Source organism: Paraburkholderia sp. GAS32 (assembly GCF_050434225.1).
GTDB classification, from domain to species: domain Bacteria; phylum Pseudomonadota; class Gammaproteobacteria; order Burkholderiales; family Burkholderiaceae; genus Paraburkholderia; species Paraburkholderia madseniana.
Map to the genome: position 1 here is coordinate 1 of NZ_JBNPVS010000054.1, position 57,671 is coordinate 57,671.

The 57,671-nt window shown below is 61.7% G+C and carries 47 protein-coding genes, 1 rRNA gene and 2 pseudogenes (1 of these 50 running past the window's edge); 31 read left to right on the plus strand and 19 right to left on the minus strand.

Annotation, left to right across the window (positions count from 1 at the left end; translation table 11 throughout):
* Positions 1 to 93, plus strand: a 5S ribosomal RNA gene (gene rrf / locus P3T25_RS40405); the annotation flags it as partial.
* Positions 94 to 219: 126 nt separating this feature from the next.
* Here rrf and P3T25_RS40410 read toward each other — a convergent pair.
* The 3 genes from P3T25_RS40410 to P3T25_RS40420 form a co-directional block, all read right to left on the minus strand.
* A complete protein-coding gene (locus tag P3T25_RS40410; RefSeq protein ID WP_429362830.1) occupies positions 220 to 1,287 on the minus strand; it encodes a lipocalin-like domain-containing protein in 1,068 nt (355 codons plus the stop codon).
* 245 nt (positions 1,288 to 1,532) lie between these two features.
* Positions 1,533 to 4,106 carry an FtsX-like permease family protein gene (locus tag P3T25_RS40415; protein ID WP_429362832.1) on the minus strand — a complete coding sequence of 858 codons (2,574 nt, stop codon included), beginning with the start codon at positions 4,104 to 4,106 and terminating at the stop codon, positions 1,533 to 1,535.
* Positions 4,093 to 4,842 (minus strand): ABC transporter ATP-binding protein, encoded by a 750-nt coding sequence (locus P3T25_RS40420; protein WP_154567133.1) that lies wholly within the window; start codon positions 4,840 to 4,842, stop codon positions 4,093 to 4,095. The genes P3T25_RS40415 and P3T25_RS40420 overlap by 14 nt, the downstream gene beginning before the upstream one ends.
* A gap of 685 nt (positions 4,843 to 5,527) precedes the next feature.
* Here P3T25_RS40420 and P3T25_RS40425 point away from each other — a divergent pair.
* The 6 genes from P3T25_RS40425 to cysS all read left to right on the plus strand — a co-directional run bounded on the left by P3T25_RS40425 (position 5,528) and on the right by cysS (position 13,012).
* Positions 5,528 to 7,081: an NADH-quinone oxidoreductase subunit M gene (locus P3T25_RS40425; RefSeq protein WP_093644582.1), complete on the plus strand. Its 1,554-nt coding sequence runs from the start codon at positions 5,528 to 5,530 to the stop codon at positions 7,079 to 7,081.
* 374 nt (positions 7,082 to 7,455) lie between these two features.
* Positions 7,456 to 8,355 (plus strand): ubiquinol oxidase subunit II, encoded by a 900-nt coding sequence (cyoA, locus tag P3T25_RS40430; RefSeq protein WP_154567144.1) that lies wholly within the window; start codon positions 7,456 to 7,458, stop codon positions 8,353 to 8,355.
* 3 nt (positions 8,356 to 8,358) lie between these two features.
* Positions 8,359 to 10,347 (plus strand): cytochrome o ubiquinol oxidase subunit I, encoded by a 1,989-nt coding sequence (gene cyoB / locus P3T25_RS40435; protein ID WP_429362834.1) that lies wholly within the window; start codon positions 8,359 to 8,361, stop codon positions 10,345 to 10,347.
* The gene (gene cyoC / locus P3T25_RS40440) at positions 10,347 to 10,952 is read left to right on the plus strand and encodes a cytochrome o ubiquinol oxidase subunit III (RefSeq protein ID WP_154567135.1); all 606 of its coding nucleotides are present in this window, start codon (positions 10,347 to 10,349) and stop codon (positions 10,950 to 10,952) included. Before cyoB ends, cyoC begins: the two co-directional genes overlap by 1 nt.
* Positions 10,953 to 11,309, plus strand: a complete 357-nt coding sequence (gene cyoD / locus P3T25_RS40445; RefSeq protein WP_429362836.1) for a cytochrome o ubiquinol oxidase subunit IV — start codon at positions 10,953 to 10,955, stop codon at positions 11,307 to 11,309. It abuts the gene before it with no gap.
* A 317-nt stretch (positions 11,310 to 11,626) separates the two neighbouring features.
* Positions 11,627 to 13,012, plus strand: a complete 1,386-nt coding sequence (gene cysS / locus P3T25_RS40450) for a cysteine--tRNA ligase (RefSeq protein ID WP_154567136.1) — start codon at positions 11,627 to 11,629, stop codon at positions 13,010 to 13,012.
* 174 nt (positions 13,013 to 13,186) lie between these two features.
* Here cysS and P3T25_RS40455 read toward each other — a convergent pair whose 3' ends face one another.
* The 4 genes from P3T25_RS40455 to P3T25_RS40470 all read right to left on the minus strand — a co-directional run bounded on the left by P3T25_RS40455 (position 13,187) and on the right by P3T25_RS40470 (position 17,951).
* Entirely contained in the window at positions 13,187 to 13,435 is a 249-nt protein-coding gene (locus P3T25_RS40455) for a hypothetical protein (protein WP_154567137.1), read from the minus strand.
* A 296-nt stretch (positions 13,436 to 13,731) separates the two neighbouring features.
* Positions 13,732 to 14,424 carry an HAD family hydrolase gene (locus tag P3T25_RS40460; RefSeq protein WP_154567138.1) on the minus strand — a complete coding sequence of 231 codons (693 nt, stop codon included), beginning with the start codon at positions 14,422 to 14,424 and terminating at the stop codon, positions 13,732 to 13,734.
* Positions 14,425 to 14,508: 84 nt separating this feature from the next.
* Positions 14,509 to 15,960, minus strand: a complete 1,452-nt coding sequence (locus P3T25_RS40465) for a cytochrome-c peroxidase (RefSeq protein WP_429362839.1) — start codon at positions 15,958 to 15,960, stop codon at positions 14,509 to 14,511.
* 200 nt (positions 15,961 to 16,160) lie between these two features.
* Positions 16,161 to 17,951 (minus strand): phospholipase C, encoded by a 1,791-nt coding sequence (locus P3T25_RS40470; RefSeq protein ID WP_429362841.1) that lies wholly within the window; start codon positions 17,949 to 17,951, stop codon positions 16,161 to 16,163.
* A 369-nt stretch (positions 17,952 to 18,320) separates the two neighbouring features.
* On the opposite strand from P3T25_RS40470, the gene P3T25_RS40475 reads away from it, so the two are divergent.
* The 6 genes from P3T25_RS40475 (at position 18,321) to P3T25_RS40500 (ending at position 22,944) form a co-directional block, all read left to right on the plus strand.
* Positions 18,321 to 18,641 carry a YXWGXW repeat-containing protein gene (locus P3T25_RS40475; protein ID WP_429362843.1) on the plus strand — a complete coding sequence of 107 codons (321 nt, stop codon included), beginning with the start codon at positions 18,321 to 18,323 and terminating at the stop codon, positions 18,639 to 18,641.
* Between the two features lie 32 nt (positions 18,642 to 18,673).
* Complete coding sequence (locus P3T25_RS40480; protein ID WP_171927195.1) at positions 18,674 to 19,249, plus strand: RNA polymerase sigma factor; 576 nt, start codon at positions 18,674 to 18,676, stop codon at positions 19,247 to 19,249.
* Positions 19,246 to 19,665, plus strand: coding sequence for a hypothetical protein (locus tag P3T25_RS40485; RefSeq protein ID WP_429362845.1), 420 nt, complete (start codon positions 19,246 to 19,248; stop codon positions 19,663 to 19,665). Before P3T25_RS40480 ends, P3T25_RS40485 begins: the two co-directional genes overlap by 4 nt.
* Positions 19,662 to 20,195 (plus strand): periplasmic heavy metal sensor, encoded by a 534-nt coding sequence (locus P3T25_RS40490; RefSeq protein ID WP_154560739.1) that lies wholly within the window; start codon positions 19,662 to 19,664, stop codon positions 20,193 to 20,195. The genes P3T25_RS40485 and P3T25_RS40490 overlap by 4 nt, the downstream gene beginning before the upstream one ends.
* A 74-nt stretch (positions 20,196 to 20,269) precedes the next feature.
* A complete protein-coding gene (locus P3T25_RS40495) occupies positions 20,270 to 21,790 on the plus strand; it encodes a DUF1800 domain-containing protein (protein WP_429362848.1) in 1,521 nt (506 codons plus the stop codon).
* A 5-nt stretch (positions 21,791 to 21,795) separates the two neighbouring features.
* Complete coding sequence (locus tag P3T25_RS40500; RefSeq protein ID WP_429362850.1) at positions 21,796 to 22,944, plus strand: DUF1501 domain-containing protein; 1,149 nt, start codon at positions 21,796 to 21,798, stop codon at positions 22,942 to 22,944.
* A gap of 95 nt (positions 22,945 to 23,039) precedes the next feature.
* On the opposite strand, the gene P3T25_RS40505 is transcribed toward P3T25_RS40500, so the two are convergent.
* Positions 23,040 to 23,411 carry a BON domain-containing protein gene (locus P3T25_RS40505; RefSeq protein WP_168435711.1) on the minus strand — a complete coding sequence of 124 codons (372 nt, stop codon included), beginning with the start codon at positions 23,409 to 23,411 and terminating at the stop codon, positions 23,040 to 23,042.
* A 203-nt stretch (positions 23,412 to 23,614) separates the two neighbouring features.
* Here P3T25_RS40505 and P3T25_RS40510 point away from each other — a divergent pair, with 203 nt between their 5' ends.
* Together P3T25_RS40510 and P3T25_RS40515 are read left to right on the plus strand one after the other, a co-directional pair.
* Positions 23,615 to 24,907, plus strand: a complete 1,293-nt coding sequence (locus P3T25_RS40510) for an MFS transporter (RefSeq protein ID WP_429362852.1) — start codon at positions 23,615 to 23,617, stop codon at positions 24,905 to 24,907.
* Between the two features lie 103 nt (positions 24,908 to 25,010).
* Complete coding sequence (locus P3T25_RS40515) at positions 25,011 to 25,904, plus strand: IclR family transcriptional regulator (RefSeq protein ID WP_429362854.1); 894 nt, start codon at positions 25,011 to 25,013, stop codon at positions 25,902 to 25,904.
* 52 nt (positions 25,905 to 25,956) lie between these two features.
* On the opposite strand, the gene P3T25_RS40520 is transcribed toward P3T25_RS40515, so the two are convergent.
* A complete protein-coding gene (locus P3T25_RS40520; RefSeq protein WP_429362856.1) occupies positions 25,957 to 27,762 on the minus strand; it encodes an acyl-CoA dehydrogenase in 1,806 nt (601 codons plus the stop codon).
* Between the two features lie 265 nt (positions 27,763 to 28,027).
* Between P3T25_RS40520 and P3T25_RS40525 the strand changes: the two genes are divergently transcribed.
* The 6 genes and pseudogenes from P3T25_RS40525 (at position 28,028) to P3T25_RS40550 (ending at position 36,092) form a co-directional block, all read left to right on the plus strand.
* Positions 28,028 to 28,801, plus strand: a complete 774-nt coding sequence (locus tag P3T25_RS40525) for an SDR family oxidoreductase (protein WP_154560732.1) — start codon at positions 28,028 to 28,030, stop codon at positions 28,799 to 28,801.
* Between the two features lie 224 nt (positions 28,802 to 29,025).
* Positions 29,026 to 30,762, plus strand: a complete 1,737-nt coding sequence (locus tag P3T25_RS40530) for a long-chain fatty acid--CoA ligase (RefSeq protein ID WP_429362859.1) — start codon at positions 29,026 to 29,028, stop codon at positions 30,760 to 30,762.
* Entirely contained in the window at positions 30,759 to 32,315 is a 1,557-nt protein-coding gene (locus P3T25_RS40535) for a class I adenylate-forming enzyme family protein (RefSeq protein WP_429362861.1), read from the plus strand. The genes P3T25_RS40530 and P3T25_RS40535 overlap by 4 nt, the downstream gene beginning before the upstream one ends.
* Before the next feature lie 63 nt (positions 32,316 to 32,378).
* A pseudogene (locus P3T25_RS40540) lies at positions 32,379 to 32,970 on the plus strand (SDR family NAD(P)-dependent oxidoreductase).
* A 49-nt stretch (positions 32,971 to 33,019) separates the two neighbouring features.
* A pseudogene (locus tag P3T25_RS40545) lies at positions 33,020 to 33,124 on the plus strand (IS6 family transposase); the annotation flags it as partial.
* Between the two features lie 76 nt (positions 33,125 to 33,200).
* On the plus strand, positions 33,201 to 36,092 hold the full coding sequence (locus tag P3T25_RS40550; protein ID WP_429362863.1) for an autotransporter outer membrane beta-barrel domain-containing protein: 2,892 nt from the start codon (positions 33,201 to 33,203) through the stop codon (positions 36,090 to 36,092).
* Between the two features lie 195 nt (positions 36,093 to 36,287).
* Here P3T25_RS40550 and P3T25_RS40555 read toward each other — a convergent pair whose 3' ends face one another.
* From P3T25_RS40555 to P3T25_RS40585, 7 genes are all read right to left on the minus strand, one after another.
* Positions 36,288 to 37,472, minus strand: a complete 1,185-nt coding sequence (locus tag P3T25_RS40555; protein ID WP_429362865.1) for an ABC transporter substrate-binding protein — start codon at positions 37,470 to 37,472, stop codon at positions 36,288 to 36,290.
* Positions 37,473 to 37,545: 73 nt separating this feature from the next.
* A complete protein-coding gene (locus tag P3T25_RS40560; protein WP_429362867.1) occupies positions 37,546 to 38,253 on the minus strand; it encodes an ABC transporter ATP-binding protein in 708 nt (235 codons plus the stop codon).
* Complete coding sequence (locus tag P3T25_RS40565; RefSeq protein ID WP_154560726.1) at positions 38,240 to 39,004, minus strand: ABC transporter ATP-binding protein; 765 nt, start codon at positions 39,002 to 39,004, stop codon at positions 38,240 to 38,242. Before P3T25_RS40565 ends, P3T25_RS40560 begins: the two co-directional genes overlap by 14 nt.
* Positions 38,997 to 40,007: a branched-chain amino acid ABC transporter permease gene (locus P3T25_RS40570; RefSeq protein WP_429362869.1), complete on the minus strand. Its 1,011-nt coding sequence runs from the start codon at positions 40,005 to 40,007 to the stop codon at positions 38,997 to 38,999. The genes P3T25_RS40565 and P3T25_RS40570 overlap by 8 nt, the downstream gene beginning before the upstream one ends.
* Positions 40,008 to 40,015: 8 nt before the next feature.
* The gene (locus tag P3T25_RS40575; RefSeq protein WP_372342416.1) at positions 40,016 to 40,879 is read right to left on the minus strand and encodes a branched-chain amino acid ABC transporter permease; all 864 of its coding nucleotides are present in this window, start codon (positions 40,877 to 40,879) and stop codon (positions 40,016 to 40,018) included.
* A 366-nt stretch (positions 40,880 to 41,245) separates the two neighbouring features.
* Entirely contained in the window at positions 41,246 to 42,337 is a 1,092-nt protein-coding gene (locus tag P3T25_RS40580; RefSeq protein ID WP_429362871.1) for a porin, read from the minus strand.
* A 485-nt stretch (positions 42,338 to 42,822) separates the two neighbouring features.
* The gene (locus P3T25_RS40585) at positions 42,823 to 43,734 is read right to left on the minus strand and encodes a LysR family transcriptional regulator (RefSeq protein WP_408517914.1); all 912 of its coding nucleotides are present in this window, start codon (positions 43,732 to 43,734) and stop codon (positions 42,823 to 42,825) included.
* A gap of 137 nt (positions 43,735 to 43,871) precedes the next feature.
* On the opposite strand from P3T25_RS40585, the gene P3T25_RS40590 reads away from it, so the two are divergent.
* On the plus strand, positions 43,872 to 44,963 hold the full coding sequence (locus P3T25_RS40590) for a tartrate dehydrogenase (protein ID WP_171927178.1): 1,092 nt from the start codon (positions 43,872 to 43,874) through the stop codon (positions 44,961 to 44,963).
* Between the two features lie 90 nt (positions 44,964 to 45,053).
* Complete coding sequence (locus P3T25_RS40595) at positions 45,054 to 46,349, plus strand: MFS transporter (protein ID WP_171927177.1); 1,296 nt, start codon at positions 45,054 to 45,056, stop codon at positions 46,347 to 46,349.
* Between the two features lie 132 nt (positions 46,350 to 46,481).
* Here P3T25_RS40595 and P3T25_RS40600 read toward each other — a convergent pair whose 3' ends face one another.
* Complete coding sequence (locus P3T25_RS40600; RefSeq protein ID WP_154560721.1) at positions 46,482 to 46,763, minus strand: hypothetical protein; 282 nt, start codon at positions 46,761 to 46,763, stop codon at positions 46,482 to 46,484.
* A gap of 329 nt (positions 46,764 to 47,092) precedes the next feature.
* Between P3T25_RS40600 and P3T25_RS40605 the strand changes: the two genes are divergently transcribed.
* Positions 47,093 to 48,223, plus strand: coding sequence for a VIT1/CCC1 transporter family protein (locus tag P3T25_RS40605; protein WP_154560720.1), 1,131 nt, complete (start codon positions 47,093 to 47,095; stop codon positions 48,221 to 48,223).
* 468 nt (positions 48,224 to 48,691) lie between these two features.
* Positions 48,692 to 49,804, plus strand: coding sequence for a hypothetical protein (locus P3T25_RS40610; protein WP_171927176.1), 1,113 nt, complete (start codon positions 48,692 to 48,694; stop codon positions 49,802 to 49,804).
* A gap of 91 nt (positions 49,805 to 49,895) precedes the next feature.
* Here P3T25_RS40610 and P3T25_RS40615 read toward each other — a convergent pair whose 3' ends face one another.
* The gene (locus P3T25_RS40615) at positions 49,896 to 50,219 is read right to left on the minus strand and encodes a hypothetical protein (RefSeq protein ID WP_154560718.1); all 324 of its coding nucleotides are present in this window, start codon (positions 50,217 to 50,219) and stop codon (positions 49,896 to 49,898) included.
* Positions 50,220 to 50,512: 293 nt separating this feature from the next.
* On the opposite strand from P3T25_RS40615, the gene P3T25_RS40620 reads away from it, so the two are divergent.
* From P3T25_RS40620 to P3T25_RS40640, 5 genes are all read left to right on the plus strand, one after another.
* On the plus strand, positions 50,513 to 50,641 hold the full coding sequence (locus tag P3T25_RS40620; protein ID WP_266259218.1) for a hypothetical protein: 129 nt from the start codon (positions 50,513 to 50,515) through the stop codon (positions 50,639 to 50,641).
* A 348-nt stretch (positions 50,642 to 50,989) separates the two neighbouring features.
* Positions 50,990 to 52,168 carry a quaternary amine ABC transporter ATP-binding protein gene (locus P3T25_RS40625; RefSeq protein ID WP_266259216.1) on the plus strand — a complete coding sequence of 393 codons (1,179 nt, stop codon included), beginning with the start codon at positions 50,990 to 50,992 and terminating at the stop codon, positions 52,166 to 52,168.
* Positions 52,161 to 53,063, plus strand: a complete 903-nt coding sequence (gene choW / locus P3T25_RS40630) for a choline ABC transporter permease subunit (RefSeq protein ID WP_093644471.1) — start codon at positions 52,161 to 52,163, stop codon at positions 53,061 to 53,063. Before P3T25_RS40625 ends, choW begins: the two co-directional genes overlap by 8 nt.
* Before the next feature lie 7 nt (positions 53,064 to 53,070).
* Positions 53,071 to 54,072, plus strand: coding sequence for a GlxA family transcriptional regulator (locus P3T25_RS40635; RefSeq protein ID WP_429362877.1), 1,002 nt, complete (start codon positions 53,071 to 53,073; stop codon positions 54,070 to 54,072).
* A 108-nt stretch (positions 54,073 to 54,180) separates the two neighbouring features.
* A complete protein-coding gene (locus tag P3T25_RS40640; RefSeq protein ID WP_429362879.1) occupies positions 54,181 to 55,116 on the plus strand; it encodes a choline ABC transporter substrate-binding protein in 936 nt (311 codons plus the stop codon).
* 125 nt (positions 55,117 to 55,241) lie between these two features.
* Here the strand turns inward: P3T25_RS40640 and P3T25_RS40645 are convergent, their stop codons facing one another.
* A complete protein-coding gene (locus P3T25_RS40645; RefSeq protein ID WP_429362881.1) occupies positions 55,242 to 56,324 on the minus strand; it encodes a GlxA family transcriptional regulator in 1,083 nt (360 codons plus the stop codon).
* A gap of 252 nt (positions 56,325 to 56,576) precedes the next feature.
* Between P3T25_RS40645 and P3T25_RS40650 the strand changes: the two genes are divergently transcribed.
* Positions 56,577 to 57,671: the 5' portion of an L-serine ammonia-lyase gene (locus P3T25_RS40650; RefSeq protein WP_154560708.1), read on the plus strand. 300 nt of this gene lie beyond the right edge of the window; the window shows 1,095 of its 1,395 coding nt (coding positions 1-1,095); the start codon lies at positions 56,577 to 56,579; the stop codon falls past the right edge of the window.

Sequence of the window (57,671 nt, forward strand, 5' to 3'; positions counted from 1 at the left end):
GGTCCCACCCCTTCCCATCCCGAACAGGACCGTGAAACGACTCCACGCCGATGATAGTGCGGATTCCCGTGTGAAAGTAGGTAATCGTCAGGCTCTCCTGCAAGACCAGAAACCCCACCCCACAAAGGTGGGGTTTCTGCGTTTACGGCGCAAAAACCAGCCATCTGAAAACATCGCCACCGTGATACCCTGTCCGGTGCGGCTCCTGTCCTGCCGGTATCACTCCTTCCCGATCCGCAGCGCGTTCGCGTACCCCGTCAACTCCAGATACGCACGTCCAACGTCCGCGCCGTCACGGCTCACCCGCACTGCACCTTCCCAATACACTGCGCCGGTCGATTGGCGGGAATCGAGTTCCTGGTCGTCCATCAGCGGATCGAGGCGCCACGTAAACGCGCCGGTTTTGACCGTCATCGACACGGGATACGACGTGTTCGTGCGTGGCGAGCGCCATGTGCGAACTGGAGTGAAATCGACCTGATCGCGGCCGAACGTCGTCACCTGACCGTCGCGATTTCTGAGTGCGGCATGTGCCCATATTGCGTGTCCATCGCGACTGCGAACCTTGAATGCCATCAAGGCTGAACCGTCCGTCAGATTGGCGCCGAGCCAATCCCATCCGACCGCGTCGGCATCGAGCAGCGTGCTGGACCATTCGTGATCGAGCCACGCGGCGCCGGTAACGGCCGTTTCGCCCGTCGATTTGCTGCCTGCCGCGACCGGTCGAACTACGCTGCCAGTCACGCGCAATTGCGGCTCGCTGTAGTAATAGCTCGCCTGTTCGGGCCGTGGACCCTTGAGCGAGTAGCCGCGTTTGCCCTGGACCAAAGGAGCTTGTGTCGGTGTCAGCGCGAGGTGCAGCGCGAATCCGTTCGCGTCCACTGTAACGTCGTAGTGGCCGTCGCCGGCCCGGACGATTTTCCATGCATCGAGTTTGACGTCAGTATTGTCCGGCTTCGCGTACGCCAGCCCGAAGCCTTGGCGGGCAATGCGCTGATCGTGCGTCAGATGACCAGCCGCAGGATCGCTTAACGCGGCATGGGCAATGATCAATTGCGACGGTGCGAACGCACTCGGGTCCGCTGCGTCGTGACCGGTTGCCGAGCGAAAGAATGTGATCTGGAAACCGAGGGGGTGATTGTCCGGTGTAGTGAGCCAGCCTGTTGCGTACCACCATTCGGTGCGAAAAGCCGCGTGTGCGCCGGTGTCCTGCGGAAAGACGACCGGATGGTCCGGCGTGACCGCTGCGAACTCGGGTGTCGCAGCGAACGCGGATGCAGTAGCCATCAAACCCAAGCAAAGCAACGCCGCATGAATCGCTGCACTCAGCCTTCGTGCACTTGCCAGGCGCGGCGGCGCAGCCGATGACCGGCCTGGAACGTTGTGCGCCAGGCGGACGCGACCAGTTCGATAAGAGCACGCAGTCACTCGACACGTCACTTGATACATCGCTCGATACGCCGATCCATACGTCGCTCCATACGCCGCGTCATACATCGATTCCCGCACCACCTCACGCGACGACCTGCCCATCACCAATCCTCCTTCACCGCGCGCACCGCATCCACCGACACCGCGCCTCGTCCCGCGATCACCGCCGTGGAACACGACGAAGCCAGCATCACCAACGCAACCGTGCCGAGCACGGTCCATGGAACGTGCAGTGACATGCTCCAATGAAACGACTGCGGATTGACGACGAACACGAGGATCAGACTGATCGCAAACCCAAGAACGAAGCCCATCGCGATCCCGCAAGCGGTGAGCATCCCACCTTCGAGCGCAAGAATTGCGAGAACCTGCGAGCGGGTCACGCCCACATGCCGCAGCATGCCGAACTCACGGGCCCGCGCGAGTGTCTGCGCGGAAAACGTCGCCGCGACGCCGAACAGGCCGATCACGATCGCGACCCCCTCGAGAAGATAAGTGACGGCAAAACTCCGATCGAAAATGACCAGCGTACGCGCGCGGATTTCGCCCGGTTGCGACAGGTTCAGCGATGCACTGAAGGGCAGCGCACGCAGGCCGGCCATCACGCGTTCTACGCTCGTTCCCGGCTGAACGGTGACGGCCACATCCGTCGCGCCTGTGTCGGCGGTTAGGCGCCGGTAATCCGGAAGCCGTATCTGAATCGCGCCTGTCTGCCGCACGTAGTCACGCCATACGCCGGCTACAACGAACACGTGACCGCGCTCGCCGAGCGGCAACTGCACGCGTTGACCGAGCTTATATCCGTACAGATCGACCATTGCTTCGGATACCCAAACAGGTGTCTCGCCCTCATGGAACGCGGAAGGCGGCAGTACCGCTCCGGTCATCTGCAGATTCGCACCTGGATCGGCAGCGTCGATTTCACGGGCGAGTACGGCGATGTCCGGCCGTGCAGGGGCGAGCGTGAGATGCGAGGTGCGGGCAAACGCCGCAGTCTTGATGCCGGGCACGGTGCTCAGCAGAGTCTGTTCGTCGGGGCGCAAGCCACCGGTGTCGCCGTTCGGCGCCACGCGAACGTACAGATCGGCCGAGAGCAGGTGGCCTAACCAGTCTTCGACAGAAACACGAAAGCTGGCCACCATGATCGCCATTGCGACGATCAGCGCGAAGCTCGACAGCACGCCGCCCATCGCGATCGATGCATGGCCCGGCGCATTCGCGAGACGCGCCAATGCCAACGTGCTCGCCGCGCCGGCCTGCCGCCGCGCGCCGAGAGCACGGCTTGCGGCGCCAAAGATCAAAGCGGTCACGCGCGGCATCAGCGCAATCCCGCCGACCAGCAACAGCGCGACAGCCAGATAGCCGCCGACAGGCGCATCGAACAACGGCGGCACCTGCGTGAGCAAGGCGGCAACCAGCAGACATGTCAACGCGGGCCACGGCGTAGCGAGTCGCGCCAGTGCGCCTTCCTCGGCGCCGGCTTTGAGCGCTGCTGCCGGTCGCGCACGTGCCGCCTCCAATGCAGGGGCAAGACTGCCTAATACCGACACGGCGATGCCAAGCGTCAGAAATAGTGCGGTCGCGATCGGTTCGAAACCGACGTGCGGTTGCACGCCAGGAAAATAGCCGCCGCCCAGATCGCTGCCGAAAAAGCGCAACGCACCGCTCGCCATCGCATAGCCGAGCGCGAGTCCGGATAGCGAACCGAGCAGGCCGAGCAGCGCGCCTTCCATCAGGATCTGGCGCAACAACTGGCCGCGCGTCAGTCCAAGCACGCGCAACATCGCGAACTGTGCACGGCGCCGCACGACGCCCAGTGCCTGCGTCGAAAACACGAGAAACGCGCCGGTGAAAAGCGCCACCAGCGCGAGCACGTTCATATTGATCCGATAAGCGCGCGACAGACGATCGGTGCGGCTTTCGGCGTCGCGCGTCTCGGAGATCACCCACCGCCCGCCAAGCCGCGCTTGCAGATCACGCTTGAAGCGTTCGCGATCGACGCCCCGTTCAAGTTGCACGTCGATGCGCGACAGCTTGCCCACTTTGCCGAATTTCCACTGAGCGGCGGCAATATCCATCACCGCGAGCCGCTGACCCGGCCGCGTTCTCACGAGACCGCCGGCCACACGAAAGTGCACGATCGACGTGCCGCTTTGCAGTGCCACGTCATCGCCGATCTTCACGTTCAACCATTGTTGCGCCGCCGCCGAGAGAAACACCGTATCGGCCGCGAGCGTATCGAACGGCCGATCCGTTGACGGCACGCCAATCAGATCAGGCGCAATGCGGCTTGCCTTGAAGACGTCGACGCCGAGCAGGGGCAGTGCGGCGCTCTGATCCGGCACGGTGACATCGAGAGCGAGTACGGGACTCGCCAGCGCCACACCAGCCTCCGTCGACAAACGCGGATAGATGGATTCGTCGAATAAAGGTTGCGCACCGCGCACTTGCAGATCGGCTTCGCCCGACAGGCTGCGTGCCGCCGCCGAGAATTCATTGAAGGCCGCGCTGTTGATCAATTGAACGGCATAGCCAAGCGCGACGCCGAGCGCGATCGTTGCGATCGCAACCAGTGCGCGTCCACGGTGACTGCGCCACTCTGCGCCCAACAGCCAACGCGCGAGCATGCGATGACCTCGCATACGCTGCAGCGGCCGTGGGTCAGCGTGCATCATCGGCTGAACGCGCAGCGGATCGAGCGTCGGGTGGCGAGCCGGAAAAGGCGGTGCGTCCGGACGATGCGTGCAAACCGCCGTCGCTCAGAATCAGGATACGGTCTGCCACTGCCGCGGCTGCCTCCGAATGCGTGACCATGATGGTGGCCGCGCCGGTTGCCTTGCTTTGCGTGCGGAACAAGCCGAGTACCTCGTGTGCGGTATCGGGATCGAGGTTGCCGGTGGGTTCGTCGGCGAGAATCAGTTTCGGACGATGCACGAGCGCCCGCGCTATGGCGACGCGTTGCAACTCGCCGCCCGACAACTGCCGCGGAAAATCATCGCCACGGCCGCTCAAGCCGACGGCCGCGAGCATATCGAGCGCGCCGGCCGTGGGCAGCTCGTTTAGCAGCAGCGGCAGAGCGACATTCTGCGCAAGTGTCAGATGAGGCAGTACGTGAAACGCCTGGAACACGAAGCCCAGTTTCTGGCGGCGCAACCGCGTTGCCGCGTTGTCATCCAGACGCGAGACTGCGCTGCCGTCGATGATCACGTCGCCGCTATCCGCGCTGTCGAGCCCTGCAATGAGATTCAGCAGCGTCGATTTGCCGACGCCGGAGTCACCCATGATCGCGACGAATTCACCCGGCGCGAGCGTGAAATCGAGGTGCGCCAGCACGATGCGGCCGGCGCCGTAGGCCTTGCCAAGCCCACGGCATTCGAGCGCGGGAACGACACCTTCATCACGAAGCAGCATGCGGTATCCAATAAGTCTGGCCGGTGAGGGCGGCGTCCAATCGTGCGAAGAACTACCGTGCTACGCACGAGCGCCGGCCCCTGAACCGCCGAAGTATATTCGGGTTCTGTAAGGCTCGCAGGCGAGCGCCGCCATCGCCCGATACCTGTCTGACAATGGGAAGGCAGGTAGATCGACAGGGTCTTTTCGGGCTCGCGCCGACACTTCTTTAGAGTGCCGGATCAAAAAAAATTTCTGCTCGTGGATACGCTAAATTTTCGCCTGCGGCTCGAAATCGGCTTTGATGGCGCGTCGTGCACCAGAATGATTTATTTCGGTGCGATCGTCGCGTCGAAGCGGTTGTGCAAGAGTGGCTAATCGCCCGCCAACTGCCTTCTTCTACATGTAAAAGGCATGGTGTATACCCTGACGAAATTGCTTTGTGCGTCTGCACATTTTTTGGCGTTTCGCAAGAGCAGGCGTGGCAACAACGCATTACCAAGGGCTTTGCAGCGTTGTTGCGCTGCAAAAGTATTCTTATCTTGGTAATCTCCCACCTTGGTCATTCGACTGCGGGTAAACGTGAGGCAGGCAGCACCGCTTCGACGTCAATTTCAGCGAAATCCAACCTACATTTCCATTTCAATGCTTTCGTTTTCGAAGGCATTGATGCGGCGTTTTGTATTTCAAGTTTTCAACAGAACACATGCCATTGCCTCCGCTTCTTAGCCTACTCATCTGGATCCCTATTGTCGCCGGCCTCGTGGTTTTGCGTGCCGGATCGGACGCGGCGCGTAGCCGCACGCGATGGCTCGCGTTGATCGGCGCGATAGCGGGCTTCCTGCCGGTGATTCCGCTCGTGTCGAATTTCCGCAACGACGTGACGTCGATGCAGTTCGTCGAGAACGTCCGCTGGTCACCTACGTTCGATATTGCATGGCATGTGGGGGTGGATGGGATTTCGCTGTGGCTCGTCGCGTTGACCGCGCTGACCACGATCATCATCGTGGTCGCCTCGTGGGAGTCGATCACCGAGCGCACCGCGCAATACTTCGGCGCGTTCCTGATGCTGTCGGGTTTCATGCAGGGCGTGTTCACGTCGATGGACGGCATGCTGTTCTTCATCTCGTTCGAGGCGACGCTGATTCCGTTGTACCTGCTGATCGGGACGTGGGGCAATTCGAACCGCTCGTATGCCGCGGTGAAGTTCTTCTTCGTCTCGTTCCTCGGCTCGCTGATGATGCTGATGTCGATGCTGTATCTGTATGCGCAGACGCACAGCTTCGACCTCGCGCTGTGGCGCGAAACGCGCCTCGGCACGTGGCCGCAAGTTCTGATCTTCCTCGGCTTCCTTGCGGCGTTCGGTGTGAAGGTGCCGATGTGGCCGCTGCATACGTGGCTTCCTGACGTCCACCTCGACGGCCCGACCGGCGCCGCCGTGATGATCGGCATGCTCAAGCTGGGCGGCTACGGCCTGCTGCGTTTCGCGTTGCCGATCGCCCCGCAGGCCAGCCATTTCTTCGCGCCGATGATGATCACGCTGTCGCTGGTCGCGGTGATCTATTCGAGCCTGCTGGCGCTCGTGCAGACCGACATGCGCCGCCTACTTGCGTATTCGACGATCGCGCACATGGGTCTCGTGACACTCGGCCTGTTTGTCTTCAACCGCATCGGCCAGGCCGGTGCGATCGTGCAGATGCTGTCGTACGGCGTGGTGTCCGGCGCGATGCTGCTGTGCACGGGCATGCTCTTCGACCGCACGAAGACGGCTTCGATCGCTGAATACGGCGGCGTTGCCAACACCATGCCGCGCTTCGCCGCGTTCGTGATGCTGTTCTCGATGGCCAATATCGGCCTGCCGGGCACCTCGGGTTTTGTCGGCGAGTTCATGGTGTTGATGGGCGCGATCCGCTTCAATTTCTGGATCGGCGCCATCGCGGCCTCCACGTTGGTTCTGAGCGCGGCCTATACGCTGTGGATGTACAAGCGCGTGATTTTCGGCGCGATTGCCAATGCACGCGTCGCGAAGCTGCAGGACCTCGGCAAGCGCGAGTTCGTGTTGCTCGGCGCGATGGCTTTGCTGGTGCTGGCCATCGGCATCAATCCGAAGCCTTTCACCGATGCAATCGACCCGTCGGTCGGCACGCTGCTGGCGCAATCGGAACGCAGCCTGCATCCGTCGGACTCCGTTCCGGCTGACGGTGGCGAGCATCTGCAGGCTGCGGCGCCCGCTACTGTCGCGGCACGCACGCCGGGCTGATCGAAACAAGCGTGTGTTGCAAGTGCAGCATCCTTCGCCAGGATGCTGCCGGCGCGAACGCGCTTTTTCGCATCCATACACACGTCCTTTTCGAGCATCCGGCGCAGCGTAACCGTTCAGGTAACACTGCGTTCTAGTGCTTGTTTAAAGGGACTTTTGTGATCCGGTGATTCCGCCGGTACTTTGCAATAGCGCATTGCGAACCCTCACGCGCGCATAGGTATGCGGCAACATGTCACACGGTGTTGCGCTGCAATAGATCGTTGCGAAAACGAGTGTTTATATCCCCTTGACGACCCCCTATTATGCGATCGCTTACTAAGGGAGAGCGGTCGAATGACGTTCGTTGAAGTCGTGGAAGAAAGGCAATGGATATGAAAGGAAAGACGCTGCGAGGGTCGACAGGTTTCCTTTCCGCCGGCCTCGTGTTGTTGCTCTCGGGTTGCAGCAACCTCGATATTTTGAATCCGAAGGGGAGTGTGGGTCTGGCGGAACGTGAGCTGATTGCCACGTCGGTCTGGGCCATGCTGATCGTGGTCGTTCCGGTTATCGCGCTCACGCTGCTGTTCGCATGGCGCTATCGCGCGTCGAACCGGAATGCCGAATACAAGCCGGGCTGGGTGCATTCCACTGGCATCGAAATCGCCATCTGGACGATTCCAACGCTGATCATTCTGTTCCTCGCCGTGCTGACGTGGAAGAGCACGCACGAGCTCGATCCGTATAAGCCGCTCGAATCGCAGGTCAAGCCGATCAACGTCGAAGTCGTCGCACTCGACTGGAAGTGGCTCTTCATCTATCCCGACCTCGGCATTGCATCGGTGAACCAACTGGCGTTCCCGGTCGGCACGCCGGTGAACTTCCTCATCACGTCCGACACGGTGATGAACTCCTTCTTCATTCCGCAACTCGGCGGCCAGATCTACGCGATGGCAGGTATGCAAACGCGTCTGCATCTGATCGCCGACGAGGCCGGCAACTACGCAGGCACCGCGGCGAACTTCAGCGGCAAGGGTTTCTCGGACATGAAGTTCCGCGCGCTCGCCACGTCGCCCGACGAGTTCAACGCGTGGGTCACCAAGGTACGCGCCTCGTCCGACCGTCTCGACATGGACCGCTATCACGCGATGTCGGCGCCTACGGAGAAGGAGCCGGTGCGCTACTTCTCGTCGGTCGATCCGAAGCTCTTTCACAACATCATTGCCCGATACAACAACGGTAACGTCCTCGACAACATGAACGACGCCAACTGTGCGCCTAAGGGTAAGGGGTAACGCATGTTCGGAAAACTTACGCTCGATGCGATTCCGTACCACGAGCCAATCATCGTGGGCGCAGGCATCTTCATGGCGCTCGTCGGGTTGGCCGTGCTCGGCACGGTCACCTATCTCGGCAAAGGGCGCTACCTGTGGACGGAATGGCTGACCTCCGTCGACCATAAAAAGCTCGGCATCATGTACATCATCGTGGCGATGATCATGCTGCTGCGCGGCTTCTCGGACGCGATCATGATGCGTCTGCAACAGGCGCTCGGCTATATGAGCCCTGGCTATCTGCCGCCGCATCACTACGACCAGGTGTTCACCGCACACGGCGTCATCATGATTTTTTTCATGGCGATGGCGTTCATGATCGGCCTGATGAACCTGATCGTGCCGCTGCAGATCGGCGCGCGCGACGTCGCGTTCCCCTTCATCAACTCGTTGAGCTTCTGGATGACCGCGGTCAGTGCGATTCTGATCAACGTGTCGCTGGTGATCGGTGAATTCGCACAAACGGGCTGGCTGGCTTATCCGCCGCTATCGGAATTGCAGTTCAGTCCGGGTGTCGGGGTCGACTACTACCTGTGGAGTTTGCAGTTGTCCGGTATCGGCACCTTGCTCACCGGCGTGAACTTCTTTGCGACGATCGTGAAGATGCGCGCCCCGGGCATGACCTGGATGAAGATGCCGGTGTTCACGTGGACCGCGCTCTGCACCAACGTGCTGATCATGGCCTCGTTCCCGATCCTGACCGTGACGCTCGCGCTGCTCGGTCTGGACCGTTACCTCGGCATGCACTTCTTCACGAACGACGGCGGCGGCAACGCCATGCTGTACCTGAACCTGATCTGGGCATGGGGTCACCCGGAGGTGTACATCCTGATCCTGCCGGCGTTCGGTATTTTCTCGGAAGTCGTGGCCACCTTCGCCAAGAAGCCGCTGTTCGGCTACAAGACGATGGTGTGGGCGACCTGCGCGATCATGGTGCTGTCGTTCCTCGTGTGGCTGCACCACTTCTTCACGATGGGTTCGGGCGCTGACGTCAACGCGTTCTTCGGCATTGCGACGATGGTGATTGCGATTCCGACCGGCGTGAAGGTGTTCAACTGGCTGTTCACGATCTACAAGGGCCGCCTGGAATTCACCACGCCCGTGCTGTGGACGATCGGTTTCATGATCACGTTCACGATCGGCGGGATGACCGGCGTGATGATGGCGATCCCGGGCGCGGACTTCGTGCTGCACAACAGCCTGTTCCTGATCGCTCACTTCCACAACGTGATCATCGGTGGCGTGCTGTTCGGTTATCTGGCCGGTTTCAACTACTGGTTCCCGAAAGCGTTCGGTTTCAAGCTGAACGAGAAACTCGGCAAGGCTGCGTTCTGGTTCTGGCTGGTCGGCTTCTACGTCGCCTTCATGCCGCTGTACGTGCTCGGCTTCATGGGCATGACGCGTCGTCTGAACCATTACGACAATCCGGCATGGCATCCATGGCTGATCCTCGCTGCGTTCGGCGCAGGGCTGATCGCCATCGGTATTGCCTGCCAGTTGGCGCAGTTGTACGTCAGTATCCGCGACCGCAATCTGCCGGAAAATCGCGACGTCTCGGGCGATCCGTGGGATGGTCATACGCTGGAATGGGCGATGAGCTCGCCGCCGCCGGTGTACAACTTCGCGCTCATCCCGACGGTGCGCAAGCTGGACGCGTTCACCGATATGAAGTCGCGTAAAACGCAGCAAAAAGAGCCGGTGTATCGCGACATTCATATGCCGTCGAATACGTCAGCGGGTCTGCTGGTTGGCCTGTTTTCGCTGGCGCTCGGTTTCGCCGGTGTGTGGCACATCTGGTGGCTTGCGATCGTCGGCCTGGTCGGCGCGATCGGCACGGTGATCGTCTATAGCTTCCAGGACAACGACGGCTATTACATCCCGGCCGACACGGTCGCGTTGATTGAAGAAAAACGCGCCGGCGCTGGTGCCCACATTGCGGTAGAGGTGGACTGATGCTACAGAAGACTATTGCGGTTCAGCCGCATCTCGCGCCGGACCATGTGCCGTCGCAATCGGTATTCGGTTTCTGGCTGTACCTGATGACCGACTGCATCATCTTTGCCGCGCTCTTTGCCGTATTCGCGGTGATGGGCCACCAGTTCGCGGGTGGCCCGACCGGCAAGGATCTGTTCGAGATCCCAGGCGTCGCGCTTGAAACCTCGATGCTGCTGCTGAGCAGTATCACGTACGGCTTCGCGATGCTGGGCGCGCACAAGAACAGGAAGAGCGTGCTGCTCTTCTGGCTCGGCGTGACGTTCCTGCTGGGTCTCGCGTTCCTCGTGCTGGAAATGCGCGAGTTCTCGCACCTGATCGCAGAGGGTGCGGGTCCGAGCCGCAGCGCGTTCCTGTCGTCGTTCTTTACGCTGGTCGGCACGCACGGTTTGCACGTGACGTGTGGCCTGATCTGGATGGTGGTGCTCGCCGTGCAGGTGATGCGTCATCGCGATCTGACCGAACGCGACATGATTCGCCTGACGTGCCTGAGCCTGTTCTGGCACTTTCTGGACGTCGTGTGGATTGGCGTCTTCACCTTTGTCTATCTTGCGAGCGTGATCTAAATGGACCATAGGCATCACTCACACCTGGCACACCCGGACGAAGGACACGGGGGGGAAAGTCACGGCAGCTTCGGCAGCTATACGGTGGGTTTCATTCTCTCCGTCATCCTGACTGCCGCGGCTTTCGGTCTCGTCCTCAACGGGACGTTGACCGGCGAGAACGCTCTGCTTGCGATCGCAGGCCTCGCGTTCGTGCAGATCGTCGTGCATCTGATTTTCTTCCTGCACATGAACGCGTCGTCGGCACAGCGCTGGAACGTCATGGCGTTCGGCTTTACGGTGCTCACGGCCGTGATTCTGATCGTCGGGTCATTGTGGATCATGCATAACGTCAGCATGCACATGATGTCCCGCTAGGCGGAAAACGCCGTAGGTCGAGAAGAAGCCCCGCAAGGTGAAAACCTTGCGGGGCTTCTTCATGCATTCCGAAGGCGCACGATTCGGACACCGCGCCGCGATTCAGGATTGACCGGCCTCGAAACACACGTTAGCATCGTTTCCATGATCGCTTCTATCCATTCCCGTTCGCATTCTTTGCACGCATGCTGTTGCAGCCTGCCAAGGGGAGCGTGCGTCTAGCGAGTCGATCTGACCACGTCCGCGTCCCTGAGGCCACCCGTCACAAGACCGGTGGTTTTTTTGTTTCCTACACGCTCAACACCACAGGAATTCACATGCCACTCGTCCTGTACGACACCTGGTCGCGCGCCTTACGCGCTTTCACGCCGATTCAAGCGGACCATGTGGGCCTGTATTGCTGCGGCCCGACCGTGTACGACCACGCGCATATCGGCAACCTTCGAACCTACGTGTTCGAAGACGTGCTGCGACGCGTGCTGACATTGAACGGCTACGCCGTGCGGCACGTCGTCAATATCACCGACGTCGGTCATCTGGTTTCCGATGCCGACGAAGGCGAAGACAAAATGGAGAAGGGCAGCAGGCGGACCGGCGAATCGGCGTGGGCGATCGCCGAGCGATATACCGAAGCCTTCATGAACGACTGGCGCGCGTTGAACCTGCTCGAACCTGCCCTGTGGTGCCGCGCGACTGATCACATCGCCGAGCAGATCGACTTCATTGCCGAACTCGAACGCAAAGGCTATACGTACCGCACGGTCGACGGCGTCTACTTCGACACGAGCAAACAGGACGATTACGGCTTTCTCGCACGTCTCGATGTCGCTGGCCTGCAGGCCGGCAAGCGTGTTGCGCTGGGAGAGAAACAGCACGCGACGGATTTCGCGCTGTGGAAATTCAGTCCGCCGGACACCATGCGGCAAATGGAGTGGGAGAGCCCGTGGGGCAGGGGCTTTCCCGGCTGGCATATCGAATGCTCGGCGATGTCGGCAAAATACCTGGGCCCATGGTTCGATATTCATTGCGGCGGAGAGGATCACATCGCCGTGCATCACAGCAATGAAATCGCGCAGACTCAGGCACGGCATGGAACCCGCCTCGCGAACTTCTGGATGCACGGCCATTTCCTCACGCTGGACGCCGGCAAGATGTCGAAATCGGGAGGCGACTTCGTGCGTTTGCAGACGTTGATCGATCGAGGCATCGATCCGCTCGCCTATCGCTACTTATGCCTCGGCGCGCATTACCGGAGCACGCTGCGCTTCAATCTCGACGCGCTCGATGCCGCGCAATCCGCGTTGGACCGTTTGCGTCGAGCTTATGTGCAATGGCCGGAAGGAGGCACGCCCGATGCAAATAGCGTCGAACGTTTCAAGGCTGAGGTCGATCAGGATCTGAATCTGCCGCGCGCGCTTGCTGTTCTGTGGGATGTGGTGAGAAGCGATCTCCCGGCGGCGACGCGCCGTGCGACGGTCGATCGATTCGACGCCGTGCTCGGACTTCGGCTTGCCGACTGGAAGGAAGAAGTGCCTGATATTCCCGCCGATATCGCGCTTCTCTTCGATGAGCGTGAAAAGGCCCGCGCGGCTAGGGACTGGAATGAGGCTGATCGACTGCGTGAGCGATTAGGAGCCGAGGGCTGGATAGTGGAAGACGGTCCGGGTGGGCAGGTGCTGCGTCCGCGCGAGACAGCGAAGTAACGATATCCCGGCGTGGCGGCACTCAGGCTTTTTCAGGCCGGGCGGCTGCCGTGCCCGCATAGCCGACGGCGCATCGCCAGAATTGAACGTCGATCTGTGCGTGCAAAGCGGGGCCATGAAAGTAGACGGGCCGCCATGCTGGCCCGTCTATCTTCATGCGGTTTCTTGCGTGGCCTAAAGCGGCACCACCACCGGCTCAGAGTGGCAAGGCGGCTTGCCGTATGGAAAATGGACAGGCCCACAACCCCAATGGATCGGCGGACACTCCCAGCCACGCCGAACGACGACAGGTGGCATCATTCCGCCGGGGCAAGCCGGCGGCGCTTCTCGCGTGAGGCAGGCGATGCCGCCGCGGACGGATTGCGAAGCCGAGCGATCGAGTTCGTCGACGCAGGGCAGGTCTTTGAGGACTAGCGCTTTCATGGTGGATCTCCGGCAAGGTTGGATTGGCAGTGAGCCCGGGTAGCGCCGCGCTCATTGGTTCCCATTGCACACACCATGCCATCCACCGCAACGCCGCATGCCGCCCACATCCGCCGGTCTCGCGAGCGCAAGATGGTTGAGATACACCGACTCGTGACGCTACGATGTTGGCGCACTACCAACAGCTACGGTCGGTATGGCGAACGAGACCGACCGTCTCGCGGTCGGATATCGCGTGCCGATCGATCCCGCCTTCGAGTAACGTCGAGTACCGGGTCGAGTAACGGCGCGCGTCCTCAACCCTGCACACCGCGCCATCCGGCGAGCAGCGCGGGCAAGTCGGCCATGTCCCGAAAGACGTGAACCGCGCCCGCGCCATGCAAGGCCGTGGCGCTGCTGTGGCTCAGTTCTTTCGGACAATAGCCGAACACGGTGGCACCGGCGGCCACGCCTGCAGTCACGCCCGTGACGGTATCGTCAACTACTGCGCAACGTTGCGGTGCTACGCCCAGGCTGGCGGCCGCGGCGAGATAGACATCGGGATACGGCTTGTTGCGCGGTGTTTCGTGACCGCTGGAGATGCGCCCTTCAAAGCAGTCGAGAATGCCGGCCTTCACCAGTTGCAATTCCACTTTGATGCGATCGGCGCCGGACGCGACAGCAATGCGTCCGTTGAGCGACGCGTAAAGCGCGCGCACTGCCGACGCCGCGCCATCGATCGCCACCAGCTCGCGATCGAGCGCCTCATTGCGGCGCGCACGAAATTGCATGAGCCAATCCGTCGTAATCGCGAAGCCGGTGCGCGCTTCGATGAGTGCGGCTTCATCCCTGACGGCCTTGCCGACAAAAATTTGCATCGCCTCTTCAACGCTCAATTGCCAGCCTAACTCGCCGAGCATCTCGGTCAGCACGCGGTTGGTGATGGGTTCGGAGTCGACGAGCACGCCGTCGCAGTCGAAGAGTACGGCGTCGAAAGGGAAATCGGCCATCGGGCAGGGTATGGATAGAGGTCGCGGAACCGGCAAGGATACCTCACCGGCTCGCGCGACGCTGCGCAACGGCCCTGGTGGGAATCAGGACCCTGCAGCCTTGTACCCGTCACTCAGCGTTTTCATAAACGCGATGATGTCCTGAATATCCTGATCCGTCATGGCCGGCTGATCCCCGAACTTGCGATCGAACGGCGCATCGGCAACGTCGACATTGGCGTGATACTGGGCCGGCAGATCGTTGTACTTCTGTACCTTGCCCGAAGCATCGCGCGGATAGATCTTCTCAGGCGCCGTGTTGCGCAAGTTGTAGAAGTCCATGACTTGCTTGAGGTCGTGATACACGCCGTTGTGGAAGAACACCTTGCGCTCGGCAGCATTGCGCAGGGTCGGCGTCAGGAACATCCCGCAGTACTGCGTCTCCTTCGTCATGTCGTCGCGGAATGGCCCGCACACGCCCATATCGAAGAACTTCGGATCCTTGTTCGCTGGAATGGCCGGATTCCGCGGCACGCCAAGCGCCTCGTACTGAGTGTCGGTAAACACGGGCGGCAAGCCATCCTTGCTAGGCTGACTCAAATGGCAGCCCGCACAATTAGCCTTGTCCTTATCGTTGAACAACTGCAAGCCGTGCAATTCAGCATGGGTCAGCCGCGCTTTACCTTCGAGCCAGTAATCGTACTTGCTGGTAAAGGCATGGAACGACTGATCCTCGGTCTGATACCGTCCCACCGCGAACATGGCTTCCGAGATCAGCAGGCTCGGATTATTGACGACGCCCGGCCCGAAGATCTGTTTGAACTGGTCCAGATATCTGGTTTGCAGCAGCTTGCGCGCGACATCCTCTTGCGTCGCGTTGGCCATCTCCACCGGATTCATCAGCGGGCCGATCGCCTGGATTTGCAGCGTATCGGCGCGGCCGTCCCAGAACAGTCCGCCTTGCGGCACCATCGCCGGGGCGGCGGGCGCGGCAAGCGCCGTCTTCTGTGCGCGCTGCACGCCGGCGGCCTGTGTCGCCAGTTGGGTCATATCGACGGGCACGTCGGTATCGCCCTGATCCGGCCCGATGCTGAACGGCGCCTGGCGGTACAGATACGTCAACGACGGCGGCGGCCGGTAGCCGGCCTGATCCATGTGCGGGCCGCCGAGTTGAACCGGGAACGCGTTATCCGGGGCGTACGAATGCTGTGGCGAGTGGCACGACGCACACGATTGCGTACCCGATGCCGACAACGTCTTGTCGAAGAAAATCTGTTTGCCGAGCAACGCAACCGCGCTCAGCGGCGCGTCTTGCGGACGCATCAAATGAATCGGATGAGGATTCGCGCCGGTGATTTCCTCGACGATCGAGCCAACTGCGGGCGGCATCCGTTCCGGGTGGGCGAGCGCGTACGCGCAGACCACGACGAGCGCGAGCACGATGCCGGCGGCGCTCCACGCAAGCAGCCTGAGCCAGGCGCGACGGGTAATGACGGGGCCCGGCTCACCGCCGGCAGGCAGATGCGGGGGCAGCAAGGCGTCTGAAGGATGATTCATGGCGGTAGTGACAAGTAATTCGATCAGGTGCGATCAAAAAGCAAATCGAGCCAGCACGTTCGCACTGGCTCGACGCCCAACTACAGCTTGATGTGTTTCCTGCTCTTCCTCGCGCTGCGCTTCGTGTCGTCATGCACGAGCAGCGCTCGTACACGACGTGACGGCAGGCGCACCGGAAGGGCAGTCCGCTCGTTTGCGGGTCAGCTAGCCGGCGGCGCCGACAGTTTCGTACCCAGGTTCTCATCCAGATACACCGTCGGATTGTTGCCTGAGCCCGAGAAGTTGAACATGTTCATGATGCTGCCCGCCGTTGCATCGAACGAACCGTTGCCAATTCGTTGACCGCCGAGCCAATTGTCCTCGATGAACTTGACCACGGACGCCTGGGTGATCGGCGTATCGTCGACGAAGTTGACCTTCGCCCACGGCGACACCACGATAAACGGCGTGCGCGTACCCGGGCCGCAACGGCCGTTCACCGCACCGCCATTCACACCCTGCGGTTGAACCGCGCCTGTTGCCGTGCACTGGCCCGTGCCGCTCAGGTTGTCGGTGCCGGCGATCGTTGCGCCGCCCGCGGATTGCGCCGTGGTCGAATCGAACGACGAGCTCGTCGGTGCCATGTAGCGGTGATCGTACCAACCGTCCGAATCGTCGTAGGCGATGATCACGGCGGTGTTCTTCCAGTCAGGCTGTTGCTGCAGGAAGTTGATCACCTTCGTGACGAAAGCCTGTTCGTCGATCGGGTCCGAGTTGCCCGGGTGACCGTCGCCGACTGCCGGCGCTTTCAGGAAGCTCACCGACGGATAGTTGCCAGCCTTCACCGCGGCGAAGAAGTCGTCGGTGTCGTACTGGTGGTGAACCGGCGTTGCCGTGTTGTCGAGCGGATCGGTCGCGCCGATCAGTGCCGTCGAAGTCGGACGTGTGTGCTTGAGGTTGGCCGTGCTGGCGTAGTACTGGAACCACGCGTGATGTTGCACGTAGTCGACCTTGGTCGCGTTCAGCACTTGCGAGAACGTCGAGCGTGCGCAACCGGTCGTGCCGTTGGTATTGGTGGTCGTCAGATTGAAGCCGCCCATGAAGCCGCCCCACGTCAGGCCCTTCGCGTTGAGCAGGTCGCCGATGTTCTTCGATGTCATCGCACCCGTCACCGCGCTGCCTGCCGCGATCGTGCAGACGTCACCGGTCGGGTCCAGGTCGCCGACCATCGTGAAGCCGCCGGCCGAGTCAGGAATCGCGTTGGCCGAGGTTCCGCCCGTCACCACGACACCATTATTCTGGCCCGAGATGACTTCGAGTGCGCCAGGCGTCGACGGACCATACGTGTCCGTGTACGCGTTCTGGTTCATCGCGAAGTTCTGCGCGTAGTTCCACATTGCCGTGACCGTGTTGCCGTCGAAGTAACCGAGCACCTGGCCCTTCGTGGCGAACGCGCCGGTGCTGCCGGCAATGGTCGAACCCGACGCCGTGAACAGCGGGAACGAGTCCATCGCGCCGTTGTTATACGCGAGCTGTTCCGCGGCATACGCGTGGTTCTGGCTCGACGTATTGGCTTGCGAACGATCGAGACGGAACGGCAGCAGGTCGGCGGCCGGCAGGCCGAGACCCGCGATCGTCACCGCGCCGACCGTGCGGCCTGCCGTGTTCGGTGAGGTCGACAGCGCGTTCGGGTTCGCTGCGATCAGGTTGTTGGTGCTGAGGTTGTTGACCGACGGCGTGCCTGCGGCCGCACTGAATTGCGGCTCGCCGACCGGGTTGTTGGCTTGCGGGTAGGTTGCGAAGTAGTGGTCGAACGAGACGTTCTCGCCGAAGATCACCACCACGTGTTTGATCGGCGTGGCCGTCGTGACGGCATCCTGCGCCGACACCGAGACTACCGGCGTCGATGCAGCCGCCGGCGCGGACGCCGTCGAGTTCACGCTATTGTTGCCGCAAGCTGCGAGCGCAAGCATCGCGGCAAACGGGATGGGTAAGAGGGTTCTACGGAACATGTGACTGGCTCCAGATTCGACTTCGCCGTTCAGCGTTTCCAGTAATGCACGTGTGGATGTTCGCTGGGGATATTGTTAGAAATACAGCTAAGGTGTCTTACCGCTAGAAACTGGGCGCATTGAAACACCCGCTGATTAAGATTTGAGGGCGCGAACATTACGTCACCTATCGGCTGCCATTCATTTCAATAACGTTTGCTGTCGTTCCGCTTGCGCGGGGCCGAGGTGTAAAGGCTGTTCTGGCCTCCACGATTCGCATGCTTGCGCGCGATTCTTTCAATGACAATCAAAGCGACGGATTTTTCGGGCTACTGCGTTCAAGAAGAAACGCAGCCGCTTCTGGCTTCAGTTCTTATGGGAGAAACCAACATGACATCGACCAAACCGGTCCGCCTTCTGACTTCCGTGCTCGCTGCAGCGATTACGTGCGCTGCCGCACTGACGGCTGCGCCGGCCTTCGCGCAGGCGGTGATCGTCGCGCCGATGGCGCCGCCGCCGCCGCGCGTCGAAGTGATGCCGGCGCCGCGTGCCGGCTACGTCTGGGATCACGGCCGCTGGCGTTGGGACCACGGCCGTTATGTGTGGGTGCCGGGCCACTGGCAGCCGGTGCGCGTCGGCTATCGCTGGGTGCCGGGGCATTGGGTGCAGCGCGGACCTAACTGGCGCTGGGTCGAAGGCCATTGGGCCTGAACGTTGAGCACCGTGGTGCTCTTACGCGCGCTGTGGAGTCGCATGCCTTGAGCGAACGGGATCCCGATGCGGAATTGCTCGAGGGGGTGGCCCGGCAAGACCCGGCCGCCGTCCGCTCGCTCGTCGCGCGCAAGCTGCCGCGTCTGCTCGCACTCGCCACGCGCATGCTGGGAGACCGCATGGAAGCGGAAGACGTGGCGCAGGAGGTCTTCGTGCGGATCTGGAAACAGGCTTCGCGCTGGCGGGAAGGCGAGGCGAAGGTCGATACGTGGGTCCATCGTGTCGCGCTCAATCTTTGCTATGACCGTCTGCGCGGCCGCCGCGAAGTCCCGCAAGACGACATGCCCGACGAGATCGACCCCGCCGCGTTGCCCGACGCCGCGCTTGAAGCGCGCGCCCAGGACAAGCGCGTTCGCGAGGCGCTCGCCGCATTGCCGGCACGACAGCGCGAGGCGCTGGTGCTGAATTACTACCAGGAGATGTCGAACATCGACGCTGCCGCCCTGATGGGCATCACGGTCGATGCGCTGGAAAGTCTGCTGGCACGTGCGCGCCGCAATCTGCGCGCCCAACTGGCCGGCAGCGGCCTTAGCAAGGACAAGTCATGACGCCCGAAAGATTCCATCAGATCGTCGAAGCCTACGGCGCCGATCCGCGCCGCTGGCCGCAACAGGAACGCGCGGCGGCAGAGGCCTGGGCCGCGGCGCATCGTGCCGAGGCCGACGCGTTGCTGGCGGACGCGGCCGGCATCGATGCATGGCTGGCCGCCGACAAGGTCGATCCGCCTGGCGCGGCATTGCAGCAGCGCATCATCGGCAGCGCACCGGTACGGCGGCCGAGCGCACCACGCCGGAAATTTTGGTGGTCGGGTGCGGCGGTGGCAGGCGTCGGCGTGCTGGGCGGAGTGGCCGGCGCCTTCGCGGTCTCGTTCTTTGTGTTGACGGGGACGGTTCCGCAAATGCACGAGTCCTCTTATTTAACTTCGAGTTTCGGTGGTTCGTCCGCCGATTGGAGCGGCGAATGAACGGCCGGTCATGGAAAATCGTGCTGGTGGCTTCGCTGGTGCTCAACGTGTTTCTGCTGGGCGCGATTGTCGGGGGTGCTTATCAATGGTTTGCGGCGCATGGCGCGACTACCACGGTGCTGGCGCAGCAGCGCACGGCGTTGCGCTTTGCTGCCGAAACGCTGCCGGCCGAGCGTCAGAAGGCGTTTATCGACGGCCTGAAGAATGCGCGCCGCGAGGGCAAGCAGTTTGCCCGCGAGGGCCGTGAGGGACGTCACGAAGTGTTGCGTTTGCTCGCCGCGCCGCAGTTCGATCGCGCGGCACTGGACGCAGCGTTGGCCCGCACGCGTGAGGCCGACAGCAGCTTGCGCGCGCAAGTGGAGGGCAGTGTGGCGGATTTTGCGGCGACGCTGTCGCCTGAGGAGCGCATCCAATTCGCCGACAGCCTGAAGCTGCGCGGACAGTGGCGTGAACCGCAGCAGGCCGCCAACGCGAACAAACCACCGAAGCCGGCCGCAAGTGAATCTTCGAGTGAATCGTCGGGCGAATAAAAAATTCTGAACGGCCGCGACGGATTTGAGCGTGGCGGTCGTTTAAAGAAATATCCAACGCCCAAGAGGATGGTATGGCCACATCACCGAACATGAATGCCGCGGCGATTGCGCTGAACCGCTTCGGCCTCGGCGCGCGTGCCGACGATACGCCGCCCGCCGACCCGAAGGGATGGCTGCTCGCGCAGTTCGAGCAATATCAGCCGCGGCCTGCTGCGTGGGCGAACCAGCCTGATTCGGTGGCACTGTCCGGCGAACTGGCACAGCAGCGCATGCAGCTGAATCAACTGAACCGGCAGACCCAGCAGAACGTCAACGAAGGCGCATCCGCCAATCAGACGAATGCGCAGACCAACCCGCAAACTACCGGGCAAGACGTATCAGAAACCGCCGCACAAACTGCTAAGCAAGCCGAACGAAAAGCGCTGCGCGGCGAAATTCTCGACATGTACCGTTCCTCGGTGAACGCGCGGGTCGCAAGCGCGCTGACCACAGAGACGCCTTTCATCGAGCGGCTGGTTCATTTCTGGGCGAATCACTTCGCGGTGTCGACGGAAAAGCCCGCCGTCGCGGCACTGGCCGGTTCATTCGAAGCGGAAGCGATCCGCCCGCACGTGCTTGGTCGATTTGAAGACATGCTGGTCGCGGTCGAACGTCATCCGGCCATGCAGTTGTTTCTCGATCAGACGCGTTCGGTTGGGCCGGACAGCATGGCGGCCATGCGCGCCGCAGAGCGCAATCCGAACGTCAAACGCGGTCTGAATGAGAATCTGGCGCGCGAAATCATGGAGTTGCACACGCTCGGCGTGCGCAGCGGCTATAGCCAGGACGACGTCACCGAATTCGCCCGCGCACTGACTGGCTGGAGCCTTGCCGGCAATCCGGGTAATCCTGGCAACCCGCGCGGGCAGGGTCTGCAGACGAACGCCGCGCCAGGCACCTTCGTGTTTCGCGTCGCGCTGCACGAACCGGGTTCGCGAACCATCATGGGCCGCCGCTACGACCAGCCGGGAGAAAAGCAGGCGCTGGCGATCCTGCACGACCTCGCGAGCGCGCCCGCGACGGCGCAGCACATCGGCGGCAAGCTTGCCCGTCACTTCGTCGCGGACAATCCGCCGCCGGACGTAAGCGAGCGATTGGCGAATGCGTTCGCGCGCAGCGGCGGCGATCTGCCGACCGTGTATCGGACGCTGCTCGACATGCCGCAGGCGTGGTCGCCGGCCGCGGTGAAGTTCAAGACGCCGTGGGAATGGACCATTTCTTCGATGCGCGGGCTCGGCTGGCAGGACATCGGCAACATGCAGGCCGCGCCCGTCCTGACGCAACTCGGTCAACCGGTATGGCGCCCGGGTTCGCCCGCGGGCTACGACGACATTGCCGCGAGCTGGGCGGCGCCCGATGCGCTGGTGCGCCGGGTCGAAGTGGCACAGCGTTTCGCGTCGCGGGTCGGCGACCGGCTCGATGCTCGCTCGCTCGGCCAGACCTTGCTGGCCGGCTCGCTCAGTGCGCCGACTGCCGCGGCCGTGTCGCGTGCCGAAAGCGCATCGACGGCGATCGCCCTGTTGCTGGTCTCGCCGGATTTTCAACGGAGATGAACGCCATGTTTTCACGCCGCAAATTTCTCAGCGTGGCCGCTGCAGGCGCGGGCGCGATTCTCGTATCGCCACAGATCGCGTTTGCCAGCGTCGCCACGGATCGCCGCTTCGTGTTCGTGATCCAGCGCGGTGCGGCCGATGGCCTGAACATCGTCGTGCCGTACGCCGAACCCGCCTACGCGACACTGCGCGGTGCGCTTGCGATCGATGCATCCAAGGCGACCCGGCTCGACGGCACCTTCGCGCTGCATCCCTCGCTGGTGCAGACCGCCGCGATGTATGCGGATCGTCAAGCGCTGTTCGTGCACGCGGTAGCGTCGCCGTATCGCGACCGCTCGCACTTCGACGGGCAGAACGTGCTGGAGACCGGCGGCACCTCGCCGTATCAGATGAAGGACGGCTGGCTGAACCGGCTCGTCGCATCGATGCCCGCTACGCGCGAGAATGCGATCGCCTTCGCGCCGACCGTGCCGATGGCGCTGCGCGGCAACGCGCCGGTAACCTCGTACGCGCCCTCGGGGTTGCCGCAGGCGCCTGACGATCTGCTCATGCGGGTCTCGCAGTTGTACGACCAGGATGCGCAATTGCGCCCGCTATGGGAGTCGGCCATGACCGCACGCGGACTCGCGGGCGACGCCGGAGCGCGTCAGGACCCGCCGAGCCTCGGCAAGCTCGCCGCTGGTTTTCTGTCACGCGACGATGGCCCGCGCATTGCGATGATCGAAACAGGTGGCTGGGACACGCACACCGCGCAGAACGCACGCCTCGCCAATCAGTTGAAAGCGCTCGACACGATGCTCGCGGCGTTGCGCGACGGCATGGGGCCTTTGTGGAGCAAGACCACCGTGGTGGTGGCAACCGAGTTCGGCAGAACCGCCGCCGCCAACGGCACCGGGGGCACCGATCATGGCACCGGCTCGGTGGCGATGATGCTGGGCGGCGCGGTGGCGGGCGGACGTGTGCTGGCCGACTGGCCTGGCCTGAAACCGGGCGACCTATACGAAGCGCGCGACCTCAAGCCGACGGTGTCGCTGGATGCGTTGCTCGCCGGCGCCGCAAGCGAAAGCCTCGGACTCGATCCGCAGCGTACGGCCGCCACATTGTTCGGCCAGACCGGGGCCATGCGCCCGATCACAGGGCTCGTGCGCGCATAAGCTGAAAACCGCCAGAACGACAGGCAGCGCCGCAAATTGGCTCTTGCGGCGCTACCTGTCGAAACTGGTCGTCGTTCGTCAATCGTCAGACGCGATCAACCCCCACCGCCGCCGCCCTGCGTGCCGAGCGTCAGCTTGTTGTTCACCGACGTCACGCCTGCAACGCCCTTGGCCACTTCCTCAGCTTGTGGGATTTGCGCGCCATCGGGCACCGTTCCAGTTAACGTCACCGCACCGCTGCGCGCCTTGACAAACACGTTCGACACATCAAAACCCTGCGCTTTGCCCAAAGCTTTGCGCACGGCCAGACCCAACTTGCGGTCCGTGCTCTTCATCGCTTTCGAATTCGGAGCCGGTGCCATCATGCTGCCCGACGCCATCGCGTCGCTCGACTGGGCATAGGCGCTGGACGCAGTCGCCACACACAATGCGATGCCGAGCGCCTTCAAAAGATTGACTGTTTTCACGTTTTCTCCATTCCTCGAAAAGTTGATTTCGCATCGTTGCATGCAAAAAACACGCGCCTGCAAGCACTTTGCAGCCCGCATGGAGCCTCCGGTCTTGTAGAAGAGTGACGTCGTGAAGCTCCCGGCGCGCTTAAACAATACTCCAGCAAACGCGCGAGCGTTGAAAAAACTGACCTGGCCGCCCGTCGCCCGATTCGCCTATCATGACGGCTTCGATCATCCGGGGCGAACCGCAGATGTCTGATGGCGTACAGCAACAACTACTCGAACCGCGCACGGATGCCGCTGCATCGTCGATCGATTATGGCTTGTGGGCACTGACCTTCAGCTACGTACTGAGTCAGTTTTTCCGTAGTTATATCGCTGTGATTTCCACCCAGTTGATCGGTGATTTTCATTTCTCTCCGCAAATGTTCGGCTGGTTCGCGGGCTCGTTCTTCCTCGTGTTCGCCATCGCGCAACTGCCGGTCGGCGTCATGTTCGACCGCTACGGCGTGCGCGGACCGACCGCGCTTTTGATGGGCATCGGCGCCGTGTGTGCCGGCATCCTTTCGATGACGACGAGCGCAACAGTGGCGCTTATGGCGCAAGCCGGCATCGGACTGGGTTGCGCGCCGATCTTTATGGGGCTGCTCAACTACGTGCTCCATACCGGCCACGGCACGCGCAATGTACGCGCTGTCACGACCGCGAGCGCGATCGGCATGGCGGGCGCATTGCTGGCCGCATTTCCTCTGAGCCGTGCGACGGCCAGCTTCGGCTGGCGTCCGGTCATGGTTACCGCTTCGTTGGCCATGCTATGCGCGACGCTTGGCGTCGTATGCTTCGTGCGCCGGCGCGATGCAGCCGTGCATGAACAGAGCCTCGCTGCATCGCAACATGCGGCAAGCGCGGTGAAACGGCGCACCGGCTTCTGGACCTTGATGCCGGCCTGCCTCGCGCTCTCGGTCGGCAGCACGTTCCGTACGTCATGGGGTGGGCCGTATCTCGCCGACGTCTACGGCTTCGACGTTATCGCGCGCGGCAATGCAATGACCATCACCAGCGTGATCGGGATCGCCGCATCCTTCTGTATTCCGGTGGTCGTGCGGTTCTGTGCACCCAAGCTTATTTCGTTGCTGTGGCTGATTGCCGGCGTGCTGGCGGCACTGGTGCTCGCGGTCAGTCCGGACGGCAGCTGGGGTATCAGTGTCGCGTTGATCTGCGTATTGTTCTCGGTCGGCTCGATCCATCCGCTCGTGATGTCGCAAGCGCGTGCCATCATTGCACCGCGCCGGCTCGGGCTCGGTCTGGGCCTGCTCAACAGCCTCGTTTTTCTCGGCGTGGCGCTGACCAGCAGTTGTTTCGGCTGGATCGCGGGTGTCGCCAAACGGGTGCATCTATCGAACGCGGGGATCTATTCGGCGTTGTTTGCCGTGACGGTCGTGCCGCTTGCGATCGGCGCGGTCGTTTACTTTTTCAGTCCAGTGGTATCCGCGCCGACCGAAGAAGTCTGAGCGGTTTTTTGCGTTTGTCTATAATTCCGCAGCCCGGAACACTCTCTATCCGGGCTATGGTTTGTCCTTCGGATGGTGCCGTTTCGCGGGAGCGCGTTTCATTTTGAGCAAAACCAATCAAAGCCCGATCGATAACCCGGTCGAGGACCCGAGCGCGGGAGACGGCGAGCAAACACCCGCTGCATCCGTCAGCGCAAATTCGGTTCTCGCGAGCCGGACGGCGCACGAGGCGCACAAGGACGACCGGCATTTCGTCACGGCACTCGCGCGCGGGCTCGAGGTGCTGGCGTGTTTTCGCTCAGGCGACAAATCGCTGAGCAATCAGGAACTCGCATTGCGCTGCAAGCTGCCGAAATCGACGGTATCGCGTCTGACCCACACGCTGACGCTGCTCGGCTATCTGATTCATTTGAAAGAGAGCGGCAAATACCGGCTTGGCACGGCCTCGCTCGCGCTGGGCAGCGCGATGCTGGCCCGGCTCGATGTCCGCAAGATCGCCCGGCCGGTGATGCAGGAATTGGCTGATGTCATCGGCGCAACCGTGTCGTTGGGTACGCGCGACCGGCTCTCGATGATCTATGTGGAAAATTGCCGGGCCTCGGTTGCGCTCACGCTGACGCTAGAAGTCGGTTCGCGTATTCCGGTCGCCACGTCCGCGATTGGCCGGGCGTGGCTCGCGGCGATCCCTGAACACGATCGTCTCAGCTTCATGGAGCAGGTGCGTGAGCTCGATCACGTCCAGTGGCCGAAAACCCGCCGCGGCATCGAGAATGCGCTCGAAGATTACCGCACGCTCGGCGTGACGACTTCGTTCGGGGACTGGCAGAAAGAGGTGAACGGCATCGCGCGTGCGTTCCAGCCGGGTGGTGAGCTGCCGATCATGGCGATCAATGTTGGCGGACCTTCGTTCAAGCTCTCGAAGGAATTCCTGCTCGAAGAAGTGCGGCCACGTCTGATCGACGTGGTGACGCAACTGGAAGTCGCGCTGTCGCATTGAGCAGTGTCTGGCGGTATCAAGCGGCATCGAAAGCCGCATTGAGCGGCAGCGCTTAGAACCACTGAGGCGCCATGCTGAGCGTCGTATCGTCGAGACTGCGCAACGTGGCGAGCATCAGCGAGACGCGCGGCAATTCCCAATGGAAGAACCATTGGCAAGCATGCAGCTTGCCGCGATAGAAGTCACCGTCGGCCTGGCTCTTCGCTTCAGGCAGCGCGGCGCTCGCAACGATCGCCTGCCGCAACCACGTCCACGCAATCACGATATGACCGAACGCTTCGAGAAAAGCATTCGCGTTGGCGAGCGCGCGTTCGCTTTCGCTGGAGAGCTTGGGCAATAACGCTTCGACCGTGCTGGCCAATTCGCTCCATGCCTGGTTGAGTGAATCGGCATACGCTTGCAGCGCCGGATGAACGCGAGCCGAGTCGACGCTGCGCTGTATTTCACGCCCCAACAGCTTCAGCGCCGCGCCCTGTTTCATCACGACTTTGCGGCCGAGCAGATCGATCGCCTGGATACCGTGCGTGCCTTCGTGAATCAAGTTCAGGCGATTGTCGCGGTAGAACTGCTCGACCGGATATTCACGCGTATAGCCATAGCCGCCGTGAATCTGGATCGCCAGACTATTCGCTTCGAGGCACCACTGCGAGGGCCACGACTTCACCACCGGCGTCAGCAGATCGAGCAGCAGGCCCGCTTCGGCGCGTGCGGTGTCGCTCTCGCCGGTGTTCTGTTCGTCGACGAGGCGCGCCGCGTACAGGCACAGCGCGTAGGCGCCTTCCACATAAGCTTTTTGTGCGAGCAGCATGCGGCGCACGTCAGCGTGTTCGATCAACGGCAATTGCGGATCGAGCGGATTCTTGTTATCCGGGCGACGTCCTTGCGGCCGTTCGCGCGCGTAATCGAGCGATGCCAGATAGCCGCGATAGCCGAGCATGACCGCACCGAGGCCGACGCCGATGCGTGCCTCGTTCATCATGTGGAACATATACGCGAGACCGTGATGCGGTTCGCCCACCAGCTCGCCGATGCATTCGCCGCGCTCGCCGAACGACAGCATCGTCGACGTGGTGCCGCGCCAGCCCATCTTGTGAATCAAACCCGCGAGCGCGACGTCGTTGCGCGCACCGCGGCTGCCGTCGTCATTCACATGGAATTTCGGCACTGTGAAGAGCGAGATGCCTTTGACGCCCGGCGGCCCGCCGGGAATGCGCGCCAGCACCAGGTGAACGATGTTCTCGCTCAACTCGTGATCGCCGCCCGAAATGAAAATCTTGTTGCCGCGGATCGAATAGGTGCCGTCTTCGTTAGGCGTTGCACTGGTGACGAGGTCCGAGAGGCTCGAGCCCGCTTGCGGCTCGGTCAGCGCCATTGTCCCGAACGCGCGGCCTTCGAATAAGGCCTGCAGATACTTGCGTTTCTGCGCGGCGCTGCCGAAGCGCTCGATCACGTTCGCATTCGCCGTGGTCAGCATCGCGTAAGACGAGGTGGCGATGTTGGCGCTCTTGAAGAGCGACAGGCACGCAAAGGCAATCACCGAGGGCAACTGCATGCCGCCCCATTCGTAGTCTTTGCCTGCCGCAAGGAAACCGGCGGAGCGGAACGCGTCGAGTGCGTCTTTGACCTCGGCGGGCATCGTGACGCGTTGACCGTCGAATTGCGGTTCGTGCTCGTCCGAAAGACGGTTGTGCGGCGCGAACTTTTCGGCGGCGACCGCATGAGCGGTTTCGAGCGCCGCGTTGAAAGTCTCACGAGTGTGGTCGGCGTGGCGCGCGCGCTGCGTGAGCGTCTCGGCCTCGAGCACCTCGAACAACTGGAATTCCAGATCACGCGAGTTGATGATCAGCGCATCTTGCATGGGAGAAGACCCGTCCAAAGGTAAGCCGCTATGCAGAACAACTACGCGACAAGCGCGGAAACCCACGAAATCGCATAGACGCGGCTCGATTGAAAAGTGCGGTATTCGGGTAAGTCCCGATGACCCGCCCATCGTCGATGCATGTCAGTTTAAATCAAAAGTGAATGAGCGTGCTTTTATTTACAGGCTGAATTTCGGCACGTATGATGGTTGGAAAATCTGGAATGAAAGTCTGCATTGCAGAACAACCTGGAGGAGCGTCGTAATGTCTGTGAAAGACCTGTTTCAACTGGACGGCAAGGTTGCACTGATCACCGGAGGCTCGCGCGGGCTAGGCCTGCAAATGGCTGAAGCACTCGGAGAAATGGGCTGTCGCGTGGCGATCACCGCGCGTAAGGCCGATGAACTCGCCGAAGCAAAAATGCATCTGCAAAGCCGGGGTATCGAAGTACAGACCATCGTCAACGATCTGCAGCGCTTCGAGGGTATCCCCGGTCTCGTGGACGAAGTGCTCGGCCTGCATGGCAGCATCGACATTCTCGTGAACAACGCGGGCGCGACATGGGGCGCACCTGCCGAGGACTATCCCGACGAAGCGTGGCACAAGGTGATGAATCTGAATGTCCATGCGCCGTTTTTTGTCGCTCGTGAAGTCGGCAAGCGCAGCATGATCCCGCGTCGTGCGGGCAAGATCATCAACATCGCGTCGGTGGCGGGGCTGAAGGGTTCGCCACCCGGCATGAACACGATTGCGTACAACACCTCCAAGGCCGCGGCGATTAACTTCACGCGTGCGCTCGCCGCGGAATGGGGCAAGTACAACATCAACGTCAACGCGATTTGCCCGGGATTTTTCCCGTCGAAGATGTCGGCGGGCTTGCTCGACAAACTCGAAGACAACATCGTCTCGCGCACGCCGTTGCAGCGTCTCGGCGGCGACGAGGACCTCAAAGGTCCGATCGTGTTCCTCGCGAGTGAAGCGTCGCGTCATATCACGGGCCAGTATTTCGCGGTGGATGGCGGCTCGATCATTGTTTGATTGAGAGGTCTCGCATACGCTGCGTTTTGCGGACGGCCCTGACGAAGTGCACCGTAACGCCATTGCGAAGATGGAGCTTGGGCGCCACCTCGGTCGTTCTTGAAGCCGCTGATTCAACTGATTTCCCTGATTCATTAGCCAGCCGCGACCGTCACGCGGCGGATGTGAACGAAGCGCGCACCATCCGTGTGAAACGCGCACAGACAGTAAGGCAGGAGACGCCGATGAACGAACGCCATCACCCGAATTGGCCGCCGCAAGTGCCAAAGCATCTGACGCTGCCCGAGACCAACATTTTCTATAACGCCGAGGTGTCGGCGGCGCGTTTTCCCAACAAGTCGTTCATCGTCTTCTACGACACGCCGGTTACCTTCGGCGAGTTCAAGGACGAAACCGAGCGTATCGCGGGATTTCTCCTGCAGGAATGTCATGTCAAAGCGGGCGACCGCGTGCTGCTTTACATGCAGAACAGCCCGCAATGGATCATCGCTTACTACGGGATCCTGCGTGCGAACGCCGTTGTGGTGCCGGTCAATCCGATGAACATGAGCGGCGAACTGGCGCATTACGTCGAGGACAGCGAGGCGACCACGATCATCGCGCCGCAATGCCTGTTCGCGAACGTCGAGCCGCTGATCGGCAGGGGGCCGGGGAAGGGCATCGAGCACGTAGTCGTCGCGACGTACAGCGATTATTTGAAGCGGCCATCGCCGATTCCCGTGCCGGAATTCGTGGCGGCGCCGCGCAAGACCTTCAATATCCCCGGCGTCACGCCCTGGCGCGAGGTGCTCGAACGGCATATCGCGCCGGGTCCGCTCACCACCGGTCCAGACGATCTGTGCGTGATGCCGTACACGTCCGGCACCACCGGCAAGCCCAAGGGCTGCATGCATACCCACCGCAGCGTGATGAGCACGCTGCTCGGCGGCTGCGTCTGGTTCTCGGCACCGCCGGACGGTGTGTATCTATCGATATTGCCGTTCTTTCACGTGACCGGCATGCAAGGCGGCATGAACAGCGCGGTCTTCTCCGGCGCCACGATTATCGTGTTGCCGCGCTGGGATCGGGAAGCGGCGGCGCTATGCATGCAGAAATATCGCGTGACCGCGTGGCAGTCGATCACGGCGATGATGGTCGATTTTCTGTCGAACCCGAAGCTCGGCGAATACGATCTGTCGAGCCTGACGGGCGCACGCGGCGGCGGCGCAGCGATGCCGGACGCGATTGCCAGAAAGCTGAAGTCGTTGACGGGGCTCGATTACGTCGAAGGCTACGGCATGTCGGAGACGATCGCCGGCACGCACATCAATCCCCCGCATCGGCCGAAGCCGCAGTGCCTGGGCATTCCCGTATTCGATGTGGACTCGCGCGTGATCGATCCGGTCACGTTGCAGGAACTACCGCAAGGCGAAACCGGCGAGATTATCGTGAACGCGCCGCAGGTGATGCAAGGCTACTGGCGCAATCCCAAAGCGACTGAAGAAGCGTTTATCGAACTCGACGGCAAGCGTTTTCTGCGTACCGGCGACCTCGGTCATATCGACGAGGACGGGTATTTCTTCATGACCGATCGCCTCAAGCGCATGATCAATGCTTCGGGTTACAAGGTGTGGCCCGCGGAAGTCGAGGCGCTCATGTACCGGCATCCCGCGATCCACGAGGTGTGCGTGATCGGCGTGAAGGACGTGAAGCGCGGCGAAACCGTCAAGGCGCTGGTGGTGCCCGCAGCGGCGCATGCCGGCACGATCACCGAGCAGGAGATCATCGACTGGGCGCATGAACAGATGGCGTCTTACAAGGCGCCGCGCATTGTCGAGTTCGTGACGTCGCTGCCTAAGTCTGGCAGCGGCAAGATTCTGTGGCGCAAGTTGCAGGAAGAGGATGCGGCACGCACGGCCGCGGCCAGTGAGAACAACGGTAGCAACGGCAGCACTGGCAGCACAGGAGGCGCCTCGTCATGACATGGCTCGAAGCCTTACTGGACGAACCGTTCGTCTGCATCACCGACATGCTCCGCCGCTTCGCCAAAGAACGTGGTGAGCACGCGGCATTGATCTGCGACGGCGAGATCGTGACTTATGCCGCGCTTGACGCACGAGTCGATCGCTTTGCCGCCGCATTGCAGCGCGACGGCATCAAGCCTTGCGATGCGATTGCGTTATGCGCGGCTGCCTCGGTGGAATACGCTGTGGTGTTTCTTGGCGGCCTGCGGGCAGGGGCGGCGGTTGCGCCGCTCGCGCCCTCGTCGAGCGCGGCGAGTCTTGTCAGCATGATCGGCAACTCGGGTGCGCGATTGCTGTTCCTCGATGCCGACGTCAAGCGTCTCCTCGAACCGGTGGCCGCAGAGATCAGCGCAATCCCCGTCGCGCTGGATGCGCACGCAGGCAGCACCTCGCTTGAGGCGTGGCTCGCGCCGAAGGGCGCAACGCCTGAAGCCGTGACGATCGATCCGGCGTGGCCGTTCAACATCATCTATTCGTCAGGCACCACGGGTACGCCGAAAGGCATCGTGCAATCGCACGGCATGCGCTGGGCTTATGCGGTGCGCAGCATCCAACGCGGCTATGGCCCAGACGCCACGACGCTGATCTCCACACCGTTGTATTCGAACACGACGCTCGTGAGTTTCATGCCGACGCTGACATTCGGCGGCACAGTCGTGTTGATGCCGAAATTCGACGCCACACGCTATCTCGAGCTGGCGCAACAGTACCGCGTCACGCACACCATGCTGGTGCCGGTCCAGTATCAACGCTTGATGGCGCATCCGGACTTCGATCTTTACGACCTCTCCAGCTTCCAGGCCAAGTTCTGCACCAGCGCGCCGTTCGCGGCGAGCGTGAAGGCGGATGTGGTGCGCCGCTGGCCGGGCAAGCTCACCGAGTACTACGGCATGACCGAAGGCGGCGGCTCGTGTCAGTTGGAGGCCGACGAATATCCCACCAAGCTGCATACGGTCGGCAAACCGGTTGATGGTCACGACATCCGTCTGATCGACGAGCTCGGCAACGAGGTCGCAGCGGGCGAGGTCGGCGAAATCGTCGGCCATTCGCCCGCGATGATGACCGGCTACTACCGTCAACCGGACAAGACTGCCGAGGCGGAGTGGTACGACCTGAGCGGCAAGCGTTTCATCCGCACGGGCGACATGGGCCGTTTCGATGCAGACGGGTTTTTGACTCTCCTCGATCGCAAGAAGGACATGATCATTTCGGGCGGCTTCAACGTTTATCCGAGTGATCTCGAGGCTGAACTGTGCTCGCACCCGGACGTCGCGGATGTGGCCGTAGTGGGCGCGCAGTCGGAGCAGTGGGGCGAGACGCCGGTTGCGTTCGTGGTGCGTCGCCCGGCTGCACCGATCGACGCCGACACGCTGCTGAGCTGGGTCAACGCACGGCTCGGCAAGATGCAGCGGCTCTCCGCGCTGACTTTTGTCGACGCGTTGCCGCGCAGTCCGATCGGCAAGGTGCTGAAACTGGAATTGCGCGAGCAGTACTATCCCGCAGCGCGTTAGCGCAGCGTATCGAGACGCCTGAATACGCCTGACTGAATACACCAACGGGCAATGGGATAAGGCATGGACAATTTTGAAGGCAAGGTTGCAGTGATCACCGGCGCGGGCTCGGGATTCGGCCGTGAGTTCGCACGGCTTGGCACCAAGCTGGGCATGCGGCTGGTACTCGCTGACGTACAACAGGACGCACTCGATGAAACCTTCGCCGAGGTGAGCGCGGCCGGCGCGCAGGCCATCGCGCGCCGCGTCGATGTCGCGAAGGGCGAGGAAATCGACTCACTGGCCCGCGCCACGCTCGACGCCTTCGGCGGCGTGCTCGGTGCTGTGCCCGTACTTCGTACCGACGGGGATTGCGAAGGCGCATCGCAATCGTCCGTCCGAACTGGACAACGACACGCCACTGACCTTATCGCAACGCGTGTCGCGAGTGATGAGCGAAAAGGCGGTGAGTTCGGGGAAGGTGAGTGCGCAAGAGGTCGCGGGTATGGTGTTCGATGCGATCCGCAAAGAGCAGTTCTATATCTTCTCGCATCCGCACGCGCTTGCCGCAGTGAAAACGCGCGCTGAGGATATCGTGACGCCGCGTAATCCGACTGATCCGTTTGCCGAGCGGCCTGATGTGCGTGTTCAGATTATCGAAGCGTTGAAGGGGTAATCCGAGTTGGATCGCGAAGGTGCTGAAACGGGTGCACTACCCAGTGGACATGATGCTGCCGTGTGTGCGATCGTACGTGGCGTATTCGCTGAGCCTGCGCAACCTCGAAGAGAAAATGGCCGAACGCGGGTTCGAGGTCGATCACAAAACGATAATACGGTGCCCTATGCGTGCTTTCGAGATCGTCAGTTCAGGTCGACCGGACGCCGTTCGCCCCCCCCGGCGTCGCAGTGCCTGCGTGGTATCGCATTTGCCTCCTGACGTTGCCTGTTTGCGTGCCGGCGCATGCGGATGTGACGCTACCCAGTTCGAACGGTCAGACCATCGCGCTCGATACCAACTATCCCGGTGAGTCCGTCTTCGTGCTGCCCCAAGGCGGGTCGATCGTCAACACGGGCGCCGCAGTAACCGGCGGCAGCGCGCAGAACTGGCAGTTCACCAACCTCGGCACCTTGCAGGGCGGATCGGCCACGACTGCCGCAGCGGCGCTCAAGCTCGGCAGCGCCAGCGCCAGGGCCGACCGGGTGGACAACTATGGCCTGATCAAGTCGCTCGCGACCCAGCAGAACGGACCTTCAGGCGTACAGTTCACCAATGGCGGAACCGTCTATAACTACGCCGGGGGCACCATTTCAGGTCCCGACGGCGTGCATACCGACCGTGCGTCCATGGCGGTCTACAACGACGGACAGATCGTCGGCACCGTGAGTTCAGGAGTCTATACGGGGCGAGGCGCGCTGGTCGACAACTCGTCGACGGGCACGATCAGCGGTAAGTATGGTGTCGTCTCGAACGGCGCGTATAACGTGACCGTGACGAATGCCGGACTCATTTCGGCCAGCAACTATGCACTGTGGTTCTTCGGCAGCGGACTCTACTCGGTCATCAATGAGGCGTCGGGTGTGATCCAGGGCGGCGACAGCAACGCACCGGCCGTGGACTTCGAAGGCGCAGCGCAAAGCCAGTTGCTCAACTACGGCACGATCCGCAACATGAGCGGTGCGGTCATGCGGTCAAAGGCCGACGACAACGTGTTGATCAACGCCGGCACCCTTCAGGCCGGAGCGAGCCGCGGTCCCGCCATCGACCTGACCGGCGACGGCAACCGCGTGTACAACCTCGGCACGATAACGGGGGCGGCCACAGCCGTGCGGTTCGACGGCGACAACAACACAATGATTCTCGGCACGCATGCTGAGTTCCCAGCGATCTCGCTCGTGGTGGACGGCCCAGGGTCGGTGCTCGGAGGCGACGTCGTCAGCAACGGTGCGAACAACGCCGTTGTGTTGACGGATAGCGGCAGCACGGGCGTCGCCATCAAAGGATTCGACTCGCTCACGATGCAGGGCGTCGACTGGACGCTGTCGGGGCAAGTCAACCTCACCGGAGCGACGGCTAGCGCGCTGTCGGTCCGGCAGGGCGTACTTCGATTGACAGGCATCCTCACGGACCCGGGCGGCACCGAGGTGGACCAGGGCGCCACGCTTCTCGTCGGCGACGCCGCGCACCGTGCCGCGACACTCTCGAGCGTTGGAGGCGTGACGGTCGACGGAACGCTGGGAGGATATGGGATCGTGAATGCAAACGTGCTCAATCGCGGGATGCTCACGGCAGCGGATGCCGCACCGCAGTTGCAGGGGCAAGGCCTCGGTGCGCTTACGCTCATCGGCCAGATCCAGAACAATGGCACCATCGATCTTCGCGGCGCCGTGCCGGGGAATCAGCTTCACGTCCTCGGTAACTACACTGGGCAGGGCGCGTTGCGCCTGAACACGCAGCTCGGGGGAGACGGGTCACCGACGGACCAGCTCGTTATCGACGGCGCGAACGGCGGAGCTGCCGTCACTGGCAGCACGGCCATCGGCATTACGAATGCCGGAGGCTTGGGCGCGCTCACGCAGACCGGCATCCGCGTGGTGGCGCTGACGAACGGCGCAGCGTCGGCCTCGACCGCTTTTACGCTCGCAGGTCGTGTGGTTGCTGGTCTCTATGAGTATGAAATCAGCCAGGATCCCGCCAGCGGGCAGTGGTATTTAGGCTCCTCGGTGCAACCGACGCCGACACCGACACCGACACCGACACCGACACCGACACCGACACCGACACCGACACCGACACCGACTCCGACTCCGACTCCGACTCCGACTCCGACGCCCGTGCCTCGCTACCGGCCGGAGATCGGCGCCTATCTGGCGAATGTCTATGCTTCGGCGACCTTGTTCAATCACGAGCTGCGCGATCGTCTCGGCGCTACGAGCGGCGACTATCAGTCGACCCAGCCCCAGTCCGCCTTCGGTTCGAGCGCGTGGGCGAGAGTCGAGGGTGCGGGCGGGCACGCGAGCTTCGCGGACGGCCGGGGCGCCATGCACAACACGCGATGGCTGCTGCACATGGGCACCGACGTCGGGGCATGGCCGCTGACAGGGAGTGGCGACCGATTACATGTAGGCGTGATGGCCGCGTATGGGCACGTCGATACCAGCGCGACGGCCGCCGACAATCCGAACCGTGCGTCCGGCAGCGTGGACAGTTACGCGGCGGGGATCTACGGCACCTGGTTTCAGGACGACGTTCAGCGCCTGAGGACGTACGTCGATAGCTGGTTGATGTATGGCTGGCAGAACAGTAGCGTGAGCGGCGAAGGACTGCCTGCACAGTCCTATCACTCGCAGATCGCCAGCGCATCGCTTGAAGGCGGCTATGCGTTCGGACCCGTCGGTCGTTACGGCATCGTGGTGACGCCGCTCGCGCAGGTCATCTGGAACGGCTACTTCGACCATACGGTGTTCGAATCCGCGACCGGAACGACAGTTGATTTCGTCCGCCCGAACGGGATGACGACGCGGCTCGGTGTGCGTGTCAATGGCACGATCGAGACGTCGGCGACGACGAGACTGCAGCCGTTCATCGAAACGGTCTGGCGCTACGAATACGGGCAATCGGAGCTGGCGATGAACGGGCGCATGGTGTCGGCGGACGGGGCGAGGAACCTCGCCGAGGTCAACATCGGTCTGAACGGCCAGTTCAATGCGCGCTGGCGCACGTGGTTGAAGGTCGGGGCGCAACTGGGCGGGATCGGGAAAGGCGTGAACGGTGGGTTGGGGCTGCGGTATGAGTATTAGCAGGTCGATGACATTCGGTCCCGTGTAAGTGGGCTTTGGGCGACAAGCGTTATGGACAGGAAGCAGCGCACCGGAATGACCGGCGCGCTTGCTGTTCGCGCGGCTCCTGCGGGCGGCGCGGTAGTGCTCGAGCGCCTCATGCGCGTGCTGAAGTTTGTCCTCGAACTAGCGCCGGAAGCCTCCCGCATCACGTCATCACTTCGCCGCTGCCAGCGAACTCAAGTCCGCCGATTTCAACTGTCCACCCTGAACCACCGCCGCAAGCGGTTTGCCGATCACGAAGCCGCCGTGATCGTCGACGCCCGTCACGCTTTGCGGATTAGCCTGTGGCGGCAGCGCCTTCACGGCTTTATCGAACTGATTGCGGATCGCGGTCGCGTCGTTGACGCTGCCGGCCAGCTTCATCGCGAGTGCCGTTGCGTAGACCGCGGTGTAGTTCAGCGATACTTCCTGGCTCGGATCACGGCCACCGTGACTCTTGCGGAAGCGCTCCACAAACATTTTGGCGTTCGGCGTTTCATCGTTGGCCAGCGGCAATACTCCGATCGCGCCGTTCAGCGGTGCATAGCCGCCGGTCACCTTGGCCACTTCGTCGAGCTTGGCCTGGTCCATCACGATAAAGCCGCCCTTGAAGCCCAGTTCGCGCGCCTGCTGCGCAATCAGGCCGGTCGGCTCGGACGGGCCGCCGATAAACATCACGTCCGGTTTGGTAGCCAGCACACGGCTCACGCCGCTGTAGAAATCGGTGGCGCGGTTATACGACATCGAATTGTCCGCGACGATCGTGCCGCCGGCTGCTTCCCACGCGGGCTTGAATGCGGCGACCCAGACCTTGCCGTAGTCGGTATCGGTGGCGGCGAGTGCAACCTTCTTGCCGTACGTCGCCATTTCGTACTTGATGAACGAGTTCAGATACGAGGTGAACGCGGGAGGAATGCGCACCGTGAGCTTGTTGCCGCGCTCGCTGATCTGCGGCACGCTGGTGTACGAGAGCAGTAGTAGTTTCTGTTGCTCGTTGCTGGTCTGCACGGCGAAGCCACCGCCCGAATGCGGCACGAGCACCACAGCGGCCTGCTGTTCCTGCGCAAGACGCCGGGCGTTGATGGCGGTTTCGGCGGGGTTGTACTTGTCGTCGAGCGGCACGATTTCGAGCTTGATCTTCTTGCCGGCCACTTCGATGCCGGCCTGATTGACGTCGGCAGCGGCCATCTGCATGCCTTCGAGCACTTCCTGGCCGTACTTCGCCGCGCCTCCGCTCAACGGACCGGAGTAGCCGATATGCACCACCTGCTGCGCCATCGCGGCGCCCGTGCCCAGCAGCGCCGTCGTGGCGACAGCCGCAACTACTCCAGCGCGTCCGCACAAGCGTTTGATCGTCATACGTGTCTCCTTTGGGATTGTTCGAATGGCCCGGCGCTTAAGCGTCAGGCGTCAGGCTGTGCATCAAATGCGTTCAGCCGCCGACGTAAGCGCGCCGGATCGCTTCGTTGTTCATCAGACTCGTGTGATCGCCTTCGAGCACGATGCGGCCGTTCTCGATCACGTAGGCGCGGTGCGCGATCTTCAACGCCGCAAACGCGTTCTGTTCGGCTAGCAGCACCGTCGTGCCCGCGCGATTGATCTGCTGGATCACCTCGAACACCTGCTTGACCACGAGCGGCGCGAGACCGAGCGACGGTTCGTCGAGCAGCAACACCTTGGGCCGGGCCATCATCGCGCGGCCGATCGCCACCATCTGCTGCTGCCCGCCGGACAACGAGCCGGCCGCATGATCCTTGCGTTCGGCGAGAAGCGGAAAGAGTGCGAACACCTGATCGAGATTGCGCTGATTGCCGGCCTTGTCACCGCGATGCACATAGGCACCGAGCGTGAGGTTCTTCAACACCGACATGCCCGGGAACAGCTTGCGGCCCTCGGGGCAATGAATCACGCCGTTGCGCACGATCTGCGCGGGCGTCATGCCGAGCAGCTCGCGCGTTCCGAGGCGCAGGCTGCCGCTCGCAGCGCGGCGCAGGCCGCTCGTTGCGAGAAAGATCGAACTCTTGCCCGCACCGTTAGCGCCGAGCAGCACGACCAGTTCGCCGTCGTCCGCGTACAGCGTGATGCCGTCCAGCGCGCGGAAACTGCCGTAATCGAGCGCGACGTTCTCAAACTTCAGCATGTTCGCTCCCAAGATAGGCATCGATCACGGCCGGGTTGGCGCGAATCTCGGCAGGCGTGCCCTCGGCGATTTTCTTGCCGTAGTTCAGCACCATGATGCGATCGGCGAGCTTCATGATCATGTTCATCTTGTGTTCCACCAGGCACACCGTCACACCGTGTTTCACCAGCTTGCGGATCAGTTCGGCGAGGCCTTCGGTCTCTTCGGGATTGACGCCGCCGGCGGGTTCGTCGAGCAGCATCAGGCTCGGTTCGGTGGCGAGTGCGAGCGCCACGGCTGCACGCTTGCGCTCTTCCTGCGAGATGTCGCCGGCCATCCGTTCCGCAATTGCCGACAGCCCGACGAAATCCAGGGCCTCGCGCGCCTTCTCGCGGCAGATGCGTTCTTCCTGTTTGAGCCGCGCAGAATGTGTCAACACGTCCCACAGCCCCGAGCGCGTGCGCAGCCGGTGGCCGACGATCAGGTTGTCGAGCACGCTCGCCCGGTCGAACAGCGCGGTGGATTGAAACGTGCGGGCGATGCCGAGACGCGCCATCTGATCGGCAGCCAGCTTTGTCACGTCCTGGCCTTTGAAGCGGATGCGTCCCGAGCTCGGTAGATGGGCGCCGCTGATCAGATTGAAGAAGGTGGTCTTGCCCGCGCCGTTCGGCCCGATGATTGCATTGATCTTGCCGGCTTCGATATGCGTGCTGACGTCGTCGACCGCGACGAGACCGCCGAAGCGTTTGCTGAGCGAGTCGATTTCAAGCATGGCGGTCTCCGCGCGTGGGCTGCGATTGGAGCGCGACGCCGCCGCTTTTCGCCGTTGCCAGTTTCGCGCGCCGGCTCGTTCTTGCCCGATACAAACCGACGATACCGTTCGGCAGAAAGATCACCAGCAGAATCAGGATCGGGCCGAACACGACGAAACGGTACGCCTGCAAGAACTGCAGATACTGCGTGAGCCACGGTATGGCGAGCGCGCCGAGCAGCGGGCCGGCGAGGGTGCCGATGCCACCCACCAGCATATACATGGTCATGTCGAAAGTATGCTCGACGCCGGCCAGATCTGGTCCGAGAAAACGCACGGAGCCCGCATAGAGGCCGCCCGCGAGCCCGGCATAGACGACCGACAGCACGAAGGCCAGCACCTTGTTGCGCATCAGGTTGATACCGAGCGACTGTGCGAGACTGTCGCTATTGCGGATCGCCATGAAGGTCCGGCCAAGCAGCGAGTCGACGATGCGATGCATCAGCCACACGCCGAGCACCAGAAAGGCGAACACCAGGTAATAGAGCGGCCGCGGATTTTCAAAAGAGACGATGCCGAAGCCCGAAGGCGCAGGGATGCCGACAATGTCTGAGACACCATGCGTGAGGCTGTCCCATTTCTCGATGACGAGAAATATGATGTAGCCGACGCACAGCGTAAAAATAGAAAAGTAGTGGCCGCGCAGACGCAGCGAAACAAGGCCGACCAGCGCCCCCAGTATCGCGACGACAACGCCTGACGCAATGAACGCGATCCAGAACGGCACCTGATGATCGACCGTGAGAATGCCCACCGTGTACGCGCCCACCGCCATGAAGCTGCCGTGCGCGAGATTGAACTGCCCCGTATAGCCGGTGATCAGATTCAGCCCGACGGTGGCCAGCGCGAAGACGTACGCGGTGGACATCACGGTGAGCATGTAGTCGTTGGTGGCCAGAAACGGAAACACGAGACCGAGCACGAACAGCAGTGTCCACCCCAGCTTGCCCTCGAATAATTTCATGACCGGTTTCACGATGCGCGCAGTTCCCTGGTGAACAGACCTTGAGGACGAACCGACAGAATCACCACCAGCAGCACGAAGGCGATGATGTCCTTGTAGTCGGTCGAAATGTAGAAAGCGCCGAAGCTCTCCGCCATGCCGATGATCAATCCGCCGACGATCGCGCCCGGCACGCTGCCCATGCCGCCGAGAATGATGATCACGAAGGCCTTCAGGATCACCAGTTGGCCCATCGCCGGATAGACGAGGTTGATCGGCGCGTACAGCGTGGCGGCCACGGCGGCGAGAAGGCCCGAGATGCCGAAAGTCAGCATCGTCACCTTGTTGGCGTCGATGCCCATCAGCGAGGCGCCTTCGCGGTCCTGCGCCATCGCGATGATGCTCGAGCCGATCACCGTGTATTTGAGGAAGAGTTGCAGCAGCACAACCAACGCGAACGCTGCGCCGATGATCAGCAGGCGTTGCACGGGCGCGGTCACGCCGCCCAGATCGACGATCCCGGCGTAGGGCGTGGCCATACGATGAAAGTCCGCGCCCCAGATCGCCTGCGCACCGGCTTCGAGAAACAGCAGGAGGCCGATCGCGGCGATCATGGGATGCAATTCGGAAGATTTGCGCAGCGGATGGAACACCAGCCGCTCGGCGAGCATCGCGAGTACTGCGACCGCGAGGCCGGAGCCGATCATCGCGAGCCAGTAGTTCCAGCCGAGCCGGCTCATCAGGTAGAACGAGACGAACGCGCCGACCATGTAGAACGCGCCGTGCGCGAAATTCGGCACTGCGAGAATGCCGTAGACCAGCGTGAGTCCGAGTGCGACGAGGCTGTAGATGCCGCCCAGCGTCAAGCCGTTGAGAAGCTGCTGCAAAAACATGTCCACGCTTTGACACCCTCCAACGGAAGCACGCTGTGCAATCGTTACCCTTGCTGCAGGGGACGCATCGCCGCACACCTGACTACGGACGGGACAACAGCCGCTCTCTCGAATCCGGCGACCGTTATCGACGGTTGTCGACGCTTGAAACACGCACGCATCGGCGCGAACTGGAAATGGCGATGTGTGGCGGTGCTAGAGAAATTTGGCACGGGCGTTCACTTTCCGTCAACAGGTTTTTCCATTTGATTGTTCTGCATTGCAGATTATTAGGGAAGTCACTTAGATGACGCGCATCAAGTCGCCCGTTCGCATGATCCGGCGCACCGCCTGCGCGGCACGCCGGTATCTCGCGTTCTGCGCCGGCTAGAACATGTGCCGCATGCCGATATTCACGCCGGTCGTCGTGCCGGTCGCTTCGTTCAGTGCGTTGTTGACGGACAGTCCAGTGTGCATGGCACCGTGGTTAGTAACGAAGCCAGCTTGCCCATACACCACGGTGGCCTTCGACAGCGAATAGTCGACGCCGGTGGACGCCAGTATCGAATTGTTCGACGAGTTGTTTCCGTCGCGCGTGACCCACACACCCGCGTCGACGTTCAGCGCCGGTGTGATGCGATAGCTGGCGCCGCCTGAATAGACACGATCGTTGAACGAGCCTGCCACCTTGTACTGCACGTAGGAGGCCTTCACCGTCAGGTTGTTGAACACATAGCTGGCGCCGAGCGCACGGCCGTCGAATTCGACCACGCTCGGAATCGCGATCGATGCAGCGCTGCCGCCGTCGTTGCCGCTGTAGAGCGCGGCATCGACGGTCAGCGTGCCGAGGTGGTAGCGCAGGCTCGCCGAGTACTGGCGGCCCGCCTGAAAGTCCCCGGCCGTGCCGCCCAGCGCCATCATCGCGCTGGCTTGCAAGCCGGCGATTTCCGGCGACGTGTACGAAATGCCGTTCGGATTGAACAGGCCGGTCACATAGACGTTGTTGAGATAGGTGATGAGACCGCTGCCGAAGTACGACATCTCGCGCGGATCGAAGTCGTACACCGCGAGGAAGAAGGGCGAGAACTGCAAGCCGGCCTTGACCGTGCCGTAGCGGCTGTCCACGCCGACCCACGCCTGCCGCCCGAACTCGTTGCCGTTCGAATTGCTGAACGCGCCGTTGGCAATGCTGATGCCGCTTTCGAGTTCGAAGATCGCACGCATGCTGCCGCCGAGATCTTCGGCGCCGCGCATGCCGAAGCGCGAGCCGGAGAGGCCGCTGTCGGTGAACGAGTATTGATGGCCGGCGCTCTGACCGGTGGCCGCGTTAAGCGTTTTGCTGGTGTAGAGAATCGAGCCGTCGACGATGCCGTACAGCGTGACACTGCTTTGCGCATGGGCGCTCTGGGCCGTGCCCAGGGCGCATGCGCCCACTAATCCAAGAATGGCTCCAACTCGATTGCGATGACTTGCCGGCATGCTTCGTGTCTCCTTGTTTATTGGAATCAATTGAATTGGCGAAGTAGTGCTTGTGCTGCAAGATTCTGGCGATCTGTTGCGCGATGCGATCTCAACAGGCAATAGCGACAATAGCGAGCCCTCGCGATCTGATAAGGGATGCGAAATAGTGGGTGTGCTGGTATGCGTTTCGAGTCCGGTTGCCGGCTGGCTTGTCTCCTGGGTGCAGGGGCGGCCCGGCGCTGCTATGAGTTCATCGATCGCGTGCTTGCGCACAGGATGCAGGCGCAATTTGGCACGACCGTTCGTTCTGTGTCAACGGGGGAAACCGCTCGTTTGGCCTGCAATGCAGGCCAAAATAGGGAAAACACCTGGCACTGAAGGCGCGCTTGAAGTGCGCCGTAAGGCTATGTAATACAAGGAGATTGCCGGAATTATCCGGTTTGAATTGCGAGAAAGACGGCTGATGCGGTGGTTCTGCATTGCAGAACTATCAAAGAACGGACTCAGCGTGTGCCGAACGTCTCTATCAGCATGTCGACGAAAGCCTTGACCCGCGCCGTCATCTGCAACTGTTGCGGGTACACCGCATAAATATCGGCACCCGGCGTGCGGTATTCCGGCAATACGTGGATCAGGCGGCCATCGGCGAGATACTCCGCGATGTCCCATTCCGCCCGCATCAGAATGCCGTGACCGTCGAGCGCCCACTTCACCGCGATCTCGCCGTCATTGGTGGTGAGGTTGCCGCGCACGCGTACGGTCTCGGTCTTTTCGGTCGAACCGCGTCCGCTGGTCAAGCGCCAGAGCCCATAGCCATCGTCACCCTGACGAATGCCGATGCAATTGTGTTGCGATAACTCCGCCGGACTGCGCGGCGCGCGCCGTCTGGTGAAATACGTTGGCGATGCGCAAAGCAATCGCCGGTTCGGCGCGACCCGGCGCGCAATCACGCGCGCATCCGGCGGTTCGCCGAAACGCACGCACACGTCGAAGGCGTCGTCGCTAATCGGTGGCGGGTCGACGGAGAGTTGCAATTGCACGTCCACCTCGGGAAAGCGCCGCACAAATCGGGAAATGAGCGGCGCCACGTGACTGCGGCCGAAACCGAGCGTCGCGTTCACGCGCAACAGGCCTTTCGGGGCCGCTTGCGAGCCGCCGAGCAACTGGGCCAGGTCGTCCATTTCGCTCAGGATGCGTCTGGCGCGAGTCAGGTAGAGTTCGCCCTCCGGCGTAAGGCTCATACGCCGGGTCGTGCGATTCACGAGCGACACGCCCGCGCGCGATTCCATTTGCGCCAGATGCTTGCTCACGGCTGCCGTGCTCAAGCCGAGTTCGCGCGCAGTCGCGGTCAGACTGCCACTTGCGGCGAGCGTGGAGAAGAAGGCGAGGTCTTCCGGTTGTATCGACGAAGTCATGTTGAGTGGGTCGATGAGCAGGCCGATGAACAGCCCATTATTAACTGCAGGTTAAGGATGCTTTGAGTCTAGCAGCGTTTTCGCGTGCGGTCGCCGTACTAGGATGCAGCCATACGTTCAACACCAAGGAGACGCCAGTGAAGACCTATCGCATCGCAACCATTCCCGGCGACGGCATCGGCAAGGAAGTCGTGCCCGCGGGCCAACGGGTTCTCGAGGCCATCGCTGCGCGTAGCGACGCCTTCCGGTTCGAGTTCGAGAATTTCGATTGGGGCGGCGATTTCTACCGCCAGCACGGGGTGATGATGCCGGCCGATGGGCTGGATGCCATCCGCAACAAGGATGCGATTCTGTTCGGCTCGGCGGGTGATCCGCATATTCCCGATCACGTGACGCTTTGGGGATTGCGCCTGAAGATCTGTCAGGGCTTCGATCAGTACGCGAACGTGCGTCCCACTCGCATCCTTCCTGGCATCGACGCACCGTTGAAGCGCTGTGGGCCGAAGGATCTCGACTGGGTCATCGTTCGCGAGAACTCGGAGGGCGAGTATTCCGGCGTAGGTGGACGCGCACACCAGGGCCATCCGATCGAAGTGGCAACGGACGTTTCGATGATGACCCGCGCGGGCGTCGAACGCATTCTTCGATTCGCGTTCCGTCTCGCACAGTCGCGGCCGCGCAAGTTGCTGACGGTGATCACCAAGAGCAATGCGCAACGCCACGCAATGGTCATGTGGGACGAGATTGCGCTCGAAGTCTCGAAAGAATTTCCTGGCGTCAAGTGGGACAAGGAACTCGTCGACGCCGCCACCGCACGCATGGTCAACCGTCCCGCCACGCTCGACACGATCGTCGCGACAAACCTTCACGCGGACATTCTCAGCGATCTGGCCGCGGCACTGGCCGGCAGCCTCGGCATCGCGCCGACTGCGAATCTCGACCCCGAGCGCCGCTATCCCTCGATGTTCGAGCCGATTCACGGCTCTGCTTTCGACATCATGGGCAAGGGTCTCGCCAATCCGGTCGGCACGTTCTGGTCGGTTGTGATGATGCTCGAGCATCTCGGCGAAAGGGCCGCTGCCCAGCAGTTGATGGGCGCGATCGAACGCATCACGGCTGACCCGGCGTTGCACACGGGTGACCTCGGCGGTACGGCCACAACAGCGCAGGTGACCGACGCGGTCTGCGCGATCCTCGCAGCGGAATCGGCGGCGTTCAAGGTAGCCTGAACTGGCCGCATGCAATACGCAACGCGCATTAGACAAAAACAAAACGCCCGGATGAATACGTCACGGGCGATTTAAAGACTGGAGACTGGCATGGCCAATGAATTGCAAGCCCGTGTGGTTCGCAAGCTGACGTGGCGTATTTTGCCCTTCGTCATGCTGCTTTATTTTGTGAGCTTTCTCGATCGTGTGAACGTCGGCTTCGCGGCGCTCACGATGAACAAGGACCTCGGCCTCTCGCCGACCATGTTCGGACTCGGCGGCGGCATCTTCTTTCTTGGGTACTTTCTGTTCGAAGTGCCCTCGAACCTCATTCTGAACAAGGTCGGTGCGCGCATCTGGATCGCGCGTGTGATGGTGACGTGGGGGCTGGTGTCGGCGGCTTCCGCGTTTGTCGTCGGGCCGAATTCGTTCTATACGCTGCGCTTCTTGCTCGGCGTGGCCGAAGCCGGTTTCTTCCCCGGCATCATTCTTTATCTCAGCCAGTGGTTTCCCGCGCGGCAACGAGCAGTCGCGGCGGCCGCGTTCATGGCGGCCGCACCTTTGTCGACGGCAATCGGATCGCCCATTTCAGGCGCCATCATGCAGATGCCGGCCCTGTTCGGCTTGAAAGACTGGCAATGGCTTTTCCTCATCGAAGCGATTCCTGCGGTTGTTCTCGGGTTCGTGGTTTTGAAAGCGCTCACCGATTCGCCAGAAAAGGCGGCATGGCTTGCCGCGGATGAGAAAGCGTGGCTCGTCGCGACCCTACGCGAAGAACGCGCGGGACGTGAATCGCAGGCGGGACACGCGGCAGGTGCGCTCGCCGCGCTGCGCGACCCGCGCGTGTGGATCATGTCGATGATTTACTTCGGCACCTCGGCGGGGCTTTATACGCTCGGACTGTGGGCGCCGCTGATCATTCGCCAATTCGGTTTTAGCGCGCTGGGTACCGGCGCGTTGAACGCGATTCCCAGCGTGCTGGCCGTGATCGGCATGGTGCTGTGGGCGCGCCATTCGGATCGCACTGGCGAGCGCACGTGGCATGTGGTGATTCCGTGCGTCGCAGCCGGCATCGGGCTCGCATGGGCAGGCTTTGCGGATACAGTTGTTGCAGTGGTGTTCGCGCTGATTCTCGTGAACGTGGGCATCAGCGCGGCCAAGGCGCCGCTGTGGGCCATGCCGAGTACCTTTCTCTCTGGCGCTGGCGCCGCGGCCGGTATCGCCATGATCAACTCGATCGGCAATCTCGGCGGTTTCGTCGGTCCGTTTGCAATCGGCTGGCTGAAGAGCGTGACGGGTGGATATGCTGCCGGGCTCTATGTGGTTGCGGCGAGTCTTGCGGTTTCCGCCGTGCTCACGTTGGCTATCGGCCGGCGAGGATATCGGGCGGCTCCTGCGCCGCAATGATCTCGCTGGTTTTTGATCGGCTTTCTGATTGAAGATGTGCCTCACTCCCGCGCTGATTGTTGCCCGCTGACTTGCCGCAAATAGTGGCTAGCGCGGAGACAGCGAGGAAGTGCAAGGCATCATCGCGCGTATTCAATGCTTGAACAATCCCGAATTCTTACCCTCGAAATGCATCGTCGAAGATTGCGAAAAGCTTGTCGCGGGTGCACCGTAACCTGAGCTGTCACCAGAGCCCGACATCTTGTGTGAGGGCTGCTGATATTGCGTACCCGGCTGATTGTTCTGCGTGTCGTGCATCGAGACGGTGGGTGCCGTCGTTGTGTCGTTCATCGGTGTGTTCATCTGCTGGGCAAACGACAGAGTCGGGATGGCGACAATCGACGCAACGAGCATGATGTGTTTGAGTGCTTTCATGATAGTTCTCCAATAGTGTGATGGTGCCGCGCCGACCATTCCGGTCGATGCGTATTCACAGAATAAGCAGCGTTCCTTAATTTATCCTTAGGCGAGGCCAAATTACTTTCTTCCGTATTTCGAAGCGCGGAAATACTGGACGATAGTGGCGAGAACCTGTGCTTGATGAGGACACGCATAAGCATGTCTTAAGAAAAAATCGTGCGGAACCAAATGGGGATGAGAACTGTTGGTGTTCTCGCTAAACATGTGCTTTAGGGGCTTTATGATTTCCGTGCCTGAATCGATTACGCTTCGTTGTTATCGAACCGATATGCAGGCACATTCCCATGGCATCCAAACATGAAGTCAAGCGGTACAGAGCCAATCTCTCCGACGAGCTCCACAGCGCCGCGCTCTATGAAACGCTCGCGAAAGTCGAGAAGGACGACACGCGCAAGCAGGTCTACAGCGACCTCGCAAAATCGGAGCACGATCATGCGCAGGTATGGGCCGATAAGCTGAGAGCTAACGGCATCCAGCCGAAGGGCACCGGCCAGGCCGTGAAAACGCGCCTGATGAAAGCACTGGTACGCATGTTCGGCGCGGGTTTCGTGCTACCCACGCTTGCCGCGGCTGAATACGCTGACCGTAACAAATACCACGGGCAACCGGACGCGGGCAGTATGTCGGCCGACGAGCATCACCACGCGGCGGTAGTCCAGACCCTGGCTCACGGCGGGGGCGACCCGGCCCTGTCGCAAGGGGCGCGCATCGCCGCTGCGGAGTCGTGGCATAAGGGCGTTTCGTCGGGTAACGATCTGCGTGCAGCCGTGCTCGGTGCGAACGACGGCCTCGTTTCGAATTTCTGCCTGATCATGGGCGTGGCCGGCGCGGGAACCGGCAACAAAGCGATCCTACTCACGGGGCTTGCCGGCCTGATCGCCGGCGCGTGTTCAATGGCGTTGGGTGAATGGCTGTCGGTGACCAATGCGCGCGAGCTGGCCAGTACCCAGATTGCTAAAGAAGCGGAGGAACTGGAGGTGTCTCCGGAAGCCGAGGAGCACGAGCTGGCGCTGATCTATCGCGCCAAGGGTCTGGACGCGGTCGAGGCCAAACGGGTGGCGTCACAGATGATGCGTGACAAGGACAAGGCGCTCGATACCCTGACGCGCGAGGAACTCGGACTCGATCCCTCGGAGTTGGGCGGCAATCCATGGTCCGCTGCAGGTGTCTCGTTTTGCCTGTTCTCGGTCGGCGCAATTTTTCCGGTGATGCCGTTCCTGTGGACGCACGGGCTTAGTGCGATCGTGCAATGCATCGTACTCAGCATGCTTGCACTCGCATCCATTGGGGTCTTTACCTCGCTATTCAACGGGCGCAGCGCAGGGTTCTCCGCCATGCGGCAGGTCGTCATCGGTCTCGTGGCCGCAGGCTTCACGTTCGGCGTTGGGAAGCTGTTGGGGGTATCGATTTCCTGATGAACACGATCGCGTTACGCTGATTCTCGCCTATTCTTTCAATTCATTTACCTATCTGGCAGCGAGGCATTACGGTTTGTTTTCAACTTGCTTGCCGAAGGCTACTCTCAGCCGCTTTCGTCGATGTGATTCTTACATCGACTACGTCATTTAATTGTTAAGCGATCCTATGAGTACACGCCGCTTTCAATAGCGGCTTTTTTTGCACCTCGAAAACGCACTCACTTAAGCGTCTCTTAAGCGGTGAGCCGGTAGTTTCCTTTGCGCTATCGAGAAGAAAAAATCCTGCGATTCGGTCAACAAGAAAGTTTTTCAAGGTGCACCTGTATTTCGCTACGTCATTCGATTGACATTATCTGCCGTTAAAGTGAAACCGCCGGCTTATACGGTTTTTTACTGTACTGGTGTGGTAGAGGGATGTCGTTTCCTTGACGAAGAAAAAATGCATTTAATCAGGATACCTTTAAAATGAAAAAGACTTCCATTGTTTTGATGATTTCGGCTGTGATGGCGCTTTCGGCGTGTGGCGGAGGCGTTGACAATCCGAGCCCGGCGGCAACAACGGCAGCGGCGGCGCCAGTTCCGAACACGGCAACCGCCACCGGCTACTCGCTCGCGGTATTCGCAAAAGCACCCTCGGCAACCCAGAAGCCCGATTCGATCGTGCAGATGGGTTCCAGCATATTCATCGGCTATCAGAACGCTGGCGAAGTGAAGGACGGCTCGGTGCCCGGTATCACCAACCAGGTCGTGCAATACGACCTGAGCGGCAACGCCCAGAAAACGTTCACGGTGCCGGGCCACGTAGACGGCCTGATGGCGCGCAGCGACACGAACACGCTATGGGCAATGGCGAATGAAGACGGCAATCCCGAGTTGACGATCATCGACCTCGCCACGGGCGCACAGAAAACCTATCAGGCGACGGTCAATCCCACCGTACACGGCGGCGGCTACGACGATATGCAACTCATCAACGGTGTCGTGTATGTGAGTGCTTCGGCGCCCACGACGCCGGGCGTGGGTCCGACCGTCGTTGCGCTCACGCTGAACGCCAATGGTTCCACCTTCGACGTGGCGCCGGTGCTGGCCGGCAACGCACAGGCTATCGACTTGACGCCATCGGTGGGCGGCGCGGCGAACCCGACGTTCAATCAGGCGGTGACGCTGACCCTGACCGATCCGGATTCTATGGCCATCGACCCGTCGGGGAAACTCGTGCTGGATAGCCAGGCGGACGGCAAGCTCGTGTTCATCAGCAATCCCGGGCCAAGTCAGAGCGTCAGTGTCCTGACGCTCACGCTGTACAGCGATAAGGATGGTCCAGTCTACCCAGTGGACGATACGCGCTTTGTCCCGGCGCCGGGTTCGACGGGCAAGACATTCATGCTGTTCACCGACGCAAACAACACGACGTACCGTGTCGATGCGCCGTTCAAGCAGGGTGATGCGTACAGCGCAGGTCAGGGGCAGGTGATGCAACTCGACGTGAAGTCCGGTCACCTCACGCCGGTGGTGGCGGGTATCGGTAGTGCATCCGCGTTGCAGGATCCGCACGGTATGCTCTTCGTCGCGCAGTAACTAGCAGGCAAGGCACGCCTCAGTGAGTTTCCTGAGGCGGCGGTCCGCACAACAAGCCCTTTACCAGCCATGCGCCGCCACTTCGTTGGCCTCAATCCCCATCCCCCCAACCATGGCGCTCGCGCCATTCGCGCTCGTGCTCCTCATGCTCGTGGTGGCGCCACCGTCGTTCGCGCCACTCCTGACGCTCATGCCACTCGCGGGCGCGCCAGTCGTCGCCGTAGCCGTAGCCATATTCCACCACCGGCGGGGGCGCATAAACGACCGGCGGAGGCGCAATGTAGGCCGGTTCCGCAGGCACAAAAACCGGCCCGGGAATGCCGATGCCGATGCCCACGTCGACGTGCGCGGAAGCGACTGTGGAAGCCACTAATATCGCGCCGCCGAGAAACACTGATAATAGGTTCTTGCGCATGTTTTTCTTTTCGCCTGATGGTTGCTGGCGATGACAGTGGAGATGGTGCGCAGTGTAGGCAGGGCCGCGGTTTGCAGGTGCAAGAGGGATGCGAGATTCGTAACACGGAGTAACGGCGCGCAGCCTTAAGGTTGCCCTAATGATTTCCGTGCACGATGAACCGGCCAGGCCTCCGGTTTTCCTCCATCGCGTGCAACCAGCGGTGCTGTTTTCGGCCCGAACCGGCAATCAATAGCCAGGTCGCGCCGTTTCAAATTTTGCCGAATGGCATCCACGATGGGCGGGGAATCGCAATGGGCTTTTCTGCAGAGGTTTGGGCGCTCGCGCGCCTGTATTGCATGTACCCGGTGCTGGGCGGCCTTGCGATCTGGTATTTTTCGCGGGCGGACCGTCTGCTACAGGTGGTTCGCGCCCGTCATTGAGCCTCGATCATTGATCATGGCGCCCACCTCGCGGGCGCGCAACGACGCCCGCTGAGCAACGGCGGGCTTGCTGCGTCGCGGCAAAATGCGCCTGCCACGTCGTCCGCACAGCCGTTTTTTCCTCCAGACCACCCTCACTTGCTCTGGCGCGACACGGCCGGCTAACCCCTCCAACACCTCGCAAACCCTTACCCAACGGGGCTTTGCCCGCCGCCAGCCGGTGCCCGCGCGACGGCGGTGTCGCATTTCCACATGTGGTTGTCGCAAATAGTCGGCTAGGCGTACTTTTTTCTGGCAACTATGTATGCACAGCGCGGACGGACGTCCGCCAAGCGAGGAGAGCATTCAATGAATTCCCCCAAGGTCGTGGTCGAAGGGCTGTGCAAGGTGTTCGGCACCAACCCGAAACAGGCGATCGGCATGCTGGCAGGCGGCGCAACCAAAGAAGAAGTCTTCGCGCGCACCGGTCAGATAGTCGGCGTCCATAACGTATCGTTCGAAGTCAAGGAAGGCGAGATCTTCGTGCTGATGGGCCTGTCCGGCTCCGGCAAGTCGACGCTGATCCGGCTGATCAACCGTCTCGTCGAGCCGACGGCCGGCAAGGTGCTGATCGACGGCCGCGACGTGGCCAGCGTGCCGCGCGCGGAATTGACGGCGCTGCGCCGCAAGGACATGAGCATGGTGTTCCAGTCCTTCGCGTTGATGCCGCAACGCACGGTGCTGTCCAACGCGGCGTTCGGGCTGGAAGTGGCAGGCGTCGGCAAGAAGGAGCGCGAAAAACGCGCCATGACCGTGCTCGAACAGGTCGGCCTCGCGCCGTTCGCGGAAAAGTTGCCGGCCCAGTTGTCCGGCGGCATGCAGCAACGCGTGGGTCTGGCGCGGGCGTTGGCAGTCAACCCGTCGCTGATGATCATGGACGAGGCGTTCTCCGCGCTCGATCCGCTCAAACGCAAGGAAATGCAGAACGTGCTGCTCGATCTGCAACGCGAGCAGCAGCGCACCATCCTGTTCGTCTCGCACGATCTGGAAGAGGCGATGCGCATCGGCACCCGGATCGCGATCATGGAAGGCGGCAAGGTCGTACAGGTCGGCACGCCCCAGCAAATCATCACCAATCCCGCCGACGACTATGTGCGGGCGTTCTTCGAAGGCATCGACACCAGCCGCTATCTGACGGCCGGCGACCTGATGCAGACCGACGCGGTGCCGCTCATGCAGCATTCGCCGCAGATCGACGCCTCGAGCGTGGCCGCGACGCTCAACGGCAGCGCCGAATACGCCTTCGTGCTCGACAGCGAGCGCAAGTTCCGCGGCTTCGTGTGCCGCGATGCGATGGGTAGCGCGTCGCCGCAGCTCAATCACATCGAGTGCATCCGCCGCACCACGCCGTTAGACGACGTCGTCGAACGCGTGGTGGCAAGCCGTGCGCCGCTGCCGGTCGTCGAAGCGGACGGCTCCTACTGCGGTTCGGTCAACAAGACGAACGTGCTGAACGTTCTCACGCGCCATCGAGGTTCCCATGTCTGAAGTCATTCCACTTGGCGCCTGGGTCGATCACGGCGTTCACTACCTGCTCGACCACGACGCAAAAACCTTCGATTCCATCGGCAAGGTCATCGAGAGTTTTGCCGCGCTGATCGAGCACGGCCTGCAAGCGGTGCCGATGTGGGCGCTGATGGCGTTTTTCGTCGGTGTCGGCTTGTGGCGGGTGGGCTGGCGTTTCGCGCTGTTCACGTTGCTGGCGATGCTGCTGATCTACGGCACCGGCTTCTGGGATCAGATGGTGATCACGCTCGGTCTCACGCTCTCGTCGACCTTGATCAGCCTGTTGCTCGGCGTGCCGCTCGGCATCTGGACCGCGAAGAGCCGCACCGTCGAAATGATGGTGCGCCCCGTGCTCGATCTGATGCAGACCATGCCCGCGTTCGTCTACCTGATTCCGGCGGCCATGCTGTTCGGTCTCGGCCGCGTGCCGGGGATTCTTTCCACGGTGATCTTCGCCATGCCGCCTGCTGTGCGTCTCACGTCGCTCGGCATCAAGCATGTGAATCGCGAAATCGTCGAAGCAGGGCAGGCGTTCGGCTGCACGCCCCTGCAATTGCTCTACAAGGTGCAGTTTCCGAACGCACTGCCGTCGATCATGACCGGCGTGAACCAGACCATCATGATGGCGCTCTCGATGGTGATCATCGCCTCGATGGTCGGCGCGGGCGGTCTCGGCAACGACGTGCTGGCGAGTATTCAGCGGCTCGATATCGGCCTTGGTTTCGAAAGCGGTCTCTCGGTGGTGATGCTGGCGATCATTCTCGACCGCATCACGGAAAGCTTCGGCCGCTCGCCTGGCACGGCGCGGGCGCCTCTGTTGTCGGGCTTGCGCAGCGTCATGAAGGTGCGCCGGGCGCCGGCGGCACAGCACGGCTGAGCCGCCTATGAAGCGCGACGCGATCTCTCCTGTTGTTGAGGCTCCATCAGACTCGCCGCTGTCCGGGCTCGCGCACTTCGGCTTTCTGACGCTGCCGAACTTTTCGATGATCGCGTTCACGAGCGCGGTCGAGGTGCTGCGCATGGCCAACTACGTGGGTCGCGCGCAGCACTACACATGGTCGGTGATTACGCCGGACGGCGAACCGGCGCAGGCGAGTAACGGCATCACCGTGAAGCCGACCACGACGCTGGTCGAAGCGGGCATGCCCGATGTGCTGATCGTCTGTGCCGGCTGGCATGTGCGCGACTACGTGGACGAGACGATCATCGCCTTGCTGCAAGATGTTGCGTCGAAGGGCATTCCGCTTGGCGGTATTTGCACGGGACCGTACGCGCTGCTGGCTGCGAATCTGCTCGACGGTTATCGCTGTACCGTGCATTGGGAAGACATGTCCCCGTTGCACAAGAGTTACCCGCACGTGCGTTTTGCCGATGAACTGTTCGTGATCGACCGTGACCGGATGACCTGCACCGGCGGCACCGCGCCACTCGATCTGATGCTGAACCTGGTCGGCATGCGCCTTGGCCATGCCGTCGCCGCGCAAGTGTCAGAGCAGTTCATCGTCGAGCGGATTCGCGGGTCGACGGATTATCAGCATATTCCCGTCGACGCGCGGGTCGGCTTCTCGCGAGCGGAATTGATCGAAGTCGTGCGCTTGATGGAAGCGAATATCGAAGAGCCGTTGTCGCTCGACGAACTCGCGCGGCTCGTGCATCTGTCGCAACGCCATTTGCAGCGGATGTTCAAGATGTTTCTGAGCGTATCGCCGACGCACTATTACCTGACGCTGCGTTTGCGTCGTGCGCGTGAACTGTTGCGCAATACGGATGCGTCGATCGCGCGGGTAACGGCTGTGTGCGGTTTTCATTCGCCGTGCCATTTCAGTAAGGCCTATCGCGCGCAGTTTGGTCACGCGCCGAGTGTAGAGAGACGGTTGTCTGCGTAGATGAGTCTGCATGAGTGAGTTGACGTCAATGAAGTCGACGCAAGAAGTCGCACTTTGAAAATCCGATTATTAAAACCAGTGAAGCATCAATCACCCAAAGGGAACGCCATGAAACGTTTGTGGGCTGCGTCGTTGTGCGCGCTGTCGGTGTCATCTGCCCTTGCCGCGGAACCTGCCACCTGCCGGGACGTCCGGTTCGCCGACGTCGGCTGGACCGATATCGCGGCGACGACCGGTCTCGCTTCGACCGTGCTGGAAGGGCTCGGCTACAAGCCGACCAAAACCATCGCTTCGGTGCCGATCACCTTTGCGGGGGTGAAGAGCAAGCAGATCGATGTGTTCCTCGGCTACTGGTCGCCGACCATGGACCCGATGATCGATCCGTTCAAGAAGGCCGGCCAGCTCACCGTGCTGCCTACGCCGAACCTGACCGGAGCGAAATACACGCTGGCCGTGCCGGACTACGCGTATCAGGCGGGCATCAAAACCTTCGCCGACATCGCGAAGAACTACGACAAGCTCGACGGCAAGATTTATGGCATAGAACCGGGTAACGACGGCAATGCGCTGATCAAGAAGATGATCGACAGCAACCAGTACGGTCTTGGCAAGTTCAAGCTGGTGGAGTCGAGCGAGGCGGGCATGCTGGTCGAAGTGAATCGCGCGGTTCGCGACAAGAAGCCGATCGTGTTCCTCGGCTGGGAACCGCATCCGATGAACGTGCAGATGAAGATCGATTACCTGTCCGGCGGTGACGACGTGTTCGGCCCGAACTACGGCGAAGCCAGAGTGCTGACGGTCACACCGAACGATTACTCGGCGCGCTGCCCGAACGTCGCAAAGCTCGTGTCGAACCTGCAGTTCACGACGGATATCGAGAACCACGTGATGCTGCCGATCATGAACAAGACGGATCCGAACAAAGCGGCGAAGGACTGGCTGAAGGCGAATCCGGCTGTGCTCGACAAGTGGCTTGCCGGCGTGAAGACCTTTGATGGGAAGGATGGGTTGCCGGCGGTGAAGGCTTATGTTGCGGGGAAGTGAGGGTTGAGGGTTTGGGTTTCGCATTCGCGTCGTTCCGGCGGCGCGAATGCGGGGGGCTGCAAACCCTGACCCATCACTTCGGCCGGCAAGCCAGCGCAGAAAAACCCGGACGACAAACGGCGCCCTCAAATTGCCTGAGCCCGCCCCGGGAAGGTTTCGTCATAGCCTGAACCGTCATCGACTTCGGCCGCCGTACCGCGTTGCTCGCGGTACATCATCGGCGGCAAACCGAACTGCTTGCGGAATTCGCGGCCCAGATGCGAGGCGTCGGAAAAGCCGCAACTCGACGCGATATCCGCTACCGTTTTATCCGAACTTGTCAGCAGCCAGGCTGCAGTGCGCAAACGCACCTGCTTCGCATAGGCCTGCGGCGCCTTACCGGTTTGCGCCTTAAAAAGCCGTTCGAGCTGACGCGGCGACAGGTCGAGCTTGCGTGCCAGTTCATCCAGCGATAACGATCGCCCCACATGCTGCTCCATCAGCAAAATCGCGCGCTTCACCTTCGGATGCGCAGCAGGCGCCAACCCCGGTGGATGCGGCTGCGGCGCATTGCCCTTTTGCATATCGTCCACCAGCAGAATCCGCAACGCCTTCTGCACCGTGGCCGTTTCAAAGTGGCGCAGCAGAATCGCGGCCGCCACGTCGATCGACGCCCGCCCACCGGAACACGTAATGCGCCGACGGTCGATCACAAATAGCCGATCCGCCACCAACGCCTCCTCGTTGACCGACGGAAAGCGCTCGATGAAATCCCAGTAGTGAAACCAGCTTACGCAGATGCGGTGGCCTTCCAGCACGCCTGCGCGCATCAGCGAGAACACGCCGGTGCACATGCCGACGAGCGTCGCATCGGTGGCGGCAGCGCGGCGGATGAAGGCCAGCGTCGCATCGTTCGCGGCCGGCCCCGAATGCAGCAGGCCGCCCACCACGACGACGTAATCGAAGCGTTCGGCGTTGTCGAACGTCTCCCACGGCGTGATCTGGATCCCGCAACTCGCACGCACTGGAGCAAGGGTTTCCCCTATCACGCTCCAAGAACAGCGCACGGGCTTGCTAAAGTCGCCTTCGTCCGCGGACAGGCGCAACAGGTCGACGAAACCCGAGAACGCCGTCAGCGTGAAGTTCGGCAGCAGGATGATGCCGAAGCGGATGCGTTGCTTCAAGGTGCCGTCGATCGATTGAAGGGGAAGCGGTTCAGCGGAATTCATGCGTGCAGCCGGCAAGGGAAAAGGGTTGAAACAAGCATAGCACCGGGGACAGGGGCGCTTAAGCTGCCCCTGTCGCAAATGCGTCAGAAGTCATCGCAAATCCGCCGCAGCGCTTGGCCGGCGGCCCGCTTGACGCCACTATCCCACTGTCATGCCGTTTTTATTCTATCGGTCCAATTTGACGTGCGGTGCAATAGGGGCTAGTTCAAGCCAAACCCGGCACCCTAAGTATCGCAACGTATAAGGCACGCCATGAACGTCAGCGTCTTCGATCTGTTCAAGATCGGCATCGGTCCCTCAAGCTCGCACACGGTCGGGCCGATGATCGCTGCGTGCCGCTTCGCCTCGCATATCGAAGACGCCAATCTGCTGAGCTTCGTGCGTCGCGTCAAGGTCGAGCTGTTCGGCTCGCTCGGTGCGACCGGGAAAGGGCATGGCACGGACAAGGCGGTGCTGCTCGGCCTCGAAGGCAATCTGCCCGATCTGATCGACCCGGACGTGATCGAACCGCGCCTGCAGGCGATTCGCGAAACGAAGCAACTGGTGCTGCTCGGCAAGCATCCGGTCAAATTCGACGAGCGCGAGCAGCTCGGCTTCTTTCGCAAGCTGATGCCGGGCGCGCCGGGCTCGAGCATCGTGCATCCGAACGGCATGCGTTTTCAGGCCTTCGACGAAAACGGCCAGTTGCTGGTGGAGAAAGAGTATTACTCGATCGGCGGCGGCTTTGTGATCAATCGCGAAGGCGACCGCGTCAATGGCCTGCGCGCTGGCGCCGAAGTGCCGTTCCCGTTCCGGACCGGCGACGATCTGATGCGTGTGTGCCGCGAAACCGGTTTGTCGATCGCCGAGGTCACGCTGCGCAATGAATGCGCTTCGCGCACCGAACAGGAAGTGCGCGAAGGGCTGCTGACGATCTGGCGCGTCATGTCCGCCTGTGTCGAACGTGGCTGCAAGGTGCGTGGCGAGTTGCCCGGCCCGATGCACGTGAAGCGCCGCGCGGCCGACCTGTGCGCGCAATTGCGTTTCCGTTCGGAAGAATCGCTGCGCGATCCGCTGTCGATGCTCGACTGGGTCAATCTCTACGCCATGGCCGTGAACGAAGAAAACGCTGCGGGCGGGCGCGTCGTCACGGCGCCGACCAACGGCGCGGCCGGCGTGATTCCCGCGGTGCTGCATTACTACGTGAAGTTCATGCATGCGTCGAACGACGAGGGCATCGTCACCTTCCTGCTGACGGCCGCGGCAATCGGCATCATCTATAAGGAAACCGCCTCGATCTCGGGCGCCGAAGTGGGCTGTCAGGGCGAGGTCGGCGTTGCGTGCTCGATGGCCGCCGCGGCGCTCGCC

Bases quoted from the DNA above. Each gene is read 5' to 3' on its own strand.
- P3T25_RS40410 (WP_429362830.1), bottom strand. From the start codon at position 1,287: ATGGCTACTGCATCCGCGTTCGCTGCGACACCCGAGTTCGCAGCGGTC.
- P3T25_RS40415 (WP_429362832.1), bottom strand. From the start codon at position 4,106: ATGATGCACGCTGACCCACGGCCGCTGCAGCGTATGCGAGGTCATCGC.
- P3T25_RS40420 (WP_154567133.1), bottom strand. From the start codon at position 4,842: ATGCTGCTTCGTGATGAAGGTGTCGTTCCCGCGCTCGAATGCCGTGGG.
- P3T25_RS40425 (WP_093644582.1), top strand. From the start codon at position 5,528: ATGCCATTGCCTCCGCTTCTTAGCCTACTCATCTGGATCCCTATTGTC.
- cyoA (WP_154567144.1), top strand. From the start codon at position 7,456: ATGAAAGGAAAGACGCTGCGAGGGTCGACAGGTTTCCTTTCCGCCGGC.
- cyoB (WP_429362834.1), top strand. From the start codon at position 8,359: ATGTTCGGAAAACTTACGCTCGATGCGATTCCGTACCACGAGCCAATC.
- cyoC (WP_154567135.1), top strand. From the start codon at position 10,347: ATGCTACAGAAGACTATTGCGGTTCAGCCGCATCTCGCGCCGGACCAT.
- cyoD (WP_429362836.1), top strand. From the start codon at position 10,953: ATGGACCATAGGCATCACTCACACCTGGCACACCCGGACGAAGGACAC.
- cysS (WP_154567136.1), top strand. From the start codon at position 11,627: ATGCCACTCGTCCTGTACGACACCTGGTCGCGCGCCTTACGCGCTTTC.
- P3T25_RS40455 (WP_154567137.1), bottom strand. From the start codon at position 13,435: ATGAAAGCGCTAGTCCTCAAAGACCTGCCCTGCGTCGACGAACTCGAT.
- P3T25_RS40460 (WP_154567138.1), bottom strand. From the start codon at position 14,424: ATGGCCGATTTCCCTTTCGACGCCGTACTCTTCGACTGCGACGGCGTG.
- P3T25_RS40465 (WP_429362839.1), bottom strand. From the start codon at position 15,960: ATGAATCATCCTTCAGACGCCTTGCTGCCCCCGCATCTGCCTGCCGGC.
- P3T25_RS40470 (WP_429362841.1), bottom strand. From the start codon at position 17,951: ATGTTCCGTAGAACCCTCTTACCCATCCCGTTTGCCGCGATGCTTGCG.
- P3T25_RS40475 (WP_429362843.1), top strand. From the start codon at position 18,321: ATGACATCGACCAAACCGGTCCGCCTTCTGACTTCCGTGCTCGCTGCA.
- P3T25_RS40485 (WP_429362845.1), top strand. From the start codon at position 19,246: ATGACGCCCGAAAGATTCCATCAGATCGTCGAAGCCTACGGCGCCGAT.
- P3T25_RS40490 (WP_154560739.1), top strand. From the start codon at position 19,662: ATGAACGGCCGGTCATGGAAAATCGTGCTGGTGGCTTCGCTGGTGCTC.
- P3T25_RS40495 (WP_429362848.1), top strand. From the start codon at position 20,270: ATGGCCACATCACCGAACATGAATGCCGCGGCGATTGCGCTGAACCGC.
- P3T25_RS40500 (WP_429362850.1), top strand. From the start codon at position 21,796: ATGTTTTCACGCCGCAAATTTCTCAGCGTGGCCGCTGCAGGCGCGGGC.
- P3T25_RS40510 (WP_429362852.1), top strand. From the start codon at position 23,615: ATGACGGCTTCGATCATCCGGGGCGAACCGCAGATGTCTGATGGCGTA.
- P3T25_RS40520 (WP_429362856.1), bottom strand. From the start codon at position 27,762: ATGCAAGATGCGCTGATCATCAACTCGCGTGATCTGGAATTCCAGTTG.
- P3T25_RS40525 (WP_154560732.1), top strand. From the start codon at position 28,028: ATGTCTGTGAAAGACCTGTTTCAACTGGACGGCAAGGTTGCACTGATC.
- P3T25_RS40530 (WP_429362859.1), top strand. From the start codon at position 29,026: ATGAACGAACGCCATCACCCGAATTGGCCGCCGCAAGTGCCAAAGCAT.
- P3T25_RS40535 (WP_429362861.1), top strand. From the start codon at position 30,759: ATGACATGGCTCGAAGCCTTACTGGACGAACCGTTCGTCTGCATCACC.
- P3T25_RS40555 (WP_429362865.1), bottom strand. From the start codon at position 37,472: ATGACGATCAAACGCTTGTGCGGACGCGCTGGAGTAGTTGCGGCTGTC.
- P3T25_RS40560 (WP_429362867.1), bottom strand. From the start codon at position 38,253: ATGCTGAAGTTTGAGAACGTCGCGCTCGATTACGGCAGTTTCCGCGCG.
- P3T25_RS40565 (WP_154560726.1), bottom strand. From the start codon at position 39,004: ATGCTTGAAATCGACTCGCTCAGCAAACGCTTCGGCGGTCTCGTCGCG.
- P3T25_RS40570 (WP_429362869.1), bottom strand. From the start codon at position 40,007: ATGAAATTATTCGAGGGCAAGCTGGGGTGGACACTGCTGTTCGTGCTC.
- P3T25_RS40575 (WP_372342416.1), bottom strand. From the start codon at position 40,879: ATGTTTTTGCAGCAGCTTCTCAACGGCTTGACGCTGGGCGGCATCTAC.
- P3T25_RS40580 (WP_429362871.1), bottom strand. From the start codon at position 42,337: ATGCCGGCAAGTCATCGCAATCGAGTTGGAGCCATTCTTGGATTAGTG.
- P3T25_RS40585 (WP_408517914.1), bottom strand. From the start codon at position 43,734: ATGACTTCGTCGATACAACCGGAAGACCTCGCCTTCTTCTCCACGCTC.
- P3T25_RS40595 (WP_171927177.1), top strand. From the start codon at position 45,054: ATGGCCAATGAATTGCAAGCCCGTGTGGTTCGCAAGCTGACGTGGCGT.
- P3T25_RS40600 (WP_154560721.1), bottom strand. From the start codon at position 46,763: ATGAAAGCACTCAAACACATCATGCTCGTTGCGTCGATTGTCGCCATC.
- P3T25_RS40605 (WP_154560720.1), top strand. From the start codon at position 47,093: ATGGCATCCAAACATGAAGTCAAGCGGTACAGAGCCAATCTCTCCGAC.
- P3T25_RS40610 (WP_171927176.1), top strand. From the start codon at position 48,692: ATGAAAAAGACTTCCATTGTTTTGATGATTTCGGCTGTGATGGCGCTT.
- P3T25_RS40615 (WP_154560718.1), bottom strand. From the start codon at position 50,219: ATGCGCAAGAACCTATTATCAGTGTTTCTCGGCGGCGCGATATTAGTG.
- P3T25_RS40620 (WP_266259218.1), top strand. From the start codon at position 50,513: ATGGGCTTTTCTGCAGAGGTTTGGGCGCTCGCGCGCCTGTATTGCATG.
- P3T25_RS40625 (WP_266259216.1), top strand. From the start codon at position 50,990: ATGAATTCCCCCAAGGTCGTGGTCGAAGGGCTGTGCAAGGTGTTCGGC.
- choW (WP_093644471.1), top strand. From the start codon at position 52,161: ATGTCTGAAGTCATTCCACTTGGCGCCTGGGTCGATCACGGCGTTCAC.
- P3T25_RS40635 (WP_429362877.1), top strand. From the start codon at position 53,071: ATGAAGCGCGACGCGATCTCTCCTGTTGTTGAGGCTCCATCAGACTCG.
- P3T25_RS40640 (WP_429362879.1), top strand. From the start codon at position 54,181: ATGAAACGTTTGTGGGCTGCGTCGTTGTGCGCGCTGTCGGTGTCATCT.
- P3T25_RS40645 (WP_429362881.1), bottom strand. From the start codon at position 56,324: ATGAATTCCGCTGAACCGCTTCCCCTTCAATCGATCGACGGCACCTTG.